47 protein-coding genes and 1 tRNA gene (1 of these 48 running past the window's edge) are annotated in these 57,671 nt (G+C 43.4%); 29 read left to right on the top strand and 19 right to left on the bottom strand.

Going from position 1 to position 57,671, the window contains the following annotated elements; all coding sequences use genetic code 11:
- A protein-coding gene (locus KKA81_15715; protein MBU2652375.1) for a C69 family dipeptidase crosses the window boundary here: on the top strand, positions 1–851 show its 3' portion. Its footprint begins 763 nt before the window's first position; only the last 851 of its 1,614 coding nucleotides appear in the window; its start codon lies beyond the left edge, outside the window; the stop codon is at positions 849–851.
- Between the two features lie 159 nt (positions 852–1,010).
- On the opposite strand, the gene lipA is transcribed toward KKA81_15715, so the two are convergent.
- Positions 1,011–1,865 carry a lipoyl synthase gene (gene lipA / locus KKA81_15710; GenBank protein MBU2652374.1) on the bottom strand — a complete coding sequence of 285 codons (855 nt, stop codon included), beginning with the start codon at positions 1,863–1,865 and terminating at the stop codon, positions 1,011–1,013.
- 126 nt (positions 1,866–1,991) lie between these two features.
- Here lipA and lysS point away from each other — a divergent pair, with 126 nt between their 5' ends.
- The 3 genes from lysS (at position 1,992) to KKA81_15695 (ending at position 5,439) form a co-directional block, all read left to right on the top strand.
- Entirely contained in the window at positions 1,992–3,551 is a 1,560-nt protein-coding gene (lysS, locus tag KKA81_15705; GenBank protein ID MBU2652373.1) for a lysine--tRNA ligase, read from the top strand.
- The gene (locus tag KKA81_15700) at positions 3,541–4,290 is read left to right on the top strand and encodes a ubiquinone/menaquinone biosynthesis methyltransferase (GenBank protein ID MBU2652372.1); all 750 of its coding nucleotides are present in this window, start codon (positions 3,541–3,543) and stop codon (positions 4,288–4,290) included. The genes lysS and KKA81_15700 overlap by 11 nt, the downstream gene beginning before the upstream one ends.
- Positions 4,291–4,488: 198 nt before the next feature.
- Positions 4,489–5,439: a tetratricopeptide repeat protein gene (locus tag KKA81_15695; protein ID MBU2652371.1), complete on the top strand. Its 951-nt coding sequence runs from the start codon at positions 4,489–4,491 to the stop codon at positions 5,437–5,439.
- A gap of 66 nt (positions 5,440–5,505) precedes the next feature.
- Here the strand turns inward: KKA81_15695 and KKA81_15690 are convergent, their stop codons facing one another.
- Positions 5,506–5,700 carry a hypothetical protein gene (locus tag KKA81_15690; GenBank protein MBU2652370.1) on the bottom strand — a complete coding sequence of 65 codons (195 nt, stop codon included), beginning with the start codon at positions 5,698–5,700 and terminating at the stop codon, positions 5,506–5,508.
- A gap of 373 nt (positions 5,701–6,073) precedes the next feature.
- On the opposite strand from KKA81_15690, the gene KKA81_15685 reads away from it, so the two are divergent.
- Positions 6,074–9,163, top strand: coding sequence for a tetratricopeptide repeat protein (locus KKA81_15685; GenBank protein ID MBU2652369.1), 3,090 nt, complete (start codon positions 6,074–6,076; stop codon positions 9,161–9,163).
- Here the strand turns inward: KKA81_15685 and KKA81_15680 are convergent.
- Entirely contained in the window at positions 9,147–11,186 is a 2,040-nt protein-coding gene (locus tag KKA81_15680; GenBank protein ID MBU2652368.1) for an agmatine deiminase family protein, read from the bottom strand. The genes KKA81_15685 and KKA81_15680 overlap by 17 nt on opposite strands.
- A gap of 116 nt (positions 11,187–11,302) precedes the next feature.
- On the opposite strand from KKA81_15680, the gene KKA81_15675 reads away from it, so the two are divergent.
- The 3 genes from KKA81_15675 (at position 11,303) to KKA81_15665 (ending at position 14,452) form a co-directional block, all read left to right on the top strand.
- Entirely contained in the window at positions 11,303–11,515 is a 213-nt protein-coding gene (locus KKA81_15675) for a twin-arginine translocase TatA/TatE family subunit (GenBank protein ID MBU2652367.1), read from the top strand.
- Between the two features lie 113 nt (positions 11,516–11,628).
- Complete coding sequence (locus tag KKA81_15670; GenBank protein ID MBU2652366.1) at positions 11,629–13,371, top strand: LysM peptidoglycan-binding domain-containing protein; 1,743 nt, start codon at positions 11,629–11,631, stop codon at positions 13,369–13,371.
- A 46-nt stretch (positions 13,372–13,417) separates the two neighbouring features.
- Positions 13,418–14,452 carry a DUF4837 family protein gene (locus KKA81_15665; GenBank protein ID MBU2652365.1) on the top strand — a complete coding sequence of 345 codons (1,035 nt, stop codon included), beginning with the start codon at positions 13,418–13,420 and terminating at the stop codon, positions 14,450–14,452.
- An 18-nt stretch (positions 14,453–14,470) separates the two neighbouring features.
- On the opposite strand, the gene KKA81_15660 is transcribed toward KKA81_15665, so the two are convergent.
- The gene (locus KKA81_15660; protein MBU2652364.1) at positions 14,471–14,896 is read right to left on the bottom strand and encodes a hypothetical protein; all 426 of its coding nucleotides are present in this window, start codon (positions 14,894–14,896) and stop codon (positions 14,471–14,473) included.
- A 166-nt stretch (positions 14,897–15,062) separates the two neighbouring features.
- Here KKA81_15660 and KKA81_15655 point away from each other — a divergent pair, with 166 nt between their 5' ends.
- From KKA81_15655 to KKA81_15620, 8 genes are all read left to right on the top strand, one after another.
- On the top strand, positions 15,063–15,674 hold the full coding sequence (locus KKA81_15655; GenBank protein MBU2652363.1) for a TetR/AcrR family transcriptional regulator: 612 nt from the start codon (positions 15,063–15,065) through the stop codon (positions 15,672–15,674).
- Positions 15,671–16,984: a TolC family protein gene (locus tag KKA81_15650; protein MBU2652362.1), complete on the top strand. Its 1,314-nt coding sequence runs from the start codon at positions 15,671–15,673 to the stop codon at positions 16,982–16,984. Before KKA81_15655 ends, KKA81_15650 begins: the two co-directional genes overlap by 4 nt.
- Before the next feature lie 20 nt (positions 16,985–17,004).
- On the top strand, positions 17,005–17,931 hold the full coding sequence (locus tag KKA81_15645) for an HlyD family efflux transporter periplasmic adaptor subunit (GenBank protein MBU2652361.1): 927 nt from the start codon (positions 17,005–17,007) through the stop codon (positions 17,929–17,931).
- A 16-nt stretch (positions 17,932–17,947) separates the two neighbouring features.
- A complete protein-coding gene (locus KKA81_15640; protein MBU2652360.1) occupies positions 17,948–18,430 on the top strand; it encodes a DUF2147 domain-containing protein in 483 nt (160 codons plus the stop codon).
- Positions 18,431–18,434: 4 nt separating this feature from the next.
- Positions 18,435–19,337 carry an ABC transporter ATP-binding protein gene (locus tag KKA81_15635; protein MBU2652359.1) on the top strand — a complete coding sequence of 301 codons (903 nt, stop codon included), beginning with the start codon at positions 18,435–18,437 and terminating at the stop codon, positions 19,335–19,337.
- Between the two features lies 1 nt (position 19,338).
- Complete coding sequence (locus KKA81_15630) at positions 19,339–20,070, top strand: ABC transporter ATP-binding protein (protein MBU2652358.1); 732 nt, start codon at positions 19,339–19,341, stop codon at positions 20,068–20,070.
- An 86-nt stretch (positions 20,071–20,156) separates the two neighbouring features.
- Positions 20,157–21,254, top strand: a complete 1,098-nt coding sequence (locus KKA81_15625) for an ABC transporter permease (protein MBU2652357.1) — start codon at positions 20,157–20,159, stop codon at positions 21,252–21,254.
- A 20-nt stretch (positions 21,255–21,274) separates the two neighbouring features.
- Positions 21,275–22,387 (top strand): ABC transporter permease, encoded by a 1,113-nt coding sequence (locus KKA81_15620; GenBank protein MBU2652356.1) that lies wholly within the window; start codon positions 21,275–21,277, stop codon positions 22,385–22,387.
- 2 nt (positions 22,388–22,389) lie between these two features.
- On the opposite strand, the gene KKA81_15615 is transcribed toward KKA81_15620, so the two are convergent.
- The 8 genes from KKA81_15615 to KKA81_15580 all read right to left on the bottom strand — a co-directional run bounded on the left by KKA81_15615 (position 22,390) and on the right by KKA81_15580 (position 31,950).
- A complete protein-coding gene (locus KKA81_15615; GenBank protein MBU2652355.1) occupies positions 22,390–23,232 on the bottom strand; it encodes a hypothetical protein in 843 nt (280 codons plus the stop codon).
- 61 nt (positions 23,233–23,293) lie between these two features.
- Complete coding sequence (locus KKA81_15610; GenBank protein MBU2652354.1) at positions 23,294–25,003, bottom strand: caspase family protein; 1,710 nt, start codon at positions 25,001–25,003, stop codon at positions 23,294–23,296.
- A gap of 30 nt (positions 25,004–25,033) precedes the next feature.
- A complete protein-coding gene (locus KKA81_15605; GenBank protein MBU2652353.1) occupies positions 25,034–25,870 on the bottom strand; it encodes a hypothetical protein in 837 nt (278 codons plus the stop codon).
- A 6-nt stretch (positions 25,871–25,876) separates the two neighbouring features.
- On the bottom strand, positions 25,877–26,914 hold the full coding sequence (locus KKA81_15600) for a hypothetical protein (protein MBU2652352.1): 1,038 nt from the start codon (positions 26,912–26,914) through the stop codon (positions 25,877–25,879).
- A 176-nt stretch (positions 26,915–27,090) separates the two neighbouring features.
- Positions 27,091–29,745 (bottom strand): hypothetical protein, encoded by a 2,655-nt coding sequence (locus tag KKA81_15595; GenBank protein ID MBU2652351.1) that lies wholly within the window; start codon positions 29,743–29,745, stop codon positions 27,091–27,093.
- 3 nt (positions 29,746–29,748) lie between these two features.
- Positions 29,749–30,783 carry a hypothetical protein gene (locus KKA81_15590; GenBank protein MBU2652350.1) on the bottom strand — a complete coding sequence of 345 codons (1,035 nt, stop codon included), beginning with the start codon at positions 30,781–30,783 and terminating at the stop codon, positions 29,749–29,751.
- 159 nt (positions 30,784–30,942) lie between these two features.
- On the bottom strand, positions 30,943–31,485 hold the full coding sequence (locus KKA81_15585; protein MBU2652349.1) for a hypothetical protein: 543 nt from the start codon (positions 31,483–31,485) through the stop codon (positions 30,943–30,945).
- A 391-nt stretch (positions 31,486–31,876) separates the two neighbouring features.
- Positions 31,877–31,950: transfer RNA gene (locus KKA81_15580), tRNA-Ala, on the bottom strand.
- 67 nt (positions 31,951–32,017) lie between these two features.
- On the opposite strand from KKA81_15580, the gene thpR reads away from it, so the two are divergent.
- Entirely contained in the window at positions 32,018–32,575 is a 558-nt protein-coding gene (gene thpR, locus KKA81_15575; GenBank protein MBU2652348.1) for an RNA 2',3'-cyclic phosphodiesterase, read from the top strand.
- Between the two features lie 191 nt (positions 32,576–32,766).
- Here the strand turns inward: thpR and KKA81_15570 are convergent, their stop codons facing one another.
- Entirely contained in the window at positions 32,767–33,108 is a 342-nt protein-coding gene (locus tag KKA81_15570; GenBank protein ID MBU2652347.1) for a hypothetical protein, read from the bottom strand.
- 294 nt (positions 33,109–33,402) lie between these two features.
- Here KKA81_15570 and KKA81_15565 point away from each other — a divergent pair, with 294 nt between their 5' ends.
- A complete protein-coding gene (locus tag KKA81_15565; GenBank protein ID MBU2652346.1) occupies positions 33,403–33,834 on the top strand; it encodes a GNAT family N-acetyltransferase in 432 nt (143 codons plus the stop codon).
- A 49-nt stretch (positions 33,835–33,883) separates the two neighbouring features.
- Here KKA81_15565 and KKA81_15560 read toward each other — a convergent pair whose 3' ends face one another.
- Entirely contained in the window at positions 33,884–35,338 is a 1,455-nt protein-coding gene (locus KKA81_15560) for a transporter substrate-binding domain-containing protein (protein ID MBU2652345.1), read from the bottom strand.
- A gap of 483 nt (positions 35,339–35,821) precedes the next feature.
- On the opposite strand from KKA81_15560, the gene KKA81_15555 reads away from it, so the two are divergent.
- From KKA81_15555 to KKA81_15545, 3 genes are read left to right on the top strand one after another with little or no spacing between them, the layout of a single operon-like run.
- A complete protein-coding gene (locus KKA81_15555; protein ID MBU2652344.1) occupies positions 35,822–36,409 on the top strand; it encodes a sigma-70 family RNA polymerase sigma factor in 588 nt (195 codons plus the stop codon).
- Positions 36,396–37,214, top strand: coding sequence for a hypothetical protein (locus KKA81_15550; GenBank protein ID MBU2652343.1), 819 nt, complete (start codon positions 36,396–36,398; stop codon positions 37,212–37,214). The genes KKA81_15555 and KKA81_15550 overlap by 14 nt, the downstream gene beginning before the upstream one ends.
- Before the next feature lie 32 nt (positions 37,215–37,246).
- Positions 37,247–40,066 carry a CHAT domain-containing protein gene (locus KKA81_15545; protein MBU2652342.1) on the top strand — a complete coding sequence of 940 codons (2,820 nt, stop codon included), beginning with the start codon at positions 37,247–37,249 and terminating at the stop codon, positions 40,064–40,066.
- A 17-nt stretch (positions 40,067–40,083) separates the two neighbouring features.
- Here the strand turns inward: KKA81_15545 and KKA81_15540 are convergent, their stop codons facing one another.
- Positions 40,084–40,275, bottom strand: a complete 192-nt coding sequence (locus tag KKA81_15540; protein MBU2652341.1) for a hypothetical protein — start codon at positions 40,273–40,275, stop codon at positions 40,084–40,086.
- Between the two features lie 329 nt (positions 40,276–40,604).
- Between KKA81_15540 and KKA81_15535 the strand changes: the two genes are divergently transcribed.
- Genes KKA81_15535 through KKA81_15515 form a run of 5 tightly spaced genes read left to right on the top strand, consistent with a single transcriptional unit; the run spans position 40,605 to position 45,705 of the window.
- Positions 40,605–41,381: a polysaccharide biosynthesis/export family protein gene (locus KKA81_15535; GenBank protein MBU2652340.1), complete on the top strand. Its 777-nt coding sequence runs from the start codon at positions 40,605–40,607 to the stop codon at positions 41,379–41,381.
- Positions 41,382–41,392: 11 nt separating this feature from the next.
- On the top strand, positions 41,393–43,879 hold the full coding sequence (locus KKA81_15530) for a polysaccharide biosynthesis tyrosine autokinase (protein MBU2652339.1): 2,487 nt from the start codon (positions 41,393–41,395) through the stop codon (positions 43,877–43,879).
- Between the two features lie 42 nt (positions 43,880–43,921).
- Positions 43,922–44,443: a UpxY family transcription antiterminator gene (locus KKA81_15525; protein MBU2652338.1), complete on the top strand. Its 522-nt coding sequence runs from the start codon at positions 43,922–43,924 to the stop codon at positions 44,441–44,443.
- Positions 44,444–44,488: 45 nt separating this feature from the next.
- A complete protein-coding gene (locus tag KKA81_15520) occupies positions 44,489–44,992 on the top strand; it encodes a hypothetical protein (protein ID MBU2652337.1) in 504 nt (167 codons plus the stop codon).
- Complete coding sequence (locus tag KKA81_15515) at positions 44,989–45,705, top strand: cytosolic protein (GenBank protein MBU2652336.1); 717 nt, start codon at positions 44,989–44,991, stop codon at positions 45,703–45,705. Before KKA81_15520 ends, KKA81_15515 begins: the two co-directional genes overlap by 4 nt.
- Before the next feature lie 13 nt (positions 45,706–45,718).
- Here the strand turns inward: KKA81_15515 and metG are convergent, their stop codons facing one another.
- Positions 45,719–47,779 carry a methionine--tRNA ligase gene (gene metG, locus KKA81_15510; protein MBU2652335.1) on the bottom strand — a complete coding sequence of 687 codons (2,061 nt, stop codon included), beginning with the start codon at positions 47,777–47,779 and terminating at the stop codon, positions 45,719–45,721.
- A gap of 176 nt (positions 47,780–47,955) precedes the next feature.
- On the opposite strand from metG, the gene KKA81_15505 reads away from it, so the two are divergent.
- The 3 genes from KKA81_15505 to KKA81_15495 all read left to right on the top strand — a co-directional run bounded on the left by KKA81_15505 (position 47,956) and on the right by KKA81_15495 (position 52,816).
- Complete coding sequence (locus KKA81_15505; GenBank protein MBU2652334.1) at positions 47,956–49,173, top strand: ATP-binding protein; 1,218 nt, start codon at positions 47,956–47,958, stop codon at positions 49,171–49,173.
- A 190-nt stretch (positions 49,174–49,363) separates the two neighbouring features.
- Positions 49,364–51,271 carry a glycoside hydrolase family 127 protein gene (locus KKA81_15500; protein ID MBU2652333.1) on the top strand — a complete coding sequence of 636 codons (1,908 nt, stop codon included), beginning with the start codon at positions 49,364–49,366 and terminating at the stop codon, positions 51,269–51,271.
- Positions 51,272–51,316: 45 nt separating this feature from the next.
- Positions 51,317–52,816 carry an alpha-L-fucosidase gene (locus KKA81_15495; GenBank protein ID MBU2652332.1) on the top strand — a complete coding sequence of 500 codons (1,500 nt, stop codon included), beginning with the start codon at positions 51,317–51,319 and terminating at the stop codon, positions 52,814–52,816.
- On the opposite strand, the gene KKA81_15490 is transcribed toward KKA81_15495, so the two are convergent.
- The 3 genes from KKA81_15490 to KKA81_15480 form a co-directional block, all read right to left on the bottom strand.
- Positions 52,769–54,316, bottom strand: a complete 1,548-nt coding sequence (locus KKA81_15490; GenBank protein ID MBU2652331.1) for a right-handed parallel beta-helix repeat-containing protein — start codon at positions 54,314–54,316, stop codon at positions 52,769–52,771. The genes KKA81_15495 and KKA81_15490 overlap by 48 nt on opposite strands.
- A gap of 144 nt (positions 54,317–54,460) precedes the next feature.
- Positions 54,461–56,416 carry an NPCBM/NEW2 domain-containing protein gene (locus tag KKA81_15485; GenBank protein MBU2652330.1) on the bottom strand — a complete coding sequence of 652 codons (1,956 nt, stop codon included), beginning with the start codon at positions 56,414–56,416 and terminating at the stop codon, positions 54,461–54,463.
- Positions 56,417–56,557: 141 nt separating this feature from the next.
- A partial coding sequence (locus KKA81_15480) for a hypothetical protein (GenBank protein MBU2652329.1) occupies positions 56,558–57,671 on the bottom strand: 1,114 nt, incomplete at its 5' end.

The raw sequence follows: 57,671 nt of genomic DNA, 5'->3' as shown, positions 1-57,671 counted from the left end.
GCATGTACCGGAGAGTGGCCCCATCGTTGAACCTTTCACCCGACTATCATCGCGGGGTTGAAGGTGCACAGAGATACCCGCTTTGGATAAAACCGGATCAGAAACTCGATATTGAAGACGTGTTCGCTGTCATCCGCGATCATTATGAAGGTACTCCCTTTGATATGACAAAAGGCCTGCAGGCCGGGCCCTTTGGGAACCCCAACCATTGGCGGCCCCTGGCCTGGCAAGTAGATAGCATTGAATGCGCCTGGGAAAGACCGGTCTCGACCTATAACACCTGCTGGTCGATGGTTGCCCAATGCCGCTCCTGGCTCCCCGATGAGGTGGGAGGAGTGCTCTGGTTCGGCTTTGATGATACTTTCTGGACTTGCTATCTTCCTGTTTATAACTCTGTCACAGAAATCCCGGAACCATACCGGAACGGGAACTTTCAACGGTTTTCCATGGATAATGCCTGGTGGCTTTTTAACCTCGTTTCCAATTATGCCAATCTTAAGTATTCGTATATGGCTGCCGATATGAAATCTATTCAACAGGAAACGGAAAAAATGTTCATCGATGAATTACAGGATTCCGATGAAAAAGCTCTTGCTTTGCTTAAAACCGGTAAAGGTGAAGCCTTGAGCTATCTGACCGGTATCACCGGTACAAGAGCTGCTTACCTTATGGACCGTTGGACTGAGCTGGCAGTCTTCCTGATTACGAAATACAACGATGGCTATGTGAAGGATGATAAAGGAAGGCCCCAGGAAACAGGTTATCCGGAAGAGTGGAGGAGAAGGCTGATCGGGGAAGAACCGGAAAAGTACGTTTTGCCGGGTTCGGGGGAGGAGAAGGTGGTTTATTAGAGGGGAGAGGGGAGAGGGGAGAAGGGAGAAGGGAGAAGGGAGAAGGGAGAGGTGAGAGGTGAGAGGTGAGAGGGGAGAGGGGAGGGTTATGAGTTATGGGTTACGAGGGTTTAGGGTTTAGGGTTTAGGGTTTAGGGTTAGGGGTTTAGGGTTAGGGGGTTAGGGGATGTGTTTTTCGGCGTGGTAGGAGGAGCGGACTAATGGGCTGCTTTCGACGAAACGGAATCCTTTTTCCAGTCCTTTGATCCGGTAGAAGTCAAATTTTTCAGGAGTCAAATATTCCGATACAGGAAGGTGTTCATGGGTAGGTTGAAGGTATTGTCCGAGGGTGAATACTTCACAACCAACTTCCAAAAGATCATCCATGGTTTTCAGAATTTCTTCTTCTGTTTCTCCCAAACCGGCCATAATACCTGATTTTGCCCGTATCCCTGACTGAGCAATAAATCGTATCACTTCCAGACTTGTGTTGTAATCAGCTACCGATCGTACCTGGGGAGTAAGCCTGCGTACTGTTTCCAGGTTATGGGAAATGACCTCGGGCGCTGCGTCAATAACTGTTTGAAGATCATGTTTATTTCCCCTGAAGTCGGGTATTAGCGTTTCAAGGGTAGTACCCGGACTTACTTTCCTGATGGCACGTATGGTAGCGGCCCAGATAGCTGCACCTCCGTCAGGCAAATCGTCACGGTCAACGGAAGTTAAAACACAATGTTTGAGCTTCATCAGCTTCACCGATTCAGCAACCCTCCTTGGCTCATCCCAGTCGGCAGGGGCTGGTTTCCCCGTCTTTACCGCACAGAATTTACACGAACGGGTGCAGACATCTCCGAGTATCATAAGGGTTGCGGTTCCCCGCCCCCAGCAATCACACATGTTCGGACATTGTCCGCTGGTGCAGATCGTATGCAATTTATGACGGTTCACGATCTCTTTTACCTGAAGATACTCTTTGCCCGCAGGTACTTTGATCTTAAGCCAGTCGGGTTTGGTCCGTTTCCTTTTTTCTTCCATCACTCAAACCATATTTTTTTGCAAAATTAACTTAATCCTGAAAAGTCAACCCGTGAATCTGTCAATAATAACCCCTACTGCCAATCGCTCGATGCATTTATTATCTTTGCAAAAATTTTCAAGATAATGATCAAACTGAGTGAACAGGAACAGATTAGGAGAAATGCTTTACAGGAACTGATCGATCTGGGTGTTAATCCTTACCCGGCAGATACTTTTGAAGTTAATTGCACTTCCAGAGATATTCTGGAGAGGTTTCCCGCAGATCAATCTTTATTCCAGGATGTTAGCATTGCAGGAAGAATAATGAGTCGCCGGGTTATGGGCGCTGCTTCTTTTGCTGAGATCCAGGATCAGACCGGCAGAATTCAGATTTATGTGAAACGGGATGATATCTGTCCCGGCGAGGATAAAACATTGTATAATACTGTCTTTAAAAGATTGTTGGATATTGGTGATATAATAGGGTTACGGGGATATGTTTTTATCACTAAAATGGGAGAGATCACCATCCATGTAAAGGAGATGAAACTGCTGGCCAAGTCGCTGCGACCTTTACCGGTAGTTAAGGAAACGGATGATAAAGTATATGATGCTTTCCGCGATCCGGAGCAGAGATACAGGCAACGCTATGTCGACCTGATCGTAAACCCGGAGGTGAAAGATACTTTCATGAAACGTTCACAGCTTATCCGTTCCATGAGGAATTTCCTGGAAGGAAAGGGATATCTGGAGGTTGAAACACCTGTTTTGCAGCCATTATACGGGGGTGCTGCCGCCAGGCCTTTCAAGACTCACCATAATACTCTTGATATGACCCTGTACCTGAGGATAGCCAACGAGCTTTACCTGAAACGTCTTATCGTTGGAGGATATGATGGTGTTTTTGAGTTTGCCAAAGATTTCAGGAATGAAGGTATGGATCGCTTCCATAATCCTGAATTTACCCAGATGGAGCTGTACGTAGCCTATAAGGATTATTCCTGGATGATGGACCTGGTGGAAGAAATGGTGGAAAAGATTGCACTCGATATCCATGGGTCGACAAACATCGTTACCGGTGAACATGTGATTGATTTCAAGCGGCCATGGAAGCGTTTTACCATGTATGAAGCGATTCAATCCTTTACAGGTATTGATATTTCCAGGATGAATGAGGAGGAATTGCGGATGACTGCCTCAAAACTTGGAGTGGAAACAGATCCTTCCATGGCCAAGGGTAAGATTATTGATGAGATCTTTGGGGAGAAAGTTGAGCCATTCCTGATTCAACCTACCTTTATTACCGACTATCCGGTTGAGATGTCTCCACTGGCAAAGAAGCACAGATCTTCCGAAGGACTGGTAGAGCGATTCGAGGCTATTTGCAACGGAAAGGAGATTTGTAATGCCTTTTCGGAGTTGAACGACCCGATTGACCAAAGAAAAAGATTTGAAGATCAGCTTGAATTAGGAAAAAGAGGAGACAAGGAATCCATGCTGCTGGATGAGGATTTCCTCAGGGCACTGGAGTTTGGCATGCCTCCCACGGCCGGCCTCGGAATTGGAATTGACCGGTTGGCTATGATCATGACCAACTCACCTTCCATCCAGGATGTGTTGTTTTTCCCCCAGATGCGACCCCGAAAACCTGCCGGTGACCAGGAACAGGAAGAATCTTCATCGAATAATGAAAATGAAGGATAGCAGAGCTTTTCAGCAGGATAAGAGAAATCCTGGGGAAGGCAGACCCTTGTACAGGATGTTCAACAGCATCCCACGCAGGTATGATTTCATGAATCGTTTGTTAACCTTACGATTTGATGAGATTTGGAGAAAGAAGGCAACCCGTTTTTGCCTGCAGGATGATCCGGGGGCAGTGATGGATCTGTGTACCGGTACCGGCGATCTGGCCGTCAGATTGGCCGGTAAAGCCAATAAACATACTAAAATCACTGCTCTTGATTTCAGCGAGAACATGCTTGAAATAGCTGCTGAGAAAGCAAAAAATAAAAAATTCGGTGACCGGATTGAATTTGTTCATGGAGATGCTTCCGAGATGCCTTTTCTTGATGAATCTTTTGATAGTATCGGAATCGCATTTGCCTTCAGGAACCTGACCTTTAAAAATCCACTGGGAGAAAAAGCAGTAGCCGAGGTTTACAGAGTATTGCGTAATGGTGGACGTTTTGTGATCACAGAAAGCAGCCAACCCCGAAATCCATTGATGATCTGGGTTTTTAGAAATTACCTAAAGCTTGTTGTCGACAAGTTTGGTGGAAAATTATCCGGTCATCAATCTGCTTATCATTATCTGGCCCATTCGGCCTTGAATTACTATCACCCGAAGGAGGTTGAACAGCTTTTAAAGAATGTTGGTTTTTCAAATGTTAAAAGTATACCCCTTATGGGAGGAATTGCAGCGATACATGTTGCAACAAAATGAACGTAAAAGCGTTGCTTATTTTGACATTTTTAGTTTGATACATATTTATCTGCATAGGGAGATATTAAAAAATAGTTTTCGGCTGCTATGTGACTTGCTACTTGCAGCATGCAACCGTACTCTAATCATTCCCTATACTCATTGAATATTTTTACATTTGCATACCAAAATTTAACAGTTTAATCTAAAATTTACATTATGAAGTATTTGCGAGTTATTTTTTCTGCATTATTCGTCGGAGTGGTATGGTTTTCTTTTGGCCAGAGCCTGAACGATGCAGGAACGGCTTTTAATGAAGCCATTCAGTTACAAAAAGACCAACAAAATGATCAGGCAATTGAAGCATACAAGAAATGCATTGGCATTGCAAGTCAATTGGGGCCGGAGGGCGATGACCTTAAAATGAAATCACAAACCCAGCTTTCCAACCTTTTCCTGAGTAAAGGTATAGATGCTTATAAATCAAAGGACCCGGATAACGCTATCGTTTTCCTTTCAGAATCATATAATTATGCCGAAACCACTGGGGATACAGATGGAATGCAAAAAGCAAACAAGATGCTGGGCAGCGTTTTTTCATATAAAGGTAAACTTGCGCTGAAAGAAAAGGATTTCAACGCATCCATTGATTTCCTGAATAAAGCCATCGGATATAATCCCGATACCGATTATTATTATTACCTGGTTTATGCCTATTCGAAGAACGATGACGAAACGAATATGAAAGCTGCAATGGATAAACTGATCGAAATCGGTGGCAATGATAATGAAGATGTGGTTAAAGCAAAATCAGTTGTTTCTAAGTTTTATCTGGCAAATGCCGTTGATGCTGCCAAAAAGCAGGATTATAACAAAGTTATTGAGATTGTTAACACAGGATTTGCTTATGACGATAAGGATCCAATGGCTTATTATTACCTGGCTGTAGCCCATAACAGTCTTAATCAGTATGATAAAGCCATTCAGGCTGCTGAAGCAGGTATTGGGATGGAAAAAGAAGATGCCTCCAATTTCTTTTTTGAAGCCGGAAAGGCATACGAAGGATTAGGAAAGAATGATAAAGCCTGTGAAAATTATAAAAAAGTAACGCAGGGTCCTAACCTGGAAGCTGCTAAATATCAGATTACAACAGTGCTAAAATGCCACTAATCCATTAAAAAAGATATTAAAAATCACCCGCAATTTTGTGGGTGATTTTTTTTCCCTGATTACCAGCTATTTTAAATAAAACGATTTATTACTGATTATGGTGAATAACCTCAGGGCATTTTGATCCAGCATTTCGAAAAAATACACTTTATTACCCTTGCGGTAAACATCCATATCAATATTTGAAATCTGGCTTTTTCTCAATCCAAACTGTCGAAGTTGTTTGGCTGAGTAGATTTCATCTTTTATAAGACCCGGCATAATGAACAATTTTTAGCGTAATTCAATCTCAAATCTTATGACGGCACTAAAATAAGCAATTTTGAATTGAGAAGCAATCCATATGACCCAAAATCAGTATAATTTTTTATTAACAATCGTTGTTTACACGTAGTATCCTTCCGTATTTGACGTGAGAAAACGAATATTCGTTCTTATTTACTTATACATTACAATAAATTAAACTCCTCTTAACAGTGAGGCTCCTGAAATAAGTGAACTTTGTTCCGGAAAATGGGAAACAAAAACCGCTAAAAATAATCCCACCATTTGATTTTGGTTAATACTTGTATTTGGCACAGGATTTATCCTGTGCTTTTTTTATTATTGTTAATGGTAAATTTATAATTTTGCCGTGGTAAACTTTATCCGGGATTGTCCGTATAAGTTTCTTGATCTTATAACTTATGAAACCTCCAAGCCGGTTTCACAAACTTTTATTACGCTGAATTTGGGTTTTTTAATTAAAATACCGGGTTTGTTTTCCTGCTTCCTGTTATTGAGCATATGGGCAGTTGTCTTTCCTTTGAAATCAATATCCCAGGAATCTGTCCCCTATCTTGAGGAATACATAAGCGATAAGCCGGAAAGGGAAAAGCTTGAATCGATATTTCAGGCTTCGGTATCTCCCCTGGATCGTATCAGAGCACTCAACAAACTTGCAATTGCATACAGAAGACCGGATCCCAGGAAAGCTGCCGGGTTTATAAAAACCTCCCTGGAAGTAAAAGGGCTGGATGAAGAGAACCTTGATGTTGCCGAGTCATATAACATCCTGGCGAATATTTATTTCGATCAGGGTAAGTATGGGAATGCTCTCGATAACTACTCCAAATCGATTTCCATTTGTGAGCGATATAAAGATAACAACAGGGTTGCCCATAATTATAATGATATTGGTTATGTATACCATACCCAGGAAATCTATGATCTTGCAATCCGTAATTACCAGCGGGCTGCCAAAGCTTTCATTGTGGAGGAGAAGGATGATGACCTTGCTATTACATACAATAACCTTGGCCAGACCTATCTTGCCCTTAACGAATACAATCTTGCCGAGGAATATTTTATAAAGGCACTAGAACTCAGACAACGTAAAAAGGACTCTGTTCTGATCGCCCATTCCCATACTTATCTGGGCTTACTCGCCGAAAAGAAAGGCGAACCGGAACATGCCCTTGAACTATTTAATCTTTGTCTTAGGGTATTCCACCGTTATAATGATTACTGGTTAGAAGCCCATACCAGTAATTATCTGGGAAACCTTCATTACCGTGAAGGGTTTTACGACAAAGCCCTCAAGAACTATCAGCAGGCCCTTATCCTGTTTAAAAAGTCTGAATCAGTTCTCGATATAGCAAATACTTTGATTTATATTGGCGATGTCAAGTTCATGGACCATGATCTGATTGAAGGACTTGCTTATGCAAGGAATGCCCTCAACATAGCCATGGAATTTGATCTGCTTACGGTTAAGGAGGCTGCTTATCTCCTCTTGTCGAATATTTACACGGCTGCCGGCGATGAGAACAAATCAATGGAGTTCTATAAAAAGTATTCCCAGGTGAAAGATTCTATTTTTAGCAGGAATTTTTCCAATGCCATTGCAGAGACTGAATTCAAGCAGGCTTCAGTTCGTTTTGAGGAAGATATGAGTGCCCTTGAAAAGGAAAACCGCATGGAGAGACTGGTAGTGATATTTGCCGTTATTATTTCTATACTGCTCCTGGTATTTAGTTTTATGCTTTTCTGGTGGAACAGGAATCAGAAAAGAGCTAATGCCCTCCTGAAGGAACGTAGCCAAATACTTAACAGGACTTTGAAAAACCTTGCCATCAGTGAAGAAAAGTACAAATCTTTGTTTTCCAAAGCCAATGATGCTATATTCCTGATGGATCATGAAATCTTCATTGATTGTAACGACAAGACCCTGGAGATTTTCGAATGTGAACGGGAAGATATTGTAAGTAAATCCCCCGGGACCTTTTCCCCCGAATTCCAACCCGATGGAACTCCCAGTGTGCTAAAAGCTGCGAACCTCATAGAAAAGGCTATCCAGGGTGAACCCCAGCGCTTTTATTGGCTTCATAATAAAAAGAATGGGGCCCGTTTTGATGCCGAAGTATCTCTTAGTACAGTAACGCTTGAAGAAAAGACTTTCGTTCTGGCCATCGTTAGAGATATTTCTGAACAGAAAAAAGCTGAAACCGAATTGATCATTGCCAGAGAAATTGCCGAAAAAGCTACGAAATCGAAAACAGAGTTTCTGGCTAAAATGAGCCATGAAATCCGGACGCCCCTCGGTGGAATCATTAGTACCGTAGATATTTGCGCGGATTCAGGATTGAACGACAAACAAATGGAATTGCTGGGAATAATTAAAACCTCTGCCAACAGCCTTCTGAGCATTGTCAATGAGATCCTTGATTTTTCCAAAATAGAATCTGGTCGTATTGAATTATCAATGCGCACTTTCTCATTAAGGAGTTTCATTCGCGAAATCGTTGCTGTGAACAAGATCATTGCGAACGAAAAAGGAATAGGCTTTCAATATAACATTGGTAATAATGTCCCTGATATTGTTAAAGGAGATGATTTCAGACTTGGGCAAATCCTCTCCAACTTTGTTTCAAATGCACTGAAATTTACGTTGGAAGGTGAAGTGAAAATCAATGTTTTCCTGATCTCAGAAAATAAAAATACCCTGAGGATCAAATTCGAGGTTATTGATACCGGTATCGGTATTGCTGAAGAGCAGTCAGAAAAACTCTTCAAAGAGTATTCCCAGGGAGATTCAAACATAAGCCGGACTTATGGAGGAACAGGGCTTGGTTTAACCATTGCAAAAGGACTGATACAACGGATGGGAGGACAGATCGGCGTGGAAAGCATCCTGGCTAAAGGCTCTACTTTCTGGTTTATTGTTGAACTGGAGACCGGTAATAAAAATGAGCTGGTAGAGATCCAGAATACAATAAAGACTGAACAAGCGGTGAAAGTGCCTGTAAGTCAAAAGGTCCAAAATATTCCTGAAGAAAAAACAAATAAAACTTCGAGGTTTACTATTTTACTTGCCGAAGATAACCCTATCAACCAAAAAGTTACACAAATCAACCTTAACTCGCTCGGGCATGATGTTGAAGTTGCCGGTAACGGTTTGATCGCACTCGAAAAATATAAGGAAAAGCATTTTGACGTCATCCTGATGGATATTCAGATGCCTGAGATGGATGGTCTCGAGGCCACGGTCAAAATCAGAGAGTTTGAAAAAGAAAATCCCGATAGATCGCGTGTAAAGATTATTGCCCTGACTGCTAACGTATTATCCAAAGAAGCAGAATCATGCTATAAAGCCGGTATGGATGACTTTATCAGCAAACCCTTTAAACCTGAAGATCTGAAAAGAGCTATTGAGGGAGATTCCTCAACTAATTCAGCTGGATAATCTTACGCGTTTCCAAATGATTATTCGTTTCTATCCTGAGAAGATATATGCCATTATCAGGATAATTTCCGGTAAATAACTTATTCCATGGGAATGTATAGTCACCGGGTTTCAGATTTCCAAGTGAATGAATCTCCAGTATCTTAGCTTCCGAAGAAAATAAGGTTACCTGTACGTCTGAGGTTTCATTAATAGTGAAAGAAACCTGTGTTTGTGATGTTACAGGATTGGGATATATATTCAGGTTGATGCCATTGTTTGTAATGTGCTTTTCATTAAGTCCTGAAACCAGTATACTATCTACAAGTATGAATACCTGATGAGTTTTCATTTCGGTTTCAACAAACAATGTATCCTGAAGGAAGCCCGGCATCATATCGAGTGGGATACCGATCTGTACATTGAGCGACAGGGTATCTCCAGGTTCCATCAGATAAGGAAAACTTACCTGGAAGGGATCTATCCACCAAAAGAACGGATCCCATCCTTCATTGTTGATGTTTGTGATATAGATATCGGAATCGCTTTCGTTAATAGCCATGGCAATCTGACCATCGATGCATTGCATATAATCGGTATAGATCAACGAATCCGGTGTTACCGTCAGTTCAGGAAGCGGGTTTCCGACAAAGAACACATGGGGATCTGCTGCACCGATATAAGGATGTTTCTTATTTCTCCCTGATTCATCAGCGGCATATAGGTAATAAGATATTTTGGAGCCTGTAGGTTGGGTTGGAATGAACCCGGAATAGGTTAAATCATCCTGATGAAATAGAGGTACGGAGTTGTAGAAGCCTCCATTGACACGGTAAAATACTTTCAGTGAGTCTGAATAGAGCGGTTCATCGCTGTAAGGGATGATTTCTGCGGTGATTTCAAATGAATCATACTGGGGGATTTGCCCATAAAGCGGGTAATGACGAATGTACAGCATACCCAGATCGGCAACACCTTTGGTACGGCAATGCAGAGCATCGGTGTTTTCCCAGCCATAGCCCCCATCAGTTACACCAATCACTTCATAACCCGGCATGGCGTCTTCGTAAACATCCAGTGCTGCCTGGTCGTGTGTGCTGCCTGTGATGGGAACGAATACTTTTTTATTCAGAATGAGGGAGTTGGTGTAGGGAGTGGTTTGCCCGTTCCCCGGAGTAAATACCCTGAATACTTCATACGGAGTGCCGTAAGAACTGATACTCTGCTCAAAATAATCCGCTACATATTCGAAATCCGAATATCGGGGATCGCTGCTGGGAACCTGTCCGATAAGTACTTTGTCAATATCAAGGAATTTACCCCAGCAGTCAATATGTTTGATGTATTCGCCCAAAGGATCAAGTATTATATGGTATGTATGAACACCGAGATAATTCAATACCTTGCCGTTGATCTGTGTTAGAGTCAGCTGGGGATTCTCTTCTATTACCAGATCAGACGAAGCAGCAATTCCCATTCCATCGCACATATAATTGCCGCCGGTGCTGATAAGTTCCATTCCGTAAAGCTCAATATCATAATACTCGGCAACCTCAATAGGAATATCATTATCGTTGGGCCTTGGACGGTTATATGGGAAGTTGCAAACACCTATTTCATTGTTCCCATTGACCACGAACCATGGACCGTAATCCCTTGTCCAGTAAGAATCTGTGGATGCATGCATGAACTCAACGTGGTTCATGTTTACCCCTGCCGACTGGTATTGGCCCCTGACTGTGTTTTCCTGCGACTGATTGGCAACAACGGTCAACACGGTGCAATCTTCAGACATTTCTTTTATCAACGACATGGGGATGCCAAACGGATACCGGATCAAAACGGCCTGCATGTGCTCAAATTCGGCAACCATCCGGACAGGACCCGCCGGTGGAAGAGTTGGATAAAAATCACGGTCTATCTGGTCCTTAATTAACTCCTCTTCAGGAGTCATATGGTGGGTCAATGAAGTGTTCTGCCCTGATATCGACGATTGGATCAGTAAGAAGAATACAGTTAGAAGTAGTAAATAATTGCGTTTCATGCTTCAGGTATCATTTATGAATACTATTTTGCCAGTCTGGATTGTACAAAAATAAATTAAAATTGTAATTGAAAATACTATCTTTGTACAATTCAACCTGATAAAGAAATTAACACATGAACCTTTTTATACTTTTGGGCATGATCGGCCCATGGCAGATAGTACTGATCGTCGCTATTGTCCTCCTCCTGTTTGGGGGAAAGAAAATTCCCGAGCTTATGAAAGGGATAGGTAAAGGTGCCAGGGAATTTAAAAAAGGACTTTCCGGTGAAGATGAGGAAAAGGATAAGGATAGTGGCACCGATACCAAAAAAATTGAAAAGCCGTAATTTTTCCTCCTGATTGTTTATCCGTATACATTTTGTATCAAGCGGATTTTTTTATGTACGTAACAATTTTTACACAGGATTTCTGTTAATTGAAAAGCCCAAATACACTGTATATGACAAGTTTCAGACTCCCCGGTGTTCTATTACTGCTTATTATCTTATTGCCTTTTTTTTCACGGGCATATGTACCACAGGACGACACGCTGATGGTTTCCGATACCATATACAGTCCTCTTTTTGCTCCCGATACCCAGGCTTTTGTTATTGATACAAATGAAAACGGGCAATTGCTGATCAAAGATTCTCCAATCATTGGTATGCTGGATACCCTGATACATATAAAATATTTTCAGAATCATCCTTTTACAACCGACACACAGCAACTCAATATTTACGGTTTTACAGCCAATGAGATCCCTGCCTATCCTGATTCAATTTACAGGCAAAGAATTGCGTTGCTGAATCAAAAAACACCCATAGAACTGGTTTACAATCAACAGGTAAAAAACTATATTGATTTATATGCGGTTAAAAAGAGGGAGCTGACTTCCAGGATGCTTGGTCTGGCAGAACTATATTTTCCCATGATAGAGGAACAATTGGACCGTTATGGGTTGCCACTGGAGCTAAAATACCTTGCCGTTGTAGAATCTGCTTTGAATCCGACAGCCGGGTCACGAGTGGGAGCCAAAGGCTTGTGGCAGTTTATGTATGGTACAGGAAAAGTGTACGGATTAAAAGTCACTTCATACGTTGATGAAAGGTTTGACCCGGAATTGGCTACCGTTGCTGCATGCCAGCACCTCAGAGACTTATACGACATTTACGAAAACTGGTCGCTGGTTATGGCTGCCTACAATTCAGGAGCGGGAAATGTGAACAAGGCAATTCGGAGAGCCGGTGGTACTAAAAGTTATTGGGCTATATGGCCATATCTGCCGCGTGAAACCAGAGGGTATGTGCCGGCCTTTATTGCAGTTACATACATTATGAATTATGCCCCTGAACACAACCTGTATCCCGTTGACCCCGGTATACTTTACCATGGCACGGATACGATCAGGGTTAAAGATGTTCTGGCTTTCGATCAGGTCAATGAACTGATCGGTGTGCCAATGGAAGACCTCAGATTCCTTAATCCTGCTTTTACAAAAGGAGTTATCCCCTTGTCTGAAGATAAATCATATTCCCTGCGGCTTCCTAAAGAATACATTGGTGATTTTATTAATAACGAAAAAGCAGTATATGCTTATAAAACAAAAAAAGGCATAGAAAAGGAAAAACTGTTGGCTGAAATTAAGAAAGCTCAGGAAAGGACCATGCATACAGTTAGATCTGGTGAAAATCTCGGACTCATTGCCCGAAAATATCATGTATATATCAGTCAGATTCAGTCATGGAACAATCTCAGGGGAACAACCATTTATCCCGGTCAAAAATTGATTGTTTATCCTTCGGCTCCCTATAATCCTTCGGTAACCTATGCATCAGCCCAGGAAGTCTCCGAAACCAAACCAAAATCCAGTGATTACCATGTTGTAAGATCAGGGGAGAACCTCGGACTTATAGCTAAGAAATATCATTGTACAACCCAGGACTTGCAATCATGGAACAATCTTAAAAACAGTACAATCTATCCAAACCAAAAACTTAGGGTGAGCCGACCAACAGCCTCTGCATCTACAGGAGGAAAGCAATATGTTTACCATACGGTTAAAAAGGGAGATACCCTCTGGGAGATCGCTAAACAATACGACGGTGTTACTGTAACCCAGATAAAGCAATTGAACAATATCACCAATGCCAAAAAACTGAAAGTAGGGCAGAAAATCAAAGTTGCAGTCAGGCAATCCTGAAAAAAATAAATATCTTAGCGATATTCAATCTTAAAATATTCTAATTATGAAGTCCAGGAACCGAATTTCGTTGGCTTTATTGCTAACCATGGCTTTGGGGTTTACCATGACATCCTGCATGAACGAAAAGCAGGGTAAAGACCGATCAACCGGGAAGACAAATGAGATACTCGTTGTTACAGATACACGCCAACAATGGGAAGGAGCTTTAGGAGATACCATACGAGCTTTCTTCGAGAAGGAAATGCCCGGACTTCCTCAGCCGGAACCTTTGTATAACCTGTTAAACGTATCATCGGGAGATTTTAACAAGACTTTTAAAAAATTGCACAGCGTATTGATCATTACTGTCGATCCATCTGTGAATGAACCTGTGGTTGAAATGAAAAAGGATGTTTGGACTTCTCCTCAACAGGTTATTAAAATGACGGTCAAAGACATGGACTGGTTTAATTCTACCTTCCATCAGTATCGTGATGTTTTCCTGAAACTATTCAGCGACCTGGAAACTCAACGTACCATTCAGTATTTTGATATGGCCAAAAGTATCCGGCTTAAAGAGTTACTGATGGATAAATTCGGATTTTCACTCGATATTCCAGGAGGGTTCAGTATTATGAAAGATGCTGATGGTTTTTTATGGCTGCAGCAATCGGTTCATAAAGTGAAAGAAGATATACATATGGGGATCATTATTTATGAACAACCTTATACGGATACGTCGGCCTTTAACCCGGATAAGATCATTGAAAGAAGAGATTCCGTGACCATGTTATATGTGCCAGGTCCTTCAGAGGGATCATATATGGTTGTATCTCGAAAATTTATCTTACCGAAAACAATGACTACTCAAGAATATATTACGGGCTATGCTGCCGAGACCCGAGGCCTGTGGATGGTAGTGAACGATTTTATGGGAGGACCTTTCTTAAGCTATACGTTCGTTGATCCCAACAATGAAACCATTATTACTCTAGATGGTTATGTTTATAATCCCAACGGTATGAAAAGGAATTTCATCCGCCAACTGGAAGCTATCTTCAATACATTGAAGTTTACAGGTAAACCCATTGAAAAATAAGCAATTGCTTTTAATAGCTTATTCCTGCAATTCAGCTTTTTCGTAAATCACCGTAATTACGCCAATTCCGGTGTTATTAATATTGGTGATCCGGCCATCTTCCAGGATGCCAAGGGGTGAGTATTCGGGATTGGAGCTGTTGTCGAAACGAATCTTTATCATCCTTTCCGAATCATCATATAACCACCCGCCCGAATAAGAGTTACCGGAAGTGACTATGCTCATAGAATTGTTTTCATAAAATTCAAAATGTACTGAACGATAATTCTCCAGTACACTTTCGAGAGCTTCCGGTCGGATTGAAGCAGTATCAATATCCGTGATGACGTCTGCAACCTTCCATGTCCCCACCAATTCACTTTTTATGTTGCTCCCACATCCTGAAATTATAAGCAGTAACAAAGCCACAAGCCCTGATAATTGAAAAAATGATTTTGTTCTCATGAATTAGCTATTAGGAAAGGCAAATGTACAAAAGGATACAGCGGACTAAAAATTTTTTTTAAAAAAAACTTGACAAACCCATTTTAATTGTCGTAAATTTGACCGCTTGGTTAAACTAAATGGTTAAATCAAATAGTTAAATCGAAGAGTTAAATCAAATGGTCAAATGACAGCACAGGAACACAACAGAGAGCAAATCATTCTGGACGCCGCGAGGAAGGTCTTTATGGAAAAGGGTTTTGACGGGGCGACCATGCAGGATATTGCCGATGAAGCAGGGATCAACAAGTCATTGCTTCATTATTATTACCGGAGTAAGGATAAGCTTTTCAGAAAAGTTTTCCTGGAGATGTTCAAATTGTTTACTCCAAAATTCGGAGAGATTTTTCTTTCCGATAAGCCAATATTTGAAAAGATCGAGGATTTTGCCGGGCATTACATTGAAATGATGATACAAAATCCCCAGATGCCTGCATTTGTCCTCAGGGAGATTACAACCAATCCACAGAGTCTTGCAGATGCAGTGCTTGATACCGGTGTCAAACCCGAATTTATGGTGAAGGCGATTAAGGATGAAATTGACAAGGGAAACATCCGGGAGATTGATCCCCGACAGTTATTGGTAAACCTGATCGGTTTATGTATTTTCCCTTTTGCAGCCAAACCATTGCTTATGAGGGTTTTATTTGGCGGTAATGAAAATGCTTACTCAAAATTCCTTCAGGAAAGAAAATCGGAAGTCCCGAAATTCATTAACCAATCCATTAAAAAGAAATGAAATCGTTATTATATATTGCAGGTCTATTGCTTGCCATCACCGGCAATGCCCAGGTCCCGGACACTCTAACCCTGGATGTCTGTCACGATCTGGCTGTTAAGAATTACCCACTTACAAAGCAATATGCATTATTGGATTCCAGGAAGGATATCCAGATACGTTCACTTAATACCCAGTATCTGCCACAGGTTCAAATGAACGGACAGGCTTCGTATCAGTCGGATGTTACCAAGGTGGAGGTGATAATTCCGGATATCGTGTTACCTCCTCCCATCGACGTGACCATTACTCCCACGCAGCCGGAGACTCCTGACTTATCAAAGGATCAATACAAGATATCGTTGGATGTTTACCAAATGATTTACGACGGGGGGATCACAGCGAGGCAAAAAGTGATTGAATCGTTGAATATGGAAATAGACAAGCAAAAAATCACCGTAGATCTTTATTCATTGAAGTGTAATGTTTCGGATGTTTATTTCAACATACTGCTGCTTCAGGAGAACGAAAAACTTCTGCATGTAATGAAAGATAAGATCGGGGAGAAGATCAAGGAATTGGAGAGCGCGGTAAAGTTTGGTGTAGTGCTCGAATCAGAAAAGGATGTTTTGCTTGCCGAACAGTTAAAAGTTGAGCAACAGATAACCGAGGTAAGAGAAACCCGAAGGGCGTCTGTGGAGGCTCTGGGAGAGTTGATGGCGGTTGAATTGGCGGATGACATTACGTTAAACTTGCCAAATCCGGGAATCCATACTCCGGAATTTCAAAACCTCAGGCCGGAGATTACCCTTTTTGACCTTCAGAAAAACCGTATTGATGCCTCCAAAAGGGTAATTACGGCAAAATGGACCCCGCGTTTTTCAGGATTCGGACAGGTAGGATACGGACGACCTGCCCTGAATTTCCTGAATAATGATTTCGACGACTTTTATATCGTTGGTGCACGAATGAGCTGGGAACTCTGGAACTGGAACAAAAATAAAAAGGAAAAGCAGGTACTTGACATTCAGACCGGTATCCTGGATACACAAAAAGAAGCTTTTGACCGCAATATCAGAGTGGCTGCAAAGCATGATCTTGCCGATATAAGGAAATATGAAACTCTGATCAGGGATGATCAGAAGATCATTGTTTTACGGGAAAAAATCGTGGCTACTGCTTCAGTCCAGCTTAATAACGGCGTAATTACGTCAACCGATTATATTACCCGTTTAAGCGATGCCACCCAGGCCAGAATTGCCATGCAAACCCATCATATCCAGTTGATCCGTTCAAGGGTCAACTATCTTGAAACTATTGGAAATCTTTAACATTATTAATACCATACTCTATGAAATCATATTTCAGATATCAAAACAAGGTCTTGTTTTCCTTCCTGATCATTGCAAGCTCTGTCATGTTGTGGTCCTGTAACGGGAATAATGACCTGTCTGACGCTTACGGAAATTTTGAAGCCGTGGAAGTGATCGTCAGTTCTATGGCTCAGGGTACAATCCTGAAAATGGATATTTCCGAAGGACAACTTTTGCAAGAGGGCCAGTTGATTGGTTGGATTGATACCACGGATCTGGTTTTGAGAAAAGAGCAGCTTCAAAGGCAACGATCTTCGATTTCTTCGAGAATTGCCAATGTTAATGCACAAATCAAGGTGCAGGAACAACAACTGAAGAATACACTCACCGATCATCAAAGAATTCAGAAACTCTTTGCTGAGGGAGCTGCTACGCAGAAGCAGTTTGATGATATTAACGGGGCGGCTGACCTGGTAAGGGAGCAGATCTCCGCTACCAGAACACAAAAACAGGGAATCAACGATGAGATTGCTGCCATGGACATGCAGATCCGGCAAGTCGAGGAGATGATCTCTGATTGCTATATTGTTAATCCACTGAATGGTACTGTTTTGACAAAACTGACCGAAGAAGGAGAAGTGGCCAGCTATGGCAAACCACTGTATAAAATTGCTGATCTTGACATCCTGAAACTAAAAGTTTATGTCAGTGGAGCTCAGTTACCCAATGTTCGTCTGGGACAAAAAGTGCAGGTTTTGGTCGATCGCGATGAGAACTCCAACAGGGCATTGGATGGCACGGTAAGCTGGATATCGGAGTCGGCGGAGTTTACCCCTAAAACCATTCAAACCAAGGAGGAAAGAGTAAATCTCGTTTATGCCGTAAAAGTGGACGTGAAGAACGATGGAAGTCTGAAAATCGGTATGCCCGGCGAGGTTAATTTCGTACATTCGGGCAATAATTAACCAAAACCCTTTACATATGAAAAAGATTGGATTCATTTCTTTGATGCTGGCAGTCTTCGCATCGACACAGGTTTTCGGACAAACGTATCAGGAAAACGATGTATGTGGATTATGGCTTAACCAGGACAAGGATGCGCACATTAAAATCTACCGCGATGGAACAAATTTCCTCGGAAAGATCATTTGGATGAAGAACCCCATTGACCCGGAAACGGGAAAACCCAAACTGGATAAGAACAATCCAAAAGAAAACCTTCAAAGCAGACCATTGGACGGTCTGGTCATTATCCGTGATTTTACCTGGGATGCCGATGACCAGGAATGGGAAGACGGAGAGATCTACGACCCTAAGAACGGTAAGACATACAGTTGTGAAATGAATCTTGAAAACGAGAACACTCTTGAGGTAAGAGGTTATGTGGGTTTTTCCTGGATAGGAAGGACAGTGGTTTGGACCCGGCTTGAAAACTCACCAGGCCTCGAAAAATATCCTGATTGATACCATGAACCATTCTGTTGAAATTACAAATCTTTACAAGGGATATGGTGAGGTGAAAGCCTTGCAGGATATTTCCCTCACCATTAATCCCGGTGAGCTCTTCGGGCTGATCGGCCCTGATGGAGCCGGTAAATCCACCCTGTTCCGGATCCTGGTTACTCTTTTGTTACCGGATTCGGGAAAAGCCATTGTTGAAGGTTATGATACAGTGGATGATTACCGTGAGATCAGAAAGATCGCCGGTTATATGCCCGGAAAGTTTTCTCTTTACCAGGATCTGTCGGTAGAGGAAAATCTTAAATTCTTTGCCAGTATCTTTAAAACCACAATTCAGGAAAATTATGACCTGATCAGGGATATTTACCAGCAGATTGAGCCTTTTAAAACAAGGCCTGCCGGTAAGCTGTCAGGAGGAATGAAACAGAAACTGGCCCTTTCCTGTGCACTGATACATAAACCCAAAGTGCTTTTCCTGGATGAACCTACAACCGGTGTTGATGCCGTTTCCAGGAAGGAATTCTGGGAAATGCTGCGAAGGTTGAAGGAGAAAGGGATCACCATTGTCGTTTCTACACCATATATGGATGAAGCAAGTCTCTGCGACCGTGTCGCCCTGATTCAGAACGGTAAGATCCTTAGCATCGATACTCCATCGGAGATCATAAGCCGCTATGACCATCCATTACTGGAAGTAAAATCTGACCGAATGTATGAACTAATCCAGGATCTCCGGGAGTACCCAAATACACTGTCAGCATACCGCTTCGGAGAATTTATCCACTATACTCCCAAAGAGGAAGAAGAATATGAACTCCTGGAAAAATACCTGCAGGAGAAAGGACATAAGGATATTATTATCCGCTCAATTTTACCGGTTATTGAGGATTGTTTTATGGCACTGATGTAAAATGAAGAATAGCGAACCCATCATTGAAGCAGTTGACCTTACTAAAAAGTTTGGAAGTTTTGTAGCCAACGACCACCTTACTTTCACTGTGAAAAAAGGTGAGATTTTCGGTTTCCTGGGTGCCAATGGTGCCGGGAAAACAACGGCTATCCGAATTTTGTGCGGGTTATCAAGACCTACTTCCGGTAAAATTACCGTGGCAGGCTTCGATGTATATCGTGAAACGGAAGAGATAAAAAAGAACATTGGATATATGAGCCAGAAGTTCTCTCTTTACGAAGATCTGACCGTAAAGGAAAACTTCCGCTTTTATGGAGGCATCTATGGCTTGAGCCTGAAACAGATACGACAGCAGACAGATTTTTACCTTGAAAAACTCGGATTAACAACCTCAGGTGATAAAGTGATCAGTAGTTTGCCCCTTGGATGGAAGCAAAAACTGGCATTCTCTATTGCCATTATCCATAACCCTCGTATCGTTTTCCTGGATGAGCCTACCGGCGGTGTTGATCCCATCACTCGCCGGCAATTCTGGGATATGATCTACGAGGCAGCCAACAGCGGTATCACTGTTTTCGTAACTACCCATTATATGGATGAAGCTGAGTATTGCGAAAGAGTTTCTATTATGGTGGCAGGAAGAATTGAAGCACTGGATACCCCGGAAAGGCTGAAAAAGAAATATCATGCATCAAGCATGGATGAGGTTTTCTTAAAACTGGCCAGAGGCTAATAAGCAATGAATAATGAACAATGAACAATGAATAATGGCCTGGTGGGGGTTTGTTGGAATGAATTTAATTTGTGAAAGTTATTTTTATGAGAGGTTTTATTATAAAAGAGTTTTATCATATTTTCCGGGATTACCGGTCGATGCTGATTTTATTCGGTATGCCGGTAGTGCAGGTGTTGTTGTTTGGTTTTGCCATTACCAATGAGATCAAGGATGCTAAAATTGCTGTCCTGGATTATTCAAAGGATTATATAACGCAGGAGATCACAAATAAAATCACCTCATCCGGCTATTTTATCCTGGAAAAGAATCTGGAAAATGAAACCCAGATCCATGAAGAATTTCGCAAAGGGAATATCAAGCAGGTAATAGTATTTGAAAATGACTTTGCCGGGAAACTTGAGAAGGAGCATAATGCAGGAATTCAGATACTTGCGGATGCATCTGATCCAAATACGGCAAACCTGCTGGTAAATTATGCTTCCGGGATTATCCGTACCTATCAGATGCAAAAATTTGGCAATACCGCCCTCCCGGTGCAAATCGACATCGAGACTAAGATGCTTTACAACCCTGAGTTGAAAAGCGTTTTTATGTTCGTTCCCGGAACCATTACCATCATCCTTATGCTGGTATCTGCCATGATGACCTCCATTTCTATTGCCAGAGAAAAGGAATTGGGAACCATGGAGGTGTTGCTGGTTTCCCCCCTTAAACCATTACAGATTGTAGTGGGTAAAGTACTTCCCTATGTTGTGCTTTCATTTGTCAATGCAATTACAATATTATTGATGGGTTTCTTTGTGTTTGGCATGCCTGTTATGGGAAGCGTGGTTTTACTGCTTGCAGAGAGTCTGTTGTTCATAATAATGGCACTTTCATTGGGTATTTTTATCTCAACGGTATCCAGTACGCAACAACTGGCTATGATGTTGTCGATGTTTGCTTTGATGCTACCAACCATCTTACTTTCAGGATTTATCTTCCCTATAGAGAACATGCCCGATATCCTGCAGTGGCTTAGTCATCTTATGCCTTCGAAATGGTTCATCATTATTGTGAAAGACATTATGTTAAAAGGTGTCGGATTGGCTTATGTGTGGAAGGAAACATTGATACTGGTGGCTATGACGCTCTTCTTCATCCTGCTTTCGGTAAGGAAATTTAAAATCAGATTGGAATAATTTTTTTTCAGGAATAAAATATGAGAACGATACGGTTTATATTACAGAAGGAATTCCTGCAAATTTTCAGGAATAAAACCATGATCCCAATCATCTTCTTTGTTCCTATTGTACAGTTACTGGTTCTTTCATATACCGCAACCTTTGAGATCCGGAATGTGGACATGGTTGTGGTCGACCTTGATCAGAGCCCTGAAAGCAGAGAGCTCAGGGGCAAATTCCAGGGGTCTCCATTCTTCACAATATCTGATCAGACTTTTTCTTATGCTCTGGCAGAGGACATGCTGAAGAAAAACAAGGCTGATCAGATACTGCATATCCCTTCCGGTTTTTCCCGGGATATGGAAAAGGAAAAAAGAGCTGCAGTGCAATTGACGACCAATGCCATCAACGGGTCGGCGGCCAGCCTGATGAGTGCCTATGCCCAATCGATCATTCTCGATTACAATAGGAATATCATTGTCGGGCGCATCGGCCTTACAGGTAATCCCGAACCTATCCGGATTAACTATTCATTCTGGTATAATCCTGAATTGAATTACATCACGTATATGGTACCCGGCATCCTTGTGCTTTTAGTCACCATCATCGGGATGTTCCTGTCAAGTATGAACCTGGTAAGGGAGAAGGAAATCGGCACTATTGAGCAGATCAATGTAACCCCAATAAAAAAGTATCAGCTTATTATCGGTAAGCTGCTTCCTTTCTGGCTGATTGCTTTGTTTGAACTGGCTTTTGGACTTGCCATTGCCAAATTGGTTTTCAATATACCCATCCTTGGCAGTATCGGATTGATTTTTTTGGTTGCCATGATTTACCTTTTGGTAATACAGGGATTTGGTTTGTTGATTTCCACTTTGACAAACACTCAGCAACAAGCTATGTTTCTGAGTTGGTTTTTCCTGGTGATCTTCATCATGATGAGCGGATTATTCACTCCGGTACAGAGCATGCCTGTCTGGGCTCAATACATAAATCTTGCCAACCCCATTGCCTATTTTATTGAGATAATCCGTATGATTATGCTCAAAGGGTCCATGATGGCTGACATACAAAAACCTTTGATGGCATTGGGCATTTATGCTGTCATATCTTTAACACTTGCAACCTGGAGGTACAGGAAAATAGCCTGATTTCAGTTTTTTCTGATGATAAAACCGTGTTGTTCCACCAGCCTCTCATCCGGCGGGATAGTATAGATCCACGACATAATAACATTCACCGAAGGTTTTTCCATAAACGGGTAATCCCTTTTGGTAAATACAAAGATCAGCAGGTTGAATTCTTTATCCTTTCCGGGTTGCGTGACTTCCAGTTCATACCCTCTTTCATCGAACAGGGCGCTGATGGGGAAGTCGTAAGTGGTTCCTTTCAGGAAAAGCTGGTCGGGTGTTTCATTCAGGATGGGGTTGACGGGATCGGCATATGGATACAGGAGGGATGCATTATCTTCTGTAACGTTGAATATCTTCAGATAACCATCTCTCATGGGAATAAATTCAAAGCGCATGAAATCCCCGGCATTATAGAATTCATTGATTCCTTTTACTTTGAAGCGGAATGAAGGATCCTGTTTTTCTTCGTGCTTGAAAACGGTAGCATCAATTTCCACTTCAACGATCATGTTCCCATCTTCATCAAAGCTCTTATTCTCTGTTAGTATCTGATTGACCATAACTTCCCCACCGGTTTCGGTCGAGGTGAAACCCTGAAAAATCTCCTGGAACTTTTCATTATCCTCGAACTGGTAAAGGAAGTCGTTTACCTGTATACTTTCGGAAACGCCGGCAAGGTTGAGAGCTTCTCTTTTTGCTTCTTCAATGGCTTTTCTCTTGGTTTCTTCCGGGGTCAGGTCGCGGGAAATGTACATTCCCTTTGCTTTGACATTGACCTTTTTCTGTGCAAAAAGGGGCATTGCCATAAGACTTAGCACAAACGCCAGTAAGATTGCTCCGGTAAATGCGTTTCTCTTCATCATGATCTAAGGTTGTGCCCTCGCGGGCGGGGTTCATATTGTCGGTCCTGTAGAATTTCCAGGATCAATGGAATCTCCATGATTCCCATTCTGTTTCCACGTTCACGCTTACATTCACACGGGGGTCCTGTTCTTTCTGATTGATCTTCAGCGATTCTAGAGAGACCCGCTGGGTTATGTAATCGGCCAGTTCACCATAGGAAACATTTCCTTTTGTATCCTGCAATTTTTTAAGCAGATAGTAGGTAAACATCCCATGTTCCATCTCCTTATAGGGCAGTGCCGATTGTTCGCCGGTGCTGGCGGTGAAAACCACCATATTTCCGGTTACCATGTTCTCTTTAGGTTTGACTTTCACGCCTCTGGCAGCCAGCAGTCCGGCTGCACGGCCTCCACCGCTGAAACAGGCATCCAGGAAGACAGTCACCTTGCTGGCTTGCGCTTCTGCAAATTTCCGGTAGATTTCGTTCAACTGAACGGCAGCGCTGAGGTTGGTACCCGAAACATCGACAGGGATCAGATAAGGCTCCCGGGTGTTTTCATCAGGCAACCCATGTCCGGCATAAAAGAAGATGATCTCTGCCTGTCCGGGTGTTTTGGCTGCAAGCTTGGTAACCAGATCGAGCTTTTGCAGCATTTCCCCGGCGGTGGCATCCGTGAGCAGGAAGCAATTGCTTTCTTCCACACCCAGGGTCTTGATGGCATATTCCTTGAACATTTTAGCATCGGTACGGGCAAAATCAACATTTGACTCCGTGGCTATGCCGCGCTGGTATTTCGAATAATCCTCATTCCCGATGATCAGGGCATACCGGAAAGGGTATTTTTTGGGATGGGCAGGGATATTTTTATCTACATCGGCAGAAAGCGATGCAATAGCGATGGTGGGGGCTGCAGTCTCCACACCCGATATCACAACTTCGTTGCGAGCCACCAGCCTTTTCTCGAGGCTCACACTCAGCGATGTGTCCCGTGAATATCTTCCAAAGCCTTCGCTGAGGTCGACCAGTACAGGGATCTGGTTAAGCGTATAGCGCCTGGATGCTGTAAATGTAAATTCGAGTTTTTGGGATGATCCAGGTTCCATCCTTCCCAGTTCAAACGATGATTGTTCGCTCAACGGGAAGCAGTTGGCATTGGGGAAGCGAAAATCGGCTCTCACACTTTTGGCGTCTCCCTGTCCGATATTTTGCACGATCACTTCAAGCACAATGGGGTAATTTAATTTGATCATCCCCCCGTCTTCGGTGCTGAATGCAGCATCGGCAACAATGATCTTGGGTGTGGCAAACCTGCGGGATTCCAGTTTCATGATCAGCGGATAGGCATCAAAACCCCGTTCCTCGATCACATCTACCTGGAATTCAGCCATGCCGTTTTCCAGCGCTAACTCGCCGGTAATCGGTATGCCTACCTGTTTCCTGCTTCCTGCAGGAATATCTCCAAGCAATGTTTGCTTCTCAAAGGTAAGTCCGGTGATGGTCTGGCCTTTGAGGCTTGTCTTGACCTTTACGTTGTTAGCCGGTCCTTTACCAATATTCTCAACGATAAAGATGATGTTACATGCTTCGCCGGCATCTATAAAATTGTTGCCGTTCTCATCCACGAAACGCTCTCCGGTGATGATCAGGTCGGGCAGGTCCTTAATAAATGTATTAGTTGAAGGTTGCGAGGTCACACTAATTTTTTTTGAGACACTTTTGCCCGACATCACCTGGCCCTGGGCAGCAACGGCCAGTACCAGGAATGCAATGATGAGCAGTTTTATTTTCATGACAGTTGGGTATTTGTTGTAAAATTATTGTTAGAATCTGTACCGAATCCCGATCATAGGTGCTTGATGAACAGGATTATAGTAACAGTTCATGGATAAGTTGCTGTTTCTGTACTGGCGGTTTACCTTTCCTGCCTGAAGCCCGGTCCACAGGATGTCCAAAGCCCATACATTAATGGCCAGTATCCCCAGAACGTTGGAAAGGGTGCGTTGCGATTCTGCTTTGCTATAAAGGTCATCGCGTGTTGCCGGATCGCCTTCTTTTTTATAATCTTCAAAATTGTTGTAAGCGCTGCCATTCATGATAATAGCTCCTGCTACCATGCCGTAGCCGGCAACGCCGAGAAGCCAGTAAGCTCCTCCGCCTTTGGCTACTGTGTTGCCCAACCCGGGAAGAAGGACCGATAAAGCCATACATCCCGGTACACTTACTTTTTTCGCTCCACTGACCTTGGGTTCTGTTGTTTTTACCGGTGTGGGATCCTTCCTGACTTCAGCAGGTGGTTTGGCTCCGGCAAGGCTTGATTTTCCAAGCACCTCAACAGATATTTCCTCGTTGAGCTGAACATTATCTGCTCCCATGTTCCAGTTAATCCTCAATCCTTTATCACCCTTAACACCGGATCCTATATCTCCTGTTATCGTTACAGGATTCAGGGTGCCACCCGATGCTTTGTTGATTTTTACCCAAATATCAAAGGTCTCACCGGCTTTGAAGTTGATGATGTCGTAAACAATGACCAGATTCTGACCATCCTGGTAAAAATCAACGTGGGTGATCTCAGCCTTCGACTGCGCGAAAACCGATGAAGTGGATAGTATCGCGAGGAAAAATATTATGCCGGTTCTTATAAGTATCGTCTTCATGAGCGTTTATTTGTTTCGGTTAATATTATTGCTTTCAGTGACCTGAGGATTAATGGGCATACCATGAACAAAGACCGGGCGGTTTACAGGCCTTATGCCTGTGCTGCCCAATTCATATTCTTCCCCTTTGAGGTTGGTGACATAGCCTTTAATATTCCAGTTGCGGTCGATTCCATATTCCTGCGACATGGAGATCCATGTGGTGCCGTCGTCAACCGAATAAACATCAGAGTAAAATGGCTCCATTACCGGTCCGGAGTCGGCTCCGACCGGGAAAATACCCTGCGGCTGGTCAACGATCCAAACTCCAAACCAAAGATCAAGACCCGTGTTTACCGGTATATTTGTGGTGAAAGAGAATTCATTCCATGCATAGCTTGTTACACCAGTGATTTGCTGATATTCTTTTAAAACAGTGCCGGTCAGTCCTCCTTCCCAGGTTGTGATATAATAGGTGATGGCAGGATCAGGATCCCAGGCGTAGAAACCCACCTTTGCAACCCTGAACCCGGTAAACTGGGCTATATCGGCTGCCGGTATGCGGATAGTAGCATCGAAATTGCCCCCGTTCGTCCTGCCTATACCTGTCACTGCATCGGTAAGATAATAATCAAACCATCGCGGATTGGGTGTGGGTGTGCCTCCGGCGGTCTTGAAATTTAATACTGATCCATATACTACTCCCGATCCATATTCCATGTATGCTCGTATGTAATAAGTTGTATTGGATGATAAACTGGAAATTCTTGAATCAAAACCGCCTGTTGAGGCTACCGATCCAACAGGTTTGGTTTTACAATTTATATTATCTTCAATAACAGGGATGTTCTTGGTCGAAGAATAGCAAAATCCATATTCTCCTACATTACCATCTCCAATGTCCGAGATAATTCCATATGCGTCAAAGTATGTATCGTTAATATTTTGTGGTGTACTGGTTACCACGAAAGGTATCCTTTCCAGCTCAATCTTTTTGCAGGAGAAAAGGACAACCCCCGCTAAAACAAGTAAAATCAGGAGTTTCCCCGGTAAATATGTTCTCATATCTGGTGTTTTTGGTTTATCCTTAAATCTATCTTCAAATATTTATCAATTCTTCATTGTTCATTGTTCATTGATCATTGATCATTGTTCATTATTCATTATTCATTGTTCATTGTTCATTATTCATTATTCATTATTCATTGTTCCCCTCGGCTTCGCTCGGGGCGAGCTATTATTTAATCCAATATATCCTCCTTCAGGTTCATCACTTTTTGTGTATGGTCTGAGTCATAGTCGAACAACATATCACCTGATTGCCGGTACAGTCTTACAAAATTCAGGTCGTACCACACCACCATTTTCCCAACCACGATACCTTCCAGGATGGTTATCTGGGCATCACCGTTGTCGAATTTTGACACCTGGATTCGGGCACCGGGGTTGATCTTTACTTTATCGATGGTGATAGAGCTGCCATCAGAAGTCTGAATGTTCACAATACCGTTGTTATTTACAATCATATTGATTTTCCCCATGTTTTCATAAATGCTTTTATATCGGGATTTGAATGAGGGGTTATATCTATCCAGCGCCATTTGGGCATCTCTTCCGGAAATTTTATATCCTGCATAATTCATCAGGTTGGTCACGGCAAAGAGCCCGGCGATGGTTCTTTCATATTTTTGCTGTACGAGCATATCGTTCTCAGCTTTCAGGCTTTCTACGGGGTTCATGGCTTTTCCTTCGGCAAAGCTGGCGGTGGAGTAGTTCATGCCTGTTGTGCGGTTGAAGGCGCCGGCGAAGAAGATCTTTCCGCTGGGGTCGGTCTTCAGTCCGAAATTCCCGAAAGCCTCATTTTCATTGAAAAGTTGGTTTTTCTCATGCACACCTTCGCTGTTGAACCAGGTCACATAGCTCAGGTAGGTATCCTGTTCATATTGATCGAGGCCGGCTTTCTTAGCCCAGAGCAAGCGGCCCCGCAGATTGTATTTGGCCATGACGATGTCGCTTTTGCCTTCTCCTGAAGAGAGGGAGAGATCGGCTTCGCCCGGACTGATGCTTCCGTTGAAGGATCCAGTTACCACCAGGAATCCTTTGTCGTCAAGTGCTACCGCGAAGCCGGTTGATTCGCCGTTTCCGCCATAAACATCAACCCATTCAGGATTTCCTGCAGTATTGTATTTTACTATGAACATACGACGTTTGCCATCGGGGTTTTCGATAATACGATCGCCGAATTGTGCTTTACCGCTTATATAGCCGGCCAGATAGGCATTGCCCTCTCCGTCGAGCACAATATCATTGAAGCTGCCGCCTCTCTGACCGTTGGCTTTCATGGCCAGATCCCAGAAATGCTCGCTCTGGGCATAGAAATAGCTACCGTTGAGCCTTTCTATGATCTCTGCATCGGCATCACGATATTCCGGCATGGTCATTCCAAGAGGTGCGTTGATATAAGTTGGGTCGGCGACCATGTATTTTTCGTTATGATAAACCAGGAAATCACCTTCCACTGCTTCGTTAAGGTTTACGGCCGTAGCCACATGTCCGGTATAGGCCAATCCAAGCGATTTCATATCCAGCAATTCGGAAACGAGATAGGAGAACAGAGCGGAGCGGTCTTCGCAATCGGAAAAAGGATAGTAAAAAACCTCCACCGGGAAGAAAAATTTCTCTCTTCCGAACTGTTCCTCATCGATCTTGTATTCAAAGGCTGTCTGCACAAAATTCAGCAGGAACGATACAGCCTGCACCTGGTTCATTTCATTCAGTACCGGTACCAGGCTTTCCATAACCGATTCCTTAAACTGACCTTCCATGGCTGCATTGAAATACACATTAATATCTACGACCGGATAATCATTATAAAAGCGGATGAGGTTTTCGTTGTAAGAAACTTTGACAGGATAGGTTTGACCGTTATAACTGAAATCTATTTTCTTTGTCTTTTCGAGTGGAGTGAAGTTCAGGGCATTGTAAATGTTAAAGTCGATCACACGGTTGGCATCGGGCAGGTCTTTTTCATAGGTATACAACTGATCTCCTTCTATCGGATTCATCAGGTAATAGGTCTGGGAGCCCAGGGTGATGAAGCGGTTGAAGTAGACCGTCTGGTAAGAAGGGAGCAAAAGGCATACCCTGCTTCCTGAATAGGCTACCTTAACTTTATATCCAGACTGAAGCATCAGGAACCACTGCATAAGGCGGGCGGAGTTCTCCGACCCCTGGAAAACCGTCTTAGCTACCTCCCCCGTGAGCAGGTAATAGGCCCAATCGTTGAGGTTCATCTGGAACTTATCCCTTAACAACTGGTCGATCAAAGTGGAATATGGGGTTTGGCTTAGTTTCTCAAAGTAAAGGCTTATGGTTTCTGAGCTAATGCTGGTATTGTCGAAAACAGGGGGATTTTCTTCCCAGGAATAGGAAAGGTTATTTCCATAGAAATTCAGGTTGTAATTATCTTCCGCAGCCAGCCGGATATCTGCTTTCAAAACTCTGGGTAACAGCGTTTCGCGCGCCGGATCGGATTTGATCTCAAGCACTTTGTTAATGGTGGGCATTTTACCAACCGGTTCATCGGCGCGGTCTTCGGGTTTGAATTTGGGCATAACATCGGGTTTGGGCCTTTCAATAGGCTTCCTTTCTTTGAAAAGGTTGAATTGTTCCCATTCCTTTTTCAGGTAATCTGCAAATTCCTTGTCTCTTTGCTCTACATAGTTATCGAAGTCTTTTTGCATCTTTTCCAGGAATTCCTTTTGCTTCAGCTTCATATCCTGAAGTTCCTGTTGCCGTTGTTTTTTAAATTCCTCAAAAGTTTGTCCCTGTATGCTGATAAACATAAATAGGAAGGTTATCAGGGAAACGGCGGATATAACTTGTTTTGCATTCATGGCTTATTTGTTTATGAATTGAACATTCACGTACATCCTGTTTTCCAGGATGTTAATACTTTCAAGTCGAGGATATTGTTTACACCGGATCACTTCGCGGTCGAGAATTTTTGTCACGGAAGTATGCTGGTCGCCGGTGGTTTTTATTTTTCCTGCCTGCATTTTGGCATCTATAAATACATGTTTGAAGAATCCTTCGATCATTGAATTCCAAAGGCCGAGGGCAGGATAGGCTTCGTGGGAGGCTTCGGGGATTTGCGGGACAGAGTTTTTGTAGCGAAGTCTGTAAAGAGAAGCTTCAATTTCTTTACCGTTGAAAAGGGAATTCACTTCGTAGGATTTTTGCTTTTTAAAACTGATAAAGCGATAATTTTCCGAAACTTTCTTCCCTGGTGTTTTGTTTTCGCATTTAAGCTCAATGCGATGGGCTAATTCATATTTGCTGTTATCGCGTATTTCAGAGCTCCAGCATTCGGAAATGGTGATGAGGGTGTCCTGGCCGCCATTTGCATCCGGTGTATATTTCACCATCAGGATGGATTCACCATAGCGGTTCACTGTATCGTAAAGGATTTGAAAATCACTGCTGTCGTATATCAGAGCGGCGGTGATCATGTAAAAATCAATGTATTTTCCTGTGATATCCCCTTCATTACCCAGATTTGTTTCGTTAACAAAATAGTCAGAAATATGTTTGACCACTGAGGTTTTCATGACAGCGGTAACAGATTTGGCTCTGAGCCAGGCAAGCTCCCTTCCTGCCCGGCGGTCCATAAAAGGATCGGAAATACCTACGGCATAAATGCTTGCGTCAGCACTGACCGGAATGTAGGTAAGAAAATCAGGGAAAGGTTCAGGATTGGTGATCAGATAGTTGCTGCCAACAGGTTCTGCCGGTTCTTCGTCTTCGGCAAGTTCTTTCTGGAAGGTTTCCAGGAAGTCTTTATAGTTTCTTAGAGCATTTGAGTCTCCTTCCTGGGAATATATGGCAGGAATAGTACCTAATAGCATCAGACAGATAAGTATCAGAGCTTTCATAGAAGTTGGGATAAAGATTTAGGGTGAAAAAGCTGCCTCAAATTCCGGGCACCGCTGTGTAAGTCTTCTTCCCGGTAATTGAAACAGGTTCAAGACCGGATATATAAAGACCGGGGTGAAAAGAAATCTGAGACAGCTTTTGTTGACCTGGCAGGTAGATTAATAACCTTTCTGCTCCTCCATCTTGTTCATTTCTTCGTTGAAAGTCTGTTTGAACTTTTCGTAGTCATAGTCGATCTTCAGCTTGGCATCTGCGGGGAGACGCTGGTTCATAGCTGACATGATCTCATCACCGGCAAGTTCAATGGCGATGTAAGTCTTGTATGTTCCGCTGGTGGTCTTGGTCTGTTTTTCACAGATGGTACGGATGCCGTTGAGTTTCTGGTTTACGACTTCCCTGGAAAGACCTTCATAGCGTTCCTCAACTTCTTCAATATTGTTCAACTCCCTGGAGTTGACATAATTATCGAAGGTAGCTTTCATGGTTGTTTCTATAGCGGCAGCCAGATCAGCCTTGGCATTGCTGAGGGCTTTCTTCTTGGAAACAGCCTGGTCGAGGCTTTCGCCAATCTGGTTGGCACGGAAATACTCACTGTTGGTCTGATACTCAGGCCCGGAACAATAGGTCACAATTTCCACTTCATCGGCTGGTGCTGGAGCCTCTTTTTTGGATTTGCAACCCTGGAAAACTACGCCCGTCATGGCTATGAGCAGGGCAAACATTGCAATTTTGGTAAATGATTTTTTCATAATGCTGCTTTTAAAAATTTATTAAACATTGGTCCCAATTTTTAAATGTATGAAATGCAGTGTTTTGGGTAAAATAATGCACTCGTACTTCTGAAAAAAAACAACTAATTGATGACCCAACTAAATTAGTAAAATATTTTGGATTTGTAAACAGGAATTTTTTTCTGTTGGGGAATTCTTATTATTTGCGGGAAAATTTGGTTATATTGTTATGGGGTTATAGGGTTATTGGGAAGGGAGGAGTGAAGATATCAGATCGACGATATCAGATCGCAGATCTACATCTTCGATCTTCGATCTTTGATCTTCGATCTCCGATCTTCGATCTCCGATCTTCAGTCTGTGGAGCATATCGGAGTCGAACCGATGACCTCTTGACTGCCAGTCAAACGCTCTAGCCAGCTGAGCTAATGCCCCTTAAAACAGGATTGCAAATGTATGAAAAAAATTTTTACTTTCGAAAATCCCAAACTGATTTTATTCTATGATGCGACTGTTTACGGCTATCAAGGTGCAACCGGGAATACGTTTCCTGGAACTTCTGTCCAAACTGCAACAATCGTTGCATTACGACAGGATTAAATGGGTGGAGACCGGGAATATTCATATAACCTTGCGTTTTTTCGGGGAAACACCGGAAATTGAGCTTAAAAAGATAATTCCCGCCCTGGAAAGATCCGTGACGGGACATAAGCCTTTTGAAATTACACTTAAAGATATTGGAATCTTTGGCAGTTCTTATAACCCCAGAGTGATCTGGTGCGGGATAGAACACAGCCTTCCCTTGCAGGCCCTGGCTAAAAGTCATTTCCTGGAACTGGAAAAAGCCGCCTTTCCGGGCGATCGTCAGAATTTTGTACCTCATTTAACACTGGGACGGATCAAATCCATAGGAAATAAAAATCATTTCCAGGATGTGATCCGTTCTCATCAGCCGGGAGTTATACAGCAGGTTCCCGTTAAAGAGATCATTCTCTTCGAAAGCATCCTGCGCCGGGAAGGCCCTGAGTACAGGGTTGTGGAGAGGGTTGAGATGGGGTGAAATGGGGAAAGGGAACTGGGAGGCTGGGGAACTGGGAGGCTGGGGGCTGGGGAAAGGTTACAGGTTTCAGGTTACAAGTTGCAGGCTGAAAGCGTTACACACTTTCAACCCTTACTCTCTACTCTTGCAACCTGTAACTTGCTCCCTGCAACTTACTCCCTGCAACTTGTAACCTGTAACCTGCCTCCTGTTTACTTCCCGCTGTTCTTTTCTTTTCTTTCCAGGAAATAGCTTATCACGAGAGCTAGTCCGCCAAAGAGAAAAATCATCGAAAAATACCCTACTTCTGCAGCGTGCTGAAAGGCTGAGGAGTTTTCGAGGGCACGGCCTGCAAACAATCCGAGTGAGATACCTATTAAAACGAGTCCCCACTTCAGGGTTGTAACTTTGTTTGATTCTGTGTGGAAGATTTTGGGATCTGCACCTTTTTCCAGCATTGCCATACGTTCCTTTTTTCGGATGTTAAGATGCACCAGTCCGTAAATAGTAGCCCCAATGATGAGCAAAATAAAAATCGGTGTGAATTCAATCATGGTATAAAGTATTTAAGGTTAATTCTGAACATTTGACGCAGTGTTTTTTGAAAGGTTACGGATTGGGGGTTATGGGTTAGGGGTTATGGGTTAGGGGTTATGGGTTATGGGTTATGGGTTATGGGTTATGAGTTATGGGTTATGGGTTATGGGTTATGAGTTATGGGTTATGGGTTATGGGTTATTGTGTTTAAATGAGTTTTATTAGCGCAAGATCTGCGATCTGCGATCTGCGATCTGCGATCTGCGATCTGCGATCTGCGATTCTATTACTGTTTCTTTTTACTTTTGTGTATGATTACTATTGAACGATTCCGTAAATCCGAGCGTCCTGAACTGGCTAATGAGGCGTTTGCGATACGTCAGGAGGTATTTGTCATTGAGCAAAAGGTTGATCCTGAATTGGAATACGATGAATTTGAGGAGCTTGCCGAGCACTATCTTTTGCTGGAGGACGGGGTTCCGATGGTGACGGCCCGGTGGCGACGTACTGAAAAGGGTATCAAACTGGAACGTTTTGCAACCCGGAGGCCGCTAAGGAACCGGGGTTTGGGTGCTATTCTGCTGGACCGGATACTGAAGGATGTATTACCTGCGGGAGTGCCTGTTTATCTTCACAGCCAGTTGCTTGCCGTTCCTTTCTATGAGAGGAGAGGCTTCAGGAAGGAAGGCGACATCTTTTCGGAAGCAGACATCCTGCATTATAAAATGGTACATAAAGGCTGATTTTTGTACAACCTTTGTTTATCAATTGCCGGGAAATATTTGGACTTGTTTATTGCAGGACCTTTTTATAATGTTCATAACGCTCCAGGATCTCAACGACGTATTTGAAGGTCTCTTCCCCGCGGGCGTAGCCGTATTTGACAACACTGTCGTTATAATACTTCGGATCTGATTTTTGCAGGATATACAAATCAACATTATCTGTCCAGCGGTTCGGGTCCTTGCCGTATTTTTCCGCAAGGCGTCTTGCATCGTATACATGGGCTATTCCGACGTTATAGGATGCCAGGATGAATTTCGTACGTTCCACGGGATCCTCAATAGATTCCGGAAGCTGACGGTCGATCCAGCCAATGAACTTCACCCCGGCGGCAATCTGTTCTTCAACGGAAGAGGTGGTGTCAACCCCATATAAAGCGGCAGTATGCGGCATAAGCTGCATGATGCCGAAGGCTCCCATCCAGGATTTTACCTCCGGGTGAAAACGCGATTCCTGGTATATCATGGAAGCCAGCAGACGCCAGTCAATATTGTATTTTTCCCCAATGCTGCGGATTATATCATCATACTGCGAAACTTTACCTCCCCTTACGGAATGGAATTCACTTTGAGCAATGTTGATCTGGCGGGGATTCCTGAAGTACTTGTCGTAAATGTATCCGGCTGCCGCGGATTGCAGATAACTGTTGAGCCAGTGATTGGCCTCCATCCGCAATGAATCATTCCCTTTCTTTACCGCCCAGGCAATGTGTTGAGGAAAACTGACCGGAGTTTGTACATCGATGTTAGAATAATATTTTTCATTTACCAGAGCAACGTGTTCATCGGCTACCGTGTAGTCAATCTCTCCCCTGGCTACCATAGAAATCAACTCTTCCACCTCATTTTCGCTCTGAATAACATATATGGTATCGCCGATCTCGTTGGCCAGGTTTTTCATCCTGTCACTAAAATTCGTTCCCTTTTGAACATATACCACTTTGTCGGCCAGGTCAAGAGCATTGCGTATCATCTTTGACTCCACCTCGTCCCAGGTTCTCATCTTCCTCCAGTTTTCCGGCTTGCGCTGAACCAAAACCTGCCGCGACTGCGAATGGGGTTTGGTGAAATCTACCCGGTTTGATCTTTTCTGGGTTACTGTTAACCCCATGGCAATAATGTCAACCTCCCCCTGGTCAAGCATACGGAAGCTGCGGTCAAGATCATTGCTTATCCTGACTTCAAGGTCAACACCAAGGTAATCAGCAAACAGCCTGAGCTTGTCGTACTGGTACCCCATGGGTTCACCCCTGTATAGAAAGTAACTCGTGGAATTGTAATCGGTAAGGGCGATCAGTAATCCCCTTTCCTTGATCTTGCTTAACTGCGATTGCCTGGCTTGTTCTTTATCAAGGATAGTGGTAAGCTTTTCTTCATGATTATTCAAACAGGAAGTAAGCATTATAAACCCTGTTATAATAACAAAGTTTATTATATAATATGTATGGCTTTTTGTAAGTTTCATAGTTTTCGCTGCAAATGTAAGACGAATTATTGTACCATACGTCTTAACAGTTAGACTTTTTATAAACAGTATTAATCATTTTTTGTTTAAATCCTGTTGATTTTTAAAATCGACGATTATATAAACGTCATATAATCAGAAATATAAGGTTATAGATTTTATTTTGGAGCGTTTAATAACTTTTATTTGCCATTTATATTCCAATTTAATGCCATCAAACGGAAATGATTGAATGATATTATTTTAAGATAATTATATTTCGGGTAAAATTTATTTTGTTATTAAAAAGGATGGTGATCATATATCACCTGAAAGATCAAGGGTTTTGCGAATTATTATTATGGTATTTCCAAAAGTGGTAGTCATGGTTTCGGAGTATTGTTGAAAAAATTTTTTTAAATTGTAAGGGGACTTTTCCGGATTTTAGGAACTAATGTTCAGATAAACCCAAAAACTAACAGCATTAAAAAAATCATTGAAAACATGCACCATTATACCGAATCAGAAATTATCCGGGGATTGATGGACATGGACAGGGGGGTGATTCAATACATTGTGGAAGAGTTCTTTCCATCGGTGAGTTATTATGTGATAAACAACAGGGGCAGGGAAGAGGATGCCGAGGATATCTTCCAGGATGCCATGGTGGTTATCCTGAAGCGCTTAAAAGAAGGGGAACTGAATCTGCATTGTTCGTTAAAAACCTATGTTTATGCCATTTGTCGAAACCTTTGGTTAAAAAAGGTGGCATGGATGCATCGCCGTAACCTGGTCCATGCCGGAGTTACTAACGAGTACCTCCTGGAGGAAGATGCATTGAACAGACCCGTTAAGAACGAAGAAATGCGCATCCTGCTTTACCAGAGAAACTTTTTAAAACTCTCAGAATTATGCAGGAAAATGATAGAGTTTTTCCTACAGGGGAAGTCCTTTACGGAAATATCTGCTTCCCTGGGTATTGAAAACCCTCAAAAAGCAAGAAAAAGGAAATACCGCTGCCTTAAAAGGCTGGTAAACTTGATAAATCATGATCCGGAATACTTAAGACTTATTGAAGATGAATATGCATGACCAAACTTATACCGATCTCATCCTGAGATATCTGGATGGTATCATGAGTGAAAATGAAAAGATGCAATTTGAGCAAATGCTGGAATCGGATGAAGCTCTTCAAAATGCCTTCCAGGAGCATAAGCGCTTATTTGAAGCCTTAGGAGAAAAAGACCTCCTGAAAATAAGAGCAGAAATAAAGGATATCCTGGAAGATCGTAAACTCAGGAAAGGATCCTGGATCCAAAACCTCCTCTGGAATCCCTGGTCGGCTGCTGCACTTTTTTGTCTTCTGATTTTTGCGGGTTATTTCCTGTATGTTAATGTATCGAATGACAAACCCGGTGAAGTTCCTACGATTGCTTCCGATACGGTTCGTTTCACTACCCCGGATACCATACAACAACTTTTCCTGGGAGACAACATCACGGAAGACAGTTTGGTTATTCCCGGAAGTGAAAGTCTTCATGAAACTCCGGCTTTGGCACTGGATGAGACCAATGATCCCGCTTTCCAAATCAGAGGGGAATATCTTGAGCTAATGGGAGTAGCCTACCGGGCAGATTATTTCCACCTCACATCTCCTGCCGATTCAGCGATTATTAACATGAACGATATTATTATCTTTTCGTGGGAACCTGTCAATGAAGCCTATGTTGTTGATATCCTTGATGGGCAGGGGAATATGGTGTATTCGTCTGATAGCATGGTAAATACTCCATATAACGTAAAAGCTGACTTTCCATGCGGAGCTTATATTATCAGAATAAGTGAGGATGATGGACCCGTATTTTGGAGTATATTCATGGTGCGAAATAGCCCTTGACCTAAGGAGATTATTATTAACATATTAATTCCATGCGAAATGTTATTATCCTCCTGTTCGGATTCTTATTGATACAGGTAATTTGTCATCCTGTTTTTTCACAGCATGATGCGCCCTTAACTGACCGGACGTGGAAAGACACTCTGAAGTATCAATACAGCAAAAGTGAGTCGACAATCCTTTGCGATTCCCTGAGGTCTTTGATAGATAGCGGGAATGGGATAATGGCTGCAAAGTGGGCATCAGGCATTCTGGGAACGGAAAACTCCGACAAGGAAATATGTGCCTTATATAGCTTAGGTTATTATTTTCTTGTGGCAGGGCAATACGATTCCAGCCTTTATTACTTTGAAAAGGTCGTATCCCAAAAACCGGATAACGGTAATACTGATTTTTTTCAAATCTTAGTGAGGAAATCTATGCATCTTATGGGGATGGCTTTTCAACTCAAAGGTGAACTGGAATCTGCCCGTATGGCTTATAAAATTGTGCTCCACTCTTTCCTGGAAAATGAACCTGAAGACCATACCGGAATAGCGGTTTTATACCTCAATATTGGCTCCCTGTATCAGTATGATGAGGATTATCATCATGCCCGGCAGTATTTTCAGGAGGCGCTTAGATATACCGTAGATGAGCAATCCAATGATATTTTGTTATCGTATATTTATAATAACCTCGGAACTGTATGCCTTTCCCTGGGTCAGCCGCGGGATGCCCTTAACTATCTTGCCGAATCGGAAAAGCTTCTGTTGCAATTGTTTCCCATTCATCATCCGGAACATGGAGAATTTCATTATAATTCAGGACTGGCCTACCTCGCTCTTGGGGATTACAGAAAAGCTCTGTATCACAACAGAATAGCTGCGGACATTTATGATGGGATGATGCCATGGCTGGCCGATTGTCAATGTGCAACCGGAAAAATCTATTCGGCTATGAATGTGCCTGATTCAGCCCGGGTATATTTAAATATTTGTCTGAAAATGCTGAAAGGGCATTTTGGCGAACGGCATCCCTCCATTGCTATGTGTCTGAACGACATAGCTGGAGTCTGTTACGAAAATCATGAATTTGATACCGCTTATGCCATGTTCCGCGATGCCGTGAAATCAAACATCAGCGCAAAGGCATCCCTGGATGATTGCTTACTCCCGGAATCAACCGATTCCATTCTCAGCAGACCCGAATTGGTTGTTTCTCTTGCCGGAATGATCCTTTCCTTTGAACAGACTAAAGATTTCCGGAATAACCTGTTGTGTAACAAGAAAGCCGAACAAACCCTGGTTAATGTTTTGGAAACAGTGATAGCCGGACATAAGGATCAGGGATCAAAATTTCTTTATGCAGAGAAAACTCGCAGAATAATGGCACAAATTTTAAGACAGAAAATATTAACCCCTGAATACGGAGATCCTTCCCCGGAACAGGCTGCTCTTATTTTTTTGCTGTTGGAGAAATGCAAGGCAAACATTCTGGCCAATTCCCTATGTCGTTTGCCTGACCAGGGATTTCCAGAGGAAAGGATAACTCTGATAAATGAACAAAGCAGACTGCAATCCATACAGCATAGTCTGGAATTGTCAGGCAGGTTTTCAGGCAGGATAAAAGATTCCATCGAGAATCGCCGGTTCCGTCTGATCCTGGCTATGGATTCAATAACCGAAACTTCAGACACATCAAGGGTAGCTTCAGTTTTTACCGACACCATAGCTCTTCCTTCCCTGCAGCAAGTTATGGATTGCCTTACCCCGGGTGAAGCTATCCTGAATTACATGTTACTTGATTCCGGTATTATTGTTTCCACCATTACCCGGGAAGGGATGCAACTTCACAGGTTGCCATCCAAAAGTCCCGACATGCTGGTGAGGAAATACCTGAAAAGTCTGCGCATGATTGATATTCCCGGGGCGCATGCGATGGGTGATTCTCTGTTCAAAGTACTGGCAGACCCGGTATTAAGCCAGCTTACAGGTATAAAAAAGCTTATCATCATTCCCGATGGATTGCTTTATTATCTGCCCTTTGAGAGCCTGATCACCAGAACTGAAAATAGTAAACCCCGTTATCTTATCCAGGATTTTGAGATTGTTTATAGTTATTCCGCTGCAGTATGGTACCAATCTGTGAAAAGCAGCATGTGGCCCGGGATACGACAAATTAATTCTTTTGCCGGGTTCGCGCCGGTTTTCAAAATGGCGGGAAGCAATGCCATGCATTGCCTCGATTCCGCCTCTTTGAGGTCTTTTACCGGCAAAGATGGATATATCATTGAACTGCCTTATACTGAAGAGGAAATCAACATAGCAAAGGGGATTTTATCAGGAATGGGTGTAGATACTATTTCATTTATGCATGGGGAAGCCACTGAATTAAATTTTAAAAATAATTTCAGGAATCATGATATTGTTCATATAGCGTCGCATGGTTTTTCAAACGAGGATTACGGTATTTCAGGATTGGTTTTCTCCCAACAGGGGGCAAAGGAATTTCAACCGAATACCCGGATGGATGATGGGATATTATTCATGGATGAATTGTCGGGACAAGAAAGTCATAACCAACTGGTTATTTTAAGTTGTTGTGAAAGCGGATTGGGCAGGCTGGCAGGTGGTGAAGGAGTTATCTCCCTGACCCGGGGTTTCCTGGATGCAGGTACAGGACAGGTTATCGTTTCCTTATGGAAAGTATCAGACGTTCATACAAAGGAATTCATGGAAGATTTTTACAGCTTTCTTGTATTAGACAATACCCCTGCGAAAGCCCTTCGCAAAGCCAAAATCAGCATGCTGGAAAATCAGCGAACATCTTTCCCAGGCCTTTGGGCGACCTTTGTTATTATAGGACATTGATGAGCGCTCTTATCCGTTTATTCCCATCGCCTTCTGCAGCAAAAAAATGTCAGGGTTTTGTTCATAGATTCACCGGTTTCCGGCAAACCGGAATATCCATACTGGGGTGAGCCTCCCAATATCTGTTCCAGGGTGGGGGGACTTAGTACCGCAACGGTCCTGATCCTGATGGGTGACTTCTTCGCTTGCTTACTCATCTTTCTTTTCATGCCTTTTGCTTTTCCATTTATACCCGATATGCTGAAAGGATACCCTTAACCCGTGTTTCTATCATAAACCGGTTTTTGTGAATAGTGTTCTTTAACGTTATTTTAATTGCCGGAAATGTGATTTTTATCATCTTATGTAATAGATTTACAGGAACTTATATTGCATAGATCCAGATTGAATTTTACCATTGAGTGTTAATAACTCTATTTGGATTTAATTATGCGGTTAAACATATGAAGGATTTGCGATCATTTTTTCAATCCTGTTACCAAAAAAAAATATACATTTGCATTTCACACCGGGTCTTGAACAGATTAACAAAATAAACATGCGAATCAAATCAGCACTGAGTTTTATCGGATTGCTTGGCATCCTTTTAATGATTGCATCTTGTGTTCCGCAGAAAAAGATTATTTACCTCCAAAGTGCACTGGAAAACGACACCATTTCAGTTTACCAGAATGAATTAAAAGCAGATTACAAGGTTCAGCCCGGGGATATCCTTTATATCCGGGTTACCAGTATGGATGACAAGGCAAACAATTATCTGAACCAGGGGGAAAGGCAAACCCAGCAATACACCGATGCTACTTTGTATCTGGAAGGCTATACCGTGAATGATTCAGGGTATATTGATTTTCCGCTTGTGGGTTCTTTTTTCGTCCTTAACCAAACAACCCAGGAGATCAAGGTATCACTGCAGGAAAAGATCGACATCTTTTTTGTAGAAACAAGTATCTCGGTAAAACTGGCTAATTTCAATGTAACCCTGATCGGTGAGTTTAATCGTCCGGGTAAGTATAATATTTATCAGGACAGGATCAATCTTTTCCAGGCCATATCCATGGGGGGTGACCTGACGGATTTTGCCAACAGAAACCGGGTTGCCCTCATCCGGCAAACAGAAAAGGGATCGGTGATACACCGGCTCGACCTGACTGAGAAATCGATCATTGCCTCTGACTATTATTACCTGAAGCCTAACGATATTGTTTATGCTGAGCCACTCAAAGGGAAACAGTTCACTTTTGCCCAGTTCCCTTATGCCGTAATTTTCGCGGCTATTTCTACTGCATTGCTCCTGATCAATTATTTCAATAATTAAAACCCTATTCCGTGGACCAGGAAAAATTCTATGAGCTTAACAAGGAAGAATCCATTGATTTTAAAGCCTTGTTTTTTAAATTTTACCGGTATTGGTATTTATTTGTACTCACCATCATCGTTGCCCTTATCATAGCCTTTCTGTTCAATAAATACACGGAACCGGTTTATGAAATATCCACAACGGTACTGGTTAAAGATGATGCTTCTATGGACCCGCAGGCACTGATAGGTCTGGGTTCTTTTGGCAGGAGGCAGCAGAATATTGAAAATGAAATCGGGATACTGCAATCCTATTCTCTGGCCTTGCGCACAGTTAAAAGCCTGCCTTTTGAAGTGTCATACTTTCAGGAAAAGGATTTCATTCTGAAAGAGATCTACGGTGATTCACCGTTTAGCGTTGAGTTTGATACAAGCCATATTCAAGCGGTTAACCTTCAGTTTCATGTTAATGTCATTTCTAACTCTAAATTCAGATTATCAGCGGAAGGTCAGAATATTTCCCTTTATTATTACAACGAAGGGGAACCTGTTGCTGATAAAAAACTGGAAAGTGTTAATCTTGACAAGGAATTTTTTTTCGGGGAAATTATTGAAACACCGGAATACAGTTTCAGGGTTGTTTTGAACAGTAATTTCGATCCTGAAAAGGATAAGGAAAACGATTACCTTTTTGTCTTTAACAGCTACCAGTCGCTGGTAGGCAGATTCCGTGGACTTGAGATTGAACCAGTGCAGAGGGAAGCTTCGCTTTTGAAAATATCCCTGAAGGGGAATAATGTGAAAAAGTTGGTTGATTTCCTTAATTTTCTTACCCAGGCTTACCTATCAAGAGAACTGGAGAAAAAGAACAAGGTAGCACGGAATACGATTGAATTTATTAACCAGGAACTGAAAGGTATTGAAGACACACTGATTTATGCCGAGCAAAATCTTGAGACATTCCGTCTGAATAATGAAGTAATGGATATCGACTTCGAAACACAGATGGTGTTTGAGCATATGAAAGAACTGCAAACACAAAAGGCGGAGTTGATGGTGAAAGCGAAGTATTATGTTAACCTTAAGGAATATCTTCAGAAAAACATAGATAACCTCGATAAGCTGGTTGTCCCATCTTCCATGGGGATAGAGGATCCTTTGCTTAATCAGCTAACTACCGAGCTCATCGAACTGAATAATCAGAAAACAGAACTATTGTCGGCTGCGCGTGAGACCAATCCTCTGGTTACCGAACTAAACCAAAAGATCCGCAATACACGTGATGCTTTGCTCGAGAATATAAACAGTATCATCAATACCTCGAATATTGGTATTGCCGATATCGACGACCGCGTAGGAGATATGCAAAAACGAATGCAGCGACTCCCCAGAACACAGAGAACTTTGTTCAATATCGAAAGGGATTTCAACCTGAGCAATACCATGTACACATTCCTGTTGCAGAAAAGATCGGAAGCTCAGATCACCGAAGCCTCGAATTTCCCCGATAACGAAATTATCGATATAGCCAGAACGGATGGACAATCCCAGGTATTTCCAAAGAAAAGCCTGAACTATACGATTGCCCTTTTGCTGGGCCTGGTTCTCCCCGTGGCCTTCGTCCTGGGGAAAGATTACCTGAATGATAAAATTGTGGAAAGATCGGATGTTGAAAAACTGACAAAGATTCCTATCGTTGGCCATATCATTCATAGTACCAAAATTTCCAAACTCGTTGTTGCCGAATCACCCAAATCATCCATCGCTGAGTCCTTCCGGTCGGTCAGAACCAATATCCAGTATATCCTGAAGGGTAAGGAGCAGCAAACCCTCCTGGTTACATCGGATATGGTAAGTGCCGGTAAGACTTTTGTGTCTATAAATCTGTCCTCTATATATGCCTTTTATGGGAAAAAGACCCTTTTAATGGGTTTCGACCTTAGAAAACCCAAGATTTACCAGGATTTTGGACTAACAAATACGGTCGGGATAACATCATATCTGATCAATAAATGTACTATCGATGAGATGATCCAGACTTCTCCCATTGAGAATATGGATGTGGTAATGGCAGGTCCTGTGCCTCCAAATCCGGCTGAATTGATCGCCTCCGACAAAACCAATGAGATGTTTGAGGAGCTGAAGAAAAGATATGACTTTATTATTATCGACACACCTCCTGTCGGACTGGTTACCGATGCCTTTCTCCTGATGAAACACACTGATGCCAACTTATTCATTGTAAGGCAGAATTACACTCATAAGAAGGTGTTTGGTTCCATTATCAAAGACATTGAACTAAGGAATATTCCAAACACCTGCATCCTGATCAACGACGTTAAGCTGGGCCGCAGCGGTTATGGTTATGGCTATGGCTATGGTTATGGCTATGGCTATGGTTACGGCTATGGTTACGGTTACGGCTATGGTTACGGCTATGGTTATGGTTACGGGTATTACTCCGATGATAAGGATGTGGAGAAAAAATCTGTGCTTCGCAGGATCTTCGGCAGTTAATATTATTCCTTACAGGGAGCTTGTTCAGTAAACCGATGATCCATGGTTAAACCAAAACACGAGTATCACTGGCACGCTTTGTACACCCGGCCTAGGTCCGAAAAAAGAGCCTGGGAAGACTTGAAAGAAGCTGGCATTGAAAGTTACCTGCCTTTGGTGAAAACCCTGAAACAGTGGTCTGACCGTAAGAAATGGGTGGAAGAACCACTTTTCCGCTCCTATATTTTTGCCAGGGTTTCGGTAAAAGAATATTTTGAGGTGTTAAATGCCTCCATACATGTTGTCAGATACATCACTTTTGAAGGCAAAGCTGTACCTATACCTCCACAACAGATTGAAGCCATAAAAACTTTCATTGCGCAGGGTGAAAACCTGAATATAGATACAAGCAGTCTGGTTCCCGGACAATTGGTGGAAGTCATTGAAGGCGCCATGAAAGGGTTGCAGGGTAACCTGGTCAGGGTGCTTGGGAAGCAAAAGGTCAGGATTGAGATTGCCGGTGTTGGCAAGGAATTGTTTGTGGAGATCCCAGCAGCGTTTTTAAGGACAATAGAAACAACCTGATGCATGATTCTTTTTATTAAATTTATCCCAATTTAATATCATATCATGGCTCAGAAAGAAATAGATTTATTACGGAACCAGATTGACAAGCTGAATGTCAAGGGTTTCGACCTGGAAGCCTGGAAGAAATACACTATAGTCATAGTTGCCAGGATCTTCGGGGAACATTCTGAAAAGATCCGGCAGATCGAGAAGATAACCTATGATTATAGCAGCTGGGCTCTTCGCGATACAACCGGATCGTCAGAATATCTGGAAACGTGTAAAAAGCTTGGACGGGAAATCCTGGAAGCTTCAATCGATGAGTTGAAAACCTTTGGATTACCGGCACGGGAACAGGCTACCAACGAGTTTTACAATATCATTCTTTCCGCTCTTCAGGATGAACTGAAGGGATCCCAGATGAAAGAGATACGCCAGATCCTGGAAGATGATACCAATAAAGAAACCATTATAGAGAAGTTAAAAAGTTATGGGACCGAAGTTGCTCCGTCAGTACTGGCCAGCATCTTGTGTGATCCATTGTTTATAAAGGAGTTGAGGAAATGAACAACAAAAAGGAAACCGTCAGGTTGATCATTGATTATTTTCACCGCAGTATGATGCACCATGCCATGTGGTATGCGGAGGTACAGCACCAGCTGGGCAGGGAAAAGGCGCTCGAAGTTTTGAAGGTTGCTTCTGCCCGCAGTGAGGAGATCCATATGAAACGACTGGCTAAAATACTTGGCTTTGAGTTGGATGATGGATTACCCATCCCCCTCCTGGAAATGCCGGAGGACAAATTGCAGGAGTTGAAACAAGGTGTAGCTGTAAACTGGCTGGCTATGGACGGGGTTTGGTTCCAGGCGGTTGAGTTTACACGCGGCATGAATGATGCCAAGAGGTGCAACGACTCAACCTGGGGGCAATTTTCACCCTATGAGGCCTGGTCGATCAAACGATTGCTCAATATCCCGGAAAACCCCGGTTTGGGAGGCTTGAAGAGGGCCCTTCAGTATCGCCTTTATGCTTCCGTTAACAAGCAATCCATCCATGAGGAAACGGAGAAGAGTTTTGTTTTCAGGATGGATGACTGCAGGGTGCAATCGGCCCGCAAACGCAAAGGACTGGATGATTATCCATGTAAATCAGGGGGTTTGGTTGAATACACAACATTCGCGGAGGCTATCGATAAGCGCATTAAGACCGAATGTATTGCATGCCCGCCCGATCCTCATCCTGAAGAGTATTACTGCGCATGGAAGTTTTTCATAGAGTGAGACGATTAGAGACTTATTTCACCTCGCTGCCGTTCATGAATTTCTCTGAAGGCGAAACAAAAACCAGTTTACCGGTATTATCCTCGGCCATCAGGATCATTCCTTGCGACTCTATGCCTTTTAACTGCCTGGGTTCGAGGTTAACCAGGATGCATACCTGTTTCCCGATGATGGCGGCAGGCTCATAATATTCGGCAATTCCGGAAACGACGGTACGTTTATCGATGCCTGTATCAATCTTCAGTTTCAGAAGTTTTTTCGTTTTGGGCACTTTTTCGGCTTCCAGGATGGTGCCGGTACGGATATCGATTTTTGCAAAATCGTCGTAACTGATGTTGTCTTTTGCCGGTTTAGCCCCGGCTTGTGCTGCTTCGTTCATTTTTTTCGTTTCCAGGAGTTTTTGTACCTGGGCTTCTATCATTTTATCATCTATCCTTTCGAAAAGATATTCGGCTTTGTTCAGGATATGACCGGCAGGCAAGAGGTTGCTGCGGCCGGCATCGTTCCAGTCCAGCTCAGGAAGGTTCAACAGGTAAACCAGTCTTTCTGCGGTAAAGGGAAGGAAAGGCTTTGAGAGAATGGCAAGGTTGGCGCAGATTTGCAGTGATACATTCAAAATGGTCTTCACCCTTTCTTCATCGCTTTGGATCACCTTCCAGGGTTCACTGTCGGTGAGGTATTTGTTTCCGAGGCGTGCCAGATTCATCATCTCGCTCAGGGCTTCCCGGAATTTGAAATGCTCAATGCGGCTTCCTATCCTGCCGGGGAAGGTTTTGATCTCTTCCAGGACTAATTTATCGATATCAGTTAGCACACCTGCTGCCGGCACCGTTCCGCCGAAGTATTTTTCCGTTAATACCATCGTGCGGTTGATCAGGTTGCCAAAGATTGCAAGCAACTCGTTGTTGTTCCTTGCCTGAAAATCCTTCCATGTGAAGTCGTTATCTTTTGATTCCGGGGCGTTGGCACAGAGGGTGTACCGGAGCACATCCTGTCTTCCCGGGAAATCTTCCAGGTATTCGTGTAACCAGACTGCCCAGTTACGCGAAGTGGAGATCTTTTCTCCTTCAAGATTCAGGAATTCATTGGCCGGGACATTGTCGGGAAGGATAAAGGATCCTTCCTTATGTAACATAGCTGGGAAAATGATACAATGGAACACGATGTTATCCTTACCGATGAAGTGAACCAGTCTGGAGTCGTGGCTTTTCCAGTAGGGTTCCCAGTCTTTTCCTGTTTTTTCGCTCCATTCCCTGGAGGCGGATATGTATCCTATGGGGGCATCGAACCATACATAAAGCACTTTTTCTTCTGTGCCTTCCAATGGAACCTTAACGCCCCAGTCGAGGTCGCGGGTTACGGCCCTGGGTTGCAGTCCCTGATCGATCCAGGATTTGCACTGACCGTAAACATTAGGTTTCCAGTCGCTTTCATGGCCTTCCAGGATCCATTCTCTCAGCCAGCCTTCGTAACGGTCGAGCGGAAGATACCAGTGTTTGGTTTCTTTCATCACCGGAGCGTTACCGCTTAGCGCAGAACGGGGATTGATGAGGTCGGTCGGACTGAGAGAAGTACCGCAGTTTTCACACTGGTCGCCGTAAGCTCTATCGAAACTACAGTGCGGACAGGTTCCCGTAATATACCGGTCGGCCAGGAAGTGTCCGGCTTCTTCATCGTAATACTGCAAGGTGGTTTTTTCGGTAAATTCCCCCTTTTCATATAGCTTACGGAAAAATTCAGATGCCGTCTCATGATGTATGGGAGCCGATGTCCTGGAATAAACATCGAAGGAAATGCCAAACGCTGCAAATGAATCCCGGATGATCGCGTGATATTTGTCTACAATTTCCTGTGGACTAACGCCCTGTTGCCTTGCCTTGATGGTGATAGGTACCCCGTGCTCGTCGGATCCCCCTATGAACAATACGTCTTCGCCTTGCATCCGTAGATAACGGGCGTAAATGTCGGCCGGAACATAAACCCCCGCCAGATGACCAATATGGATCGGACCATTGGCATATGGCAGAGCAGAAGTAATGGTATATCTTTTAAATGCTTTCTTATTATCGGACATTTTGCAGCTTTTCTTGAATTTCGGCAAAGATAGGAATAATGTTATATGGGTATCAGGAATGATTGATAACAAGTTGCATCCTGAAACTCACGTAAAAGTACGATATGTACCTTTTATTATTAGTTTACATTGCTAATATAAAATATATTATTTTTGTAAAATAAAATTTTGCTGTCATGTTAAAATCAGCTATTTCTGAAGTGCTGGAATCTCAGCAGGAGAGGAACAGTCATCTGGGAAGAGGTATTGAAAGAGATATTGCCGGGCAAATATCACTAAAGGGGAGTCATATCAACATTATCAGCGGGATAAGGAGGTGCGGGAAAAGTACTTTATTGAGACAATTATTCCCGAAGGATGAACCTTTTTTGTTCCTGAATTTTGAGGATCCAAAGTTAAGTGGTTTTGCTCTGGATGACTTTAACAAACTGGACGAAATCATTAAAGAAAAAAGAGTTAAGAAAATTTATTTCGATGAGATACAAGTGATTCCTGAATGGGAACGATACATCAGAGCCTTGCATGACGAGAAATATCAGGTGTTTATTACCGGTTCCAATGCTTCAATGCTAAGCAGGGAATTAGGAACCAAACTTACCGGGAGGCATCTGATCAGGGAAATATTCCCGTTTTCCTACAAGGAATTTCTGACATTCACAGGGGGCAAGGCATCGACGGCTTCTTCAAGGGATTATTTCAATAAGGGCGGGTTTCCTGAATATTTAAAAGATACTGATCAGGAGATACTTCATCAGATACTTTATGACATTATCTATCGTGATATCGCGGTCAGGCAGCAGGTTAGAAGGCATGAAACCCTTAAACAAATGCTTTTATACATCATATCGAATATATCAAAAGTGTTATCCTATAATCAGTTGAAAAATACTTTTGAACTGGGATCGGCCACAACAGTGATTGATTATCTCTCTTACTTCCAGGATAGTTATCTTTTATTTACCATTCCACGTTTTGATTATTCCCTTAAAAAGCAAATCTTCAATCCGAGGAAGATTTATTCTATTGATACCGGTCTGGCAAATGCCAATTCGCTTTCGTTTTCCAAAGATGAGGGAAGAATACTGGAAAATGCTGTATTCCTGCATTACCGAAGAAAGGGAGCACAGGTTTTTTATTACACCAACCGTTATGAGTGTGATTTTATCATCAAAGAGGAAGGTGTCATAAACCATTGCCTTCAGGTATGTTCGTCGTTAAAAAGTGATAATCTGACACGGGAAACCAATGGGATTATTGAAGCTATGGAATACTGTGGTGTAAAAAAGGGACTGATTGTAACCACTGACCAGGAAGATGAACTGAAAGTAAAAGAACACATAATAAATGTTATACCTTACTGGAAACTGGCGATTAGCGATAAGGAAACAACCTGAGAACTAATGTTATGGATCATCAAACCCTAAACCCTAAACCCTAAACCCTAAACTTCTAAACTTCTAAACTTCTAAACTTCTAAACTCCCGAACCCGCTACCTGCCTCATTTTAATATTCTTTCCCGAGTTCGTATTACTTCAATGTTGTTTTTGTATTTTAGGGTTTCAATATTTACCAAAGTATGGATTATGAAAAAGCCTGTCATCGCGCTAATTTTATTAGCCGTATTGTTTATTTTTACTTCTTGCCAGGAGGAAAGAAATTCCAAAGATTACAAGATCAGACCGGTTTCGTTTACAAAAGTGGATCTCACAGATAATTTCTGGAAATCGCGTTTGGAGACCAACAACCGGGTCACTATACCTTTTGCTTTCGAGCAGTGTGAAGAAACGGGGCGTTTAAAGAATTTCCGGGTTGCCGGCGGTCTTGAGGAAGGCGGTTTCAGTTCCCGTTATCCTTTCGACGATTCCGATGTTTTCAAGATCATGGAAGGGGCGGCCTACTCTTTACAGGAGTTTCCCGACGACAGCCTGGATGCCTATCTTGATACATTGATTTCCTGGATAGCCGCGGCCCAGGAAAAGGATGGATACTTATACACATACCGCACCATCCTGGGAGAAGAAGCCGATACCGGATGGGTCGGCACACAACGCTGGGAAAAAGTGAATCACCACAGCCACGAACTGTATAATCTCGGGCATATGTATGAAGCGGCTGTGGCTCATTACAATGCTACGGGTAGAAGAAATTTCCTGGATATAGCCATTAAGTCGGCCGACCTTGTTTATCAGGATTTTGGCAAGGGAAAGATTGAAAAATATCCCGGCCATCAGGAGATTGAGATCGGTCTGGTCAGGCTATACCGTACCACAGGGGATGAACGTTATCTTGAGCTCGCCCGCTTCTTCCTGGATACCAGACAGGGAGGTGATTCATACAACCAGGCTCATGAATCGGTTACGCAACAGCGTGAGGCAGTCGGGCATTCTGTTCGTGCCTGTTACATGTATGCCGGCATGGCCGATGTGGCTTCCATGACCGGGGATTTGGCTTATATACAAGCCATCGACAGCATCTGGAACGATGTTGTTTCGGGAAAGCTTTATATAACCGGAGGCATTGGCTCCGTGGGCAGCCACGAGGGATTCGGGGAGCCTTATGACCTGCCCAATGCCACCGCCTATTGTGAAACCTGCGCGGGAATTGCCAATGTGCTTTGGAATCACCGAATGTTCCTATTGACAGGAGATTCCAAATATATCGACATCCTGGAAAGAAGCCTTTATAATAACGTGCTTTCCGGTGTTGCCCTGGAAGGAAACCTGTTCTTTTACCCCAACCGTTTGGAATCCCATGGAAAAGACAGTCGTAGCGAATGGTTCGCCTGCGCATGTTGCCCTTCTAACATCAGCCGTTTTATCCCTTCTGTGCAAGGGTATATCTATGCTGAAGATGACAGGAATATCTATGTGAACCTTTATGTTTCCAGTTTAGCGGATATTGAACTTAAGAATGCCAAAGTGAAGTTAATTCAGAAAAGTCTGATGCCCTGGGAAGGTGAAAGCCTGTTTGAAATAGAGCCCGATAAACCCGCGACTTTCACGCTGAGGTTTAGGGTGCCGGGATGGGCAACGGGCGAGGTTATTCCGTCAGATCTGTATACAACCCTGAATGGATTCGAGAATCAGCCGGATATTTTTGTTAACGGGGAGAAGGAAGATTTTTTAATGGATAAAGGTTATGCGGTTATAGAGCGACAATGGCAGGCCGGAGATAAAGTGGAGGTTTTCCTGCCCATGGAAGTACTGTTTATCACTGCCCATGAGAAGGTGCCTGAGGATACGGGTAAAGTGGCCATACAGCGGGGACCGCTGGTTTATTGCGCTGAATGGACCGACCAGGCCGACTCCTCAGTTATGAACCTGGAAATAGATCCATCCACAGCCATAAGCACCGATTTTAATCCTGACTTGCTGGGTGGCCTGGTCATGCTGCAGGGTTCAGGGAATAAGGATTTTACCATGATCCCTTACTATGCATGGGCACACAGGGGGCCCGGAGAGATGGCGGTTTGGATCAAATCAGGTAAATAAATCAACCTGCACTAATGCAGGTATTCATGCTCCAGATTCTTGGAAATGCGTATAAGAAAGATAACATTCATATTCAGCCTGTTGATGGCCGCCGGCTGTTATAATGGCGCGGGATTACCTGAGGATATTCCTGTCTGTAAGGTTATTCCTTCAGTGCAACAGATTAATTATCAGGAAATGGAAATGGTGGGATTTGTCCATTTTTCCATGAACACCTTTACCGATAGGGAGTGGGGCTTTGGTGATGAAGACCCCGGTATTTTCAACCCTGAACAGCTTGATTGCGAGCAATGGGTTATGGCAGCAAAAGAGGGAGGACTGAGAGAACTGATCCTCACAGCCAAGCATCACGACGGATTCTGCCTGTGGCCCAGCGTTTTTACTAAACACAGTGTCAAATACAGCCCATACAGGAATGGAAAGGGTGATATCGTGAGGGAGTTCACCGAGGCTTGCCGGAAGCATGGATTGAAAACAGGTCTGTACCTTTCGCCTTGGGACCGCAACCATCCTGATTATGGAAAGCCGGAATATCTGACATATTACAGGAATCAGCTTAAGGAACTGCTCACAAACTACGGAAAGATCGACGAGATCTGGTTCGACGGGGCCAACGGGGGTAGTGGATATTACGGTGGTACCAATGAAACCCGGACCATCGACAATAAAACATACTACGAATGGGATTCTACTTTTACCCTGGTAAAATCACTGCAACCGGATATCATGATCTTCTCCGATGCCGGTCCTGACCTTCGCTGGGTAGGCAATGAAAACGGTTTCGCGGGGGAAACATTCTGGTCGATGATCGACGACAGCAGGCTTACCATAGGCGGCGCCGACCAAGCTTACCTGAATACCGGCGATCCGGATGGAAACAAATGGATCACCGGACAGTGCGACGTATCCATCCGGCCGGGTTGGTTTTATCATGAACAACAGGATAGTCTGGTCAAATCATCTCAGCAACTGGTAGATATTTATTATAAATCGGTTGGCAGAAATGCCGTTCTGCTGCTGAACATACCTCCGGACCGTCGCGGTCTGATCCATGAAAATGATATTGACAGCCTTAAAGAATTCAGGAAAATCATACAGGAAACCTTTGATACTAACCTTGCCGTTAATGGATATGTAATAGCAAACAATATCCGGAATAATGATGAATATTTCAGTCCTGCAAATATCATCGATGATGACAGAAATTCATATTGGGCTGCAGATGACAGTTTATTTTCCGCTGAACTGACGATTGAGTTTAAAGAACCTGTGAAGTTCGACAGGATTGTGATCCAGGAACCCATCAGGTTCGGACAACGCATTTCACGCTTCCGGGTTTTTGCCTTGAGCCCGGATAATGAATGGATATTAATCACAGAAGGTACCACTATTGGTTATAAGCGTATCCTGAAAACTAATCCTGTTATAACCGAAAAGATCAGGTTTTGCATCCTGGAATCCCTTAATGTTCCTTCCATCAGCAATTTTGCCTTGTATTTATCTCCTGATAAATTTGCCAATCATATCTGCTCCGGCCACTTTTAACCGCACTGAATATATTCCGGAAGGCAAATCCGATACATCCAACGTAAATTGGTTCTTAGATTTATATGATCCCGGCAGGCTAAAGGATGAAACTCTGGATCCACGAAGATCAAATATAGTAACTTCCATATCCTGGTCATTGGGTATACCCAATTCATTTATACTATTTTGCGTAAAAGTTCCATAACTTACCGTTAATACTGAAACTGCCGGATTTGGATACAGGTTGAGTGTTAGTGTTTGCTTATTATTCTGTTCATTGATTCCCGGATTGATAATATGGTAATAATATGCACCTATATCGCTTATGGTGCCATCCGGGTCGAGAATCGTATCTACACCGGCGTTGATGCAGGGAGAATCCCATTCAAGATGAAAATTATTGGATGCGGTATCAACAAAAATGGGGTAGAGGTCGATGTTTGCTTTCCATTGTCCCAGGATTGGCGCTCCTTCGATGGAATCCTGTCCATACTGGATATCGTTGAAGTAAAAATCAGGGATACAATCATCGGAGTAAATGTATATCTGACAGCCGCTTGGTGATTCATTGCCCCAGTAGATATTATTGATCAGCCTGGGGGACGACTCATCATATATATCAATGCCTCCTCCATGGTTGTTTGAAGAATTATTTACAATAGTATTATTAATGATCAAAGGATTGCAGTATGCATTCAGCTCAATAGCCCCTCCATCTATAAGGGAATAATTATCTACAAACAGGTTATGTGATATTTGGGGATTGCTTGAAAGATAAACCTCAATGGCTCCTCCAAATTGATTGGCATGGTTAGCTTCGAAGATATTATTTTTGATAAGGGGATTGGAGTGATCCCAGACAGCGATTACCCCGGCGGTTTTTGTGGCATAATTATCGTAAAAGTAATTGTTTTCAATAATCGCATTGTTGCAGGCATATACCATCATGGCCCCACCTACGCTGGATCTATTATTTATAAAACTATTGTTGCGGATTATTATGTCAGCGTTTTGAAATGCAATGGCTCCTCCGGCAGCATTGGTGCCGGTCCAGGCTTTATTATCAATAAAAAGGCAGTGTTCTACTACCACTTTGTTGAAATTCATGACCGCAATGCCCGGGCCACAATTATCCGGCCAGGTGCCAATGCCATTTCCATCCTGGAATCTGCAGTAACGAAAAAAACAGGTATCACTTAGGGAATCGACTGAAGCCATTCTAACGCCCCTATGGCCGGATGTTCCGGCTGCGCTGAACAGGATGGTGTCGTTTTCAGTACCTTCTGCCAGGATCCTGCCGGTAACAAGGAGGGCACAATTGATCTGGAACTCTACATTCACCCCCGGTTCGATGATCAGGGTGTTACCGGCCTGGACAGTGATCTCTCCTTCAACAAGGTAGGGTGATCCTTCTGCATTCCAGGTACCGGAAACATCTCCGGCAGGGACTATTGTCTGTGACAGGCAGAAGACGCCCGATAGTGACAATAAGATCAGGAAAATAGCTGATTTGTTCATGGTTATAGTTTTAGCGGGTTAATAAAAAGAAATATTTTACTAAAAATACAACCTTAGAAAAGCTTAAGTGCAACAAATCAATAAACGCCGGGATTGGATTGATAAACGCTTTGATTTAGTTAGTGAATGCTCAGAACGGAGGGATTACCTGATCCCAATGAAGACCACACCATGGTAAGGTACTTCCGCTTCAAATCCTTCCGAAAAGTTTCCCAGGTCTTGTTGCCGCCAAAGGTCTCGTACCTTGTACTCATTATTTATCAGTCCCAGTTCCTTCCAGGAAACCCGTATCTTTTTCACATCCGGTTCACCATCCCAGGAAAAAGCTTCCACCGGGCTATCCGAGCCGGTGTTGAATATCCCTATGGCGGTTGAACCATCCGACATGGACTTGCCCCAGACCTGGTAACCATCACCCTCAGCCAGTTTTGTTGCCTGTTTGCCCAGGGGATCCTGGTTCACGGCCAGTACTTCATCGTTCGTGAGAAGACTCAGGGTGAATTCATCGAGTTGTTGCATGTCGCATCCCAGCAGGAGGGGAGAGGAAAGAAGGCTCCACAGGCTGATATGCGTATATTGTTCATCGGGGGTGAGTTTGGTTTCGCGCAAGCTGGGACCCCAGCCTACTTTGCCTACCACCAGCATATCGGGGTCGTTCCAGTGGCCCGGACCGGCGTATGGGGAGCACTTGTCCTGACTGAACCCTATGCCGGCCATGCTGGTCCAGGTATCGGTTATGTCGCCGGTGGTGCGCCACAGGTTGCCACCAACCTCCTCGCCCCAGGTCCATACATCACCCATACCATACTGGCAGAGGCTGTAAACGATGTCGCGGTCTACCCGGTTGAGCATCTCACGCATAAGGATGTATGGTTTCTTTAGTTCCGGAAGACTGCGGTCTTTGGCAATGCGGCTGTAAGCGCACCAGTCGTACTTCAGGTAATCGATGCCCCAGCGCGCCCAGGTCTGCGCATCCTGTAATTCATGCTGGTAACTGGCAAGGTAACCTCCGCAGGTCAGTGGCCCAGGACCGGAATAAATGCCCAGTTTGAGCCCTAAGGCATGAACGTCATCGGCCAGCTTCTTCATGTCGGGGAATTTCTCGTTGGCCAGGAGTTCACCTTCAGGAGTACGTTCTGCTGCTTCCCAGCCGTCATCGATGTTGATGAATGACCATCCGTGATCGGCCAGGCCGGAGTTGACCATGGCTTCAGCTGCCCCTTTCACCTTCTCCTGGTCGACACTCAGTCCCCAGCAGTTCCAGCTATTCCAGCCCATAGGCGGGGTGAGGGCCAGAGAACTGCCGGAAACGAGTTTCCAGGACTTGCTGTTGCTGCCCAGTTCGTTCTTTGCTGTAAAGGTTATTTCGTAATCGCCCCTGGGAGGGCATGTTCCCGAAATGATACCGGTGGCAGGATCCAATATTAATCCTTCAGGAAGTACTTCAGCAGCGAAAGTCATAGGCCTTTTGCCGGTTGCAGGGATTTTAAACAGGAAGGGTTTTCCGGGTGTGGCACCATAGACAGAAGGACCGTTGATCCTTGGCTCATCCGGTGGAGGAGGAGTGAGGATATAGGCTTCAGGCATGGGTTGCATGACCGGGACCGGCTCCCGGCCGGTATACTCAATGGCCACCTCCAGCCAGTCGGCATGATCGTAGTTGATGTTGTCGCCACCATCGGAGATGTAAAGCCCCAGTTTCTGAATGCCATCAAGGGCTACATCGAATTTCCCGGCAGAATCACCCTTTGTCATGATTCCGCTTTGCCAAAGCACTTTTGCATCACCCAGGATGAAAAACTCAACGCTGGCAGGATCACCGCTCTCGTCGTCCACACCGCAATATCCGCTTATCTTCTTCCCTGTTCCATGCAGATCGATCAGCATTTTACTGATGGCATGGGTGCCGACACCGTTTTCAAAAACCTTGCCTGCAACCTGAAGAAGGTTACTGTCGACACTGTAGTTCTTGTGTACATTACCCCAGCCGGTTTCCATGAAGGTGAGGTCGGTTTCGTTCAAAAACAAAACATTACGCCTGGTTTCGCAGGAAGCAAGGACCATCAGGCAAAGGACGAGAATAACAATTATGCGATTCATAAGAAATTAATAATGGTTGGTTTATAAATACTGGACTGAGAATCCAATGCTAAAATAGTAAATATTGAAATAAAATAAATAAAAAAACCCCGGATCTCATCGAGACCCGGGGAGTCGGTTATGAAGCTAATTATCGCAGAATTAGTGCTGTATAATTCCTGAAGTGTTACCGTTTCCGAAGATGGTTGCTTTAGCGCTGTTGATTGCTCCCTGCTGTGATACGTTGCTGATGTTCATGTCGCCTGCGATATAGATACCGTTGGAGAAGAATCCGTCACCGACTGTGTTGCCGAGACCGTCCTGATCCACGTTCACGTTGTTAAGATCGCTGCCGGCTTCGAGGTAAACATTGGTGATGTTGCCTTCGCCGTACTGGTAAGCGTTGATGTTGTTTTCATCACCGCCGGCTACAACTGCGCTTACGAAGTTGAATTCGCCTGACTGGATGATCTCAGTGTTGTTATAGTTTCCATTCTGATAGCTGAATATTGTGTTTCCTACTCCGGATTGGTCTGCGTAGAGGTTGTTTCCATCACCGTTCTGCTCTGCGTACAGCTCGTTGAAAGCGCCTTCCTGGTACATGTTTACATTGTTTCCTTCGCCGTTCTGATCAATCTGGGCCATGTTGGCAAAACCACCCTGGAAAAGGCTGCTGGTGTTGTAGTCACCCGACTGGTTCAGATCAAGCATGTTATCGTCGCCAATCTGCTCGGTAAAGTTGCTGTTGGCAAATCCGCTCTGGTTTACATTTGCACTGTTGAACCAACCATTCTGATAAAGCTCATTGTTGTTGGCTTCTCCGCTTTGTGTAACGTAAAGGCTGTTGCCCACACCGTACTGTCCGGTAAAGCTGAAGTTGTTGTTTCCATCCTGAGCAACGATTGTATAGTTACCATCACCCCACTGGTCAACCATAAGCTGGTTACCGTTTCCGTACTGTGTTTCAATGGCGGTGTTGCCGAAACCGATCACCCATGCATCGGCGTAGTTGTAACTGCCTGTGATGAGTTGCTCGACGCTGTTGAAACCACCGTCCATATCGATCCAGGATTCGTTTCCGTCGCCGTACATGGAAATGGATGCATAGTTGTCAAAACCATATTGATAAACATCGGCGATATTGTAATTTCCGTCCATGTTTATATAAAGGTAGTTTGCGTAACCGCCCTGCTCGGCGTAGATGTTGTTTTCGTCACCGTTAACGATGAATTCTGCGTAGTTGTCTTCTCCGTCCTGGGTAAGCATTGACCAGTTT

The sequence above is a fragment of the Bacteroidota bacterium genome (assembly GCA_018831055.1).
Lineage (GTDB): Bacteria > Bacteroidota > Bacteroidia > Bacteroidales > B18-G4 > M55B132.
This window is presented reverse-complemented; position numbering and strand designations above follow the sequence as displayed.

Excerpts from the sequence above, each read along its gene's own strand:
- lipA (MBU2652374.1), bottom strand. The coding sequence starts at position 1,865 with ATGGAAGAAAAAAGGAAACGGACCAAACCCGACTGGCTTAAGATCAAA.
- lysS (MBU2652373.1), top strand. The coding sequence starts at position 1,992 with ATGATCAAACTGAGTGAACAGGAACAGATTAGGAGAAATGCTTTACAG.
- KKA81_15700 (MBU2652372.1), top strand. The coding sequence starts at position 3,541 with ATGAAGGATAGCAGAGCTTTTCAGCAGGATAAGAGAAATCCTGGGGAA.
- KKA81_15695 (MBU2652371.1), top strand. The coding sequence starts at position 4,489 with ATGAAGTATTTGCGAGTTATTTTTTCTGCATTATTCGTCGGAGTGGTA.
- KKA81_15690 (MBU2652370.1), bottom strand. The coding sequence starts at position 5,700 with ATGCCGGGTCTTATAAAAGATGAAATCTACTCAGCCAAACAACTTCGA.
- KKA81_15680 (MBU2652368.1), bottom strand. The coding sequence starts at position 11,186 with ATGAAACGCAATTATTTACTACTTCTAACTGTATTCTTCTTACTGATC.
- KKA81_15675 (MBU2652367.1), top strand. The coding sequence starts at position 11,303 with ATGAACCTTTTTATACTTTTGGGCATGATCGGCCCATGGCAGATAGTA.
- KKA81_15670 (MBU2652366.1), top strand. The coding sequence starts at position 11,629 with ATGACAAGTTTCAGACTCCCCGGTGTTCTATTACTGCTTATTATCTTA.
- KKA81_15665 (MBU2652365.1), top strand. The coding sequence starts at position 13,418 with ATGAAGTCCAGGAACCGAATTTCGTTGGCTTTATTGCTAACCATGGCT.
- KKA81_15660 (MBU2652364.1), bottom strand. The coding sequence starts at position 14,896 with ATGAGAACAAAATCATTTTTTCAATTATCAGGGCTTGTGGCTTTGTTA.
- KKA81_15655 (MBU2652363.1), top strand. The coding sequence starts at position 15,063 with ATGACAGCACAGGAACACAACAGAGAGCAAATCATTCTGGACGCCGCG.
- KKA81_15650 (MBU2652362.1), top strand. The coding sequence starts at position 15,671 with ATGAAATCGTTATTATATATTGCAGGTCTATTGCTTGCCATCACCGGC.
- KKA81_15645 (MBU2652361.1), top strand. The coding sequence starts at position 17,005 with ATGAAATCATATTTCAGATATCAAAACAAGGTCTTGTTTTCCTTCCTG.
- KKA81_15640 (MBU2652360.1), top strand. The coding sequence starts at position 17,948 with ATGAAAAAGATTGGATTCATTTCTTTGATGCTGGCAGTCTTCGCATCG.
- KKA81_15635 (MBU2652359.1), top strand. The coding sequence starts at position 18,435 with ATGAACCATTCTGTTGAAATTACAAATCTTTACAAGGGATATGGTGAG.
- KKA81_15630 (MBU2652358.1), top strand. The coding sequence starts at position 19,339 with ATGAAGAATAGCGAACCCATCATTGAAGCAGTTGACCTTACTAAAAAG.
- KKA81_15625 (MBU2652357.1), top strand. The coding sequence starts at position 20,157 with ATGAGAGGTTTTATTATAAAAGAGTTTTATCATATTTTCCGGGATTAC.
- KKA81_15620 (MBU2652356.1), top strand. The coding sequence starts at position 21,275 with ATGAGAACGATACGGTTTATATTACAGAAGGAATTCCTGCAAATTTTC.
- KKA81_15615 (MBU2652355.1), bottom strand. The coding sequence starts at position 23,232 with ATGATGAAGAGAAACGCATTTACCGGAGCAATCTTACTGGCGTTTGTG.
- KKA81_15610 (MBU2652354.1), bottom strand. The coding sequence starts at position 25,003 with ATGAAAATAAAACTGCTCATCATTGCATTCCTGGTACTGGCCGTTGCT.
- KKA81_15605 (MBU2652353.1), bottom strand. The coding sequence starts at position 25,870 with ATGAAGACGATACTTATAAGAACCGGCATAATATTTTTCCTCGCGATA.
- KKA81_15600 (MBU2652352.1), bottom strand. The coding sequence starts at position 26,914 with ATGAGAACATATTTACCGGGGAAACTCCTGATTTTACTTGTTTTAGCG.
- KKA81_15595 (MBU2652351.1), bottom strand. The coding sequence starts at position 29,745 with ATGAATGCAAAACAAGTTATATCCGCCGTTTCCCTGATAACCTTCCTA.
- KKA81_15590 (MBU2652350.1), bottom strand. The coding sequence starts at position 30,783 with ATGAAAGCTCTGATACTTATCTGTCTGATGCTATTAGGTACTATTCCT.
- KKA81_15585 (MBU2652349.1), bottom strand. The coding sequence starts at position 31,485 with ATGACGGGCGTAGTTTTCCAGGGTTGCAAATCCAAAAAAGAGGCTCCA.
- thpR (MBU2652348.1), top strand. The coding sequence starts at position 32,018 with ATGATGCGACTGTTTACGGCTATCAAGGTGCAACCGGGAATACGTTTC.
- KKA81_15570 (MBU2652347.1), bottom strand. The coding sequence starts at position 33,108 with ATGATTGAATTCACACCGATTTTTATTTTGCTCATCATTGGGGCTACT.
- KKA81_15565 (MBU2652346.1), top strand. The coding sequence starts at position 33,403 with ATGATTACTATTGAACGATTCCGTAAATCCGAGCGTCCTGAACTGGCT.
- KKA81_15560 (MBU2652345.1), bottom strand. The coding sequence starts at position 35,338 with ATGAAACTTACAAAAAGCCATACATATTATATAATAAACTTTGTTATT.
- KKA81_15555 (MBU2652344.1), top strand. The coding sequence starts at position 35,822 with ATGCACCATTATACCGAATCAGAAATTATCCGGGGATTGATGGACATG.
- KKA81_15550 (MBU2652343.1), top strand. The coding sequence starts at position 36,396 with ATGAATATGCATGACCAAACTTATACCGATCTCATCCTGAGATATCTG.
- KKA81_15545 (MBU2652342.1), top strand. The coding sequence starts at position 37,247 with ATGCGAAATGTTATTATCCTCCTGTTCGGATTCTTATTGATACAGGTA.
- KKA81_15540 (MBU2652341.1), bottom strand. The coding sequence starts at position 40,275 with ATGAAAAGAAAGATGAGTAAGCAAGCGAAGAAGTCACCCATCAGGATC.
- KKA81_15535 (MBU2652340.1), top strand. The coding sequence starts at position 40,605 with ATGCGAATCAAATCAGCACTGAGTTTTATCGGATTGCTTGGCATCCTT.
- KKA81_15525 (MBU2652338.1), top strand. The coding sequence starts at position 43,922 with ATGGTTAAACCAAAACACGAGTATCACTGGCACGCTTTGTACACCCGG.
- KKA81_15520 (MBU2652337.1), top strand. The coding sequence starts at position 44,489 with ATGGCTCAGAAAGAAATAGATTTATTACGGAACCAGATTGACAAGCTG.
- KKA81_15515 (MBU2652336.1), top strand. The coding sequence starts at position 44,989 with ATGAACAACAAAAAGGAAACCGTCAGGTTGATCATTGATTATTTTCAC.
- metG (MBU2652335.1), bottom strand. The coding sequence starts at position 47,779 with ATGTCCGATAATAAGAAAGCATTTAAAAGATATACCATTACTTCTGCT.
- KKA81_15505 (MBU2652334.1), top strand. The coding sequence starts at position 47,956 with ATGTTAAAATCAGCTATTTCTGAAGTGCTGGAATCTCAGCAGGAGAGG.
- KKA81_15500 (MBU2652333.1), top strand. The coding sequence starts at position 49,364 with ATGAAAAAGCCTGTCATCGCGCTAATTTTATTAGCCGTATTGTTTATT.
- KKA81_15495 (MBU2652332.1), top strand. The coding sequence starts at position 51,317 with ATGCGTATAAGAAAGATAACATTCATATTCAGCCTGTTGATGGCCGCC.
- KKA81_15490 (MBU2652331.1), bottom strand. The coding sequence starts at position 54,316 with ATGAACAAATCAGCTATTTTCCTGATCTTATTGTCACTATCGGGCGTC.
- KKA81_15485 (MBU2652330.1), bottom strand. The coding sequence starts at position 56,416 with ATGAATCGCATAATTGTTATTCTCGTCCTTTGCCTGATGGTCCTTGCT.